At 42.7% G+C, this 57,671-nt stretch carries 56 protein-coding genes (2 of these 56 running past the window's edge); 37 read left to right on the top strand and 19 right to left on the bottom strand.

Annotated elements, in window-relative coordinates:
- The 7 genes from HZC01_05435 to HZC01_05405 form a co-directional block, all read right to left on the bottom strand.
- Nucleotides 1-283, bottom strand: partial view of a DegT/DnrJ/EryC1/StrS family aminotransferase gene (locus HZC01_05435; protein ID MBI5038115.1) — the start only. The gene continues 836 nt to the left of window position 1, outside the view; 283 of the gene's 1,119 nt are visible here — the first part of the coding sequence; its start codon is at nt 281-283; its stop codon lies off the left edge, out of view.
- A gap of 3 nt (nt 284-286) precedes the next feature.
- The gene (locus HZC01_05430; GenBank protein ID MBI5038114.1) at nt 287-1,249 is read right to left on the bottom strand and encodes a GDP-mannose 4,6-dehydratase; all 963 of its coding nucleotides are present in this window, start codon (nt 1,247-1,249) and stop codon (nt 287-289) included.
- Nucleotides 1,242-2,225: a Gfo/Idh/MocA family oxidoreductase gene (locus HZC01_05425; protein ID MBI5038113.1), complete on the bottom strand. Its 984-nt coding sequence runs from the start codon at nt 2,223-2,225 to the stop codon at nt 1,242-1,244. Before HZC01_05425 ends, HZC01_05430 begins: the two co-directional genes overlap by 8 nt.
- Nucleotides 2,222-3,322: a DegT/DnrJ/EryC1/StrS family aminotransferase gene (locus tag HZC01_05420; protein MBI5038112.1), complete on the bottom strand. Its 1,101-nt coding sequence runs from the start codon at nt 3,320-3,322 to the stop codon at nt 2,222-2,224. The genes HZC01_05425 and HZC01_05420 overlap by 4 nt, the downstream gene beginning before the upstream one ends.
- 8 nt (nt 3,323-3,330) lie before the next feature.
- A complete protein-coding gene (locus HZC01_05415; protein ID MBI5038111.1) occupies nt 3,331-3,906 on the bottom strand; it encodes an N-acetyltransferase in 576 nt (191 codons plus the stop codon).
- A gap of 136 nt (nt 3,907-4,042) precedes the next feature.
- Entirely contained in the window at nt 4,043-4,987 is a 945-nt protein-coding gene (locus HZC01_05410; protein MBI5038110.1) for a Gfo/Idh/MocA family oxidoreductase, read from the bottom strand.
- Entirely contained in the window at nt 4,984-5,271 is a 288-nt protein-coding gene (locus tag HZC01_05405) for a hypothetical protein (protein ID MBI5038109.1), read from the bottom strand. The genes HZC01_05410 and HZC01_05405 overlap by 4 nt, the downstream gene beginning before the upstream one ends.
- A 108-nt stretch (nt 5,272-5,379) precedes the next feature.
- Between HZC01_05405 and HZC01_05400 the strand changes: the two genes are divergently transcribed.
- The 10 genes from HZC01_05400 (at nt 5,380) to HZC01_05355 (ending at nt 14,865) form a co-directional block, all read left to right on the top strand.
- Complete coding sequence (locus HZC01_05400) at nt 5,380-7,050, top strand: glycosyltransferase family 39 protein (GenBank protein MBI5038108.1); 1,671 nt, start codon at nt 5,380-5,382, stop codon at nt 7,048-7,050.
- A gap of 38 nt (nt 7,051-7,088) precedes the next feature.
- On the top strand, nt 7,089-8,801 hold the full coding sequence (locus HZC01_05395) for a hypothetical protein (GenBank protein MBI5038107.1): 1,713 nt from the start codon (nt 7,089-7,091) through the stop codon (nt 8,799-8,801).
- A 4-nt stretch (nt 8,802-8,805) separates the two neighbouring features.
- Complete coding sequence (locus HZC01_05390) at nt 8,806-9,231, top strand: hypothetical protein (GenBank protein ID MBI5038106.1); 426 nt, start codon at nt 8,806-8,808, stop codon at nt 9,229-9,231.
- Nucleotides 9,206-10,453, top strand: coding sequence for an adenosylhomocysteinase (locus HZC01_05385; GenBank protein ID MBI5038105.1), 1,248 nt, complete (start codon nt 9,206-9,208; stop codon nt 10,451-10,453). Before HZC01_05390 ends, HZC01_05385 begins: the two co-directional genes overlap by 26 nt.
- A 121-nt stretch (nt 10,454-10,574) precedes the next feature.
- On the top strand, nt 10,575-10,994 hold the full coding sequence (locus HZC01_05380; GenBank protein ID MBI5038104.1) for an NUDIX hydrolase: 420 nt from the start codon (nt 10,575-10,577) through the stop codon (nt 10,992-10,994).
- A complete protein-coding gene (gene rfbB / locus HZC01_05375; GenBank protein ID MBI5038103.1) occupies nt 10,991-12,145 on the top strand; it encodes a dTDP-glucose 4,6-dehydratase in 1,155 nt (384 codons plus the stop codon). The genes HZC01_05380 and rfbB overlap by 4 nt, the downstream gene beginning before the upstream one ends.
- The gene (locus HZC01_05370; GenBank protein MBI5038102.1) at nt 12,132-12,740 is read left to right on the top strand and encodes an HD domain-containing protein; all 609 of its coding nucleotides are present in this window, start codon (nt 12,132-12,134) and stop codon (nt 12,738-12,740) included. Before rfbB ends, HZC01_05370 begins: the two co-directional genes overlap by 14 nt.
- A complete protein-coding gene (gene rfbD / locus HZC01_05365; protein MBI5038101.1) occupies nt 12,737-13,585 on the top strand; it encodes a dTDP-4-dehydrorhamnose reductase in 849 nt (282 codons plus the stop codon). The genes HZC01_05370 and rfbD overlap by 4 nt, the downstream gene beginning before the upstream one ends.
- Entirely contained in the window at nt 13,575-14,135 is a 561-nt protein-coding gene (gene rfbC, locus HZC01_05360; GenBank protein MBI5038100.1) for a dTDP-4-dehydrorhamnose 3,5-epimerase, read from the top strand. Before rfbD ends, rfbC begins: the two co-directional genes overlap by 11 nt.
- A 4-nt stretch (nt 14,136-14,139) precedes the next feature.
- Nucleotides 14,140-14,865 carry an NTP transferase domain-containing protein gene (locus HZC01_05355; GenBank protein ID MBI5038099.1) on the top strand — a complete coding sequence of 242 codons (726 nt, stop codon included), beginning with the start codon at nt 14,140-14,142 and terminating at the stop codon, nt 14,863-14,865.
- Between the two features lie 3 nt (nt 14,866-14,868).
- On the opposite strand, the gene HZC01_05350 is transcribed toward HZC01_05355, so the two are convergent.
- Nucleotides 14,869-16,119 (bottom strand): PEGA domain-containing protein, encoded by a 1,251-nt coding sequence (locus tag HZC01_05350; GenBank protein MBI5038098.1) that lies wholly within the window; start codon nt 16,117-16,119, stop codon nt 14,869-14,871.
- Between the two features lie 135 nt (nt 16,120-16,254).
- Here HZC01_05350 and murA point away from each other — a divergent pair, with 135 nt between their 5' ends.
- From murA to HZC01_05325, 5 genes are read left to right on the top strand one after another with little or no spacing between them, the layout of a single operon-like run.
- On the top strand, nt 16,255-17,511 hold the full coding sequence (gene murA / locus HZC01_05345; GenBank protein MBI5038097.1) for a UDP-N-acetylglucosamine 1-carboxyvinyltransferase: 1,257 nt from the start codon (nt 16,255-16,257) through the stop codon (nt 17,509-17,511).
- A gap of 10 nt (nt 17,512-17,521) precedes the next feature.
- Nucleotides 17,522-18,775, top strand: coding sequence for a S41 family peptidase (locus tag HZC01_05340; GenBank protein ID MBI5038096.1), 1,254 nt, complete (start codon nt 17,522-17,524; stop codon nt 18,773-18,775).
- 6 nt (nt 18,776-18,781) lie between these two features.
- Complete coding sequence (locus HZC01_05335) at nt 18,782-19,051, top strand: acylphosphatase (GenBank protein ID MBI5038095.1); 270 nt, start codon at nt 18,782-18,784, stop codon at nt 19,049-19,051.
- A gap of 24 nt (nt 19,052-19,075) precedes the next feature.
- On the top strand, nt 19,076-19,516 hold the full coding sequence (rplI, locus tag HZC01_05330) for a 50S ribosomal protein L9 (protein ID MBI5038094.1): 441 nt from the start codon (nt 19,076-19,078) through the stop codon (nt 19,514-19,516).
- A complete protein-coding gene (locus HZC01_05325; protein ID MBI5038093.1) occupies nt 19,513-21,144 on the top strand; it encodes a CTP synthase in 1,632 nt (543 codons plus the stop codon). Before rplI ends, HZC01_05325 begins: the two co-directional genes overlap by 4 nt.
- Before the next feature lie 55 nt (nt 21,145-21,199).
- On the opposite strand, the gene rpmA is transcribed toward HZC01_05325, so the two are convergent.
- From rpmA to HZC01_05270, 11 genes are all read right to left on the bottom strand, one after another.
- On the bottom strand, nt 21,200-21,478 hold the full coding sequence (gene rpmA / locus HZC01_05320) for a 50S ribosomal protein L27 (GenBank protein MBI5038092.1): 279 nt from the start codon (nt 21,476-21,478) through the stop codon (nt 21,200-21,202).
- Between the two features lie 96 nt (nt 21,479-21,574).
- Entirely contained in the window at nt 21,575-21,883 is a 309-nt protein-coding gene (locus HZC01_05315; protein MBI5038091.1) for a hypothetical protein, read from the bottom strand.
- Complete coding sequence (pilO, locus tag HZC01_05310) at nt 21,867-22,379, bottom strand: type 4a pilus biogenesis protein PilO (GenBank protein MBI5038090.1); 513 nt, start codon at nt 22,377-22,379, stop codon at nt 21,867-21,869. Before pilO ends, HZC01_05315 begins: the two co-directional genes overlap by 17 nt.
- The gene (locus HZC01_05305; GenBank protein ID MBI5038089.1) at nt 22,372-22,899 is read right to left on the bottom strand and encodes a PilN domain-containing protein; all 528 of its coding nucleotides are present in this window, start codon (nt 22,897-22,899) and stop codon (nt 22,372-22,374) included. Before HZC01_05305 ends, pilO begins: the two co-directional genes overlap by 8 nt.
- A gap of 32 nt (nt 22,900-22,931) precedes the next feature.
- Nucleotides 22,932-24,008, bottom strand: a complete 1,077-nt coding sequence (gene pilM, locus HZC01_05300) for a type IV pilus assembly protein PilM (GenBank protein ID MBI5038088.1) — start codon at nt 24,006-24,008, stop codon at nt 22,932-22,934.
- Nucleotides 24,009-24,010: 2 nt separating this feature from the next.
- Nucleotides 24,011-25,792: a hypothetical protein gene (locus HZC01_05295; protein MBI5038087.1), complete on the bottom strand. Its 1,782-nt coding sequence runs from the start codon at nt 25,790-25,792 to the stop codon at nt 24,011-24,013.
- Between the two features lie 2 nt (nt 25,793-25,794).
- Nucleotides 25,795-26,343, bottom strand: coding sequence for a hypothetical protein (locus HZC01_05290; GenBank protein ID MBI5038086.1), 549 nt, complete (start codon nt 26,341-26,343; stop codon nt 25,795-25,797).
- Nucleotides 26,344-26,346: 3 nt separating this feature from the next.
- Entirely contained in the window at nt 26,347-27,321 is a 975-nt protein-coding gene (locus HZC01_05285) for a hypothetical protein (GenBank protein MBI5038085.1), read from the bottom strand.
- Nucleotides 27,299-28,519, bottom strand: coding sequence for a type II secretion system F family protein (locus HZC01_05280; GenBank protein ID MBI5038084.1), 1,221 nt, complete (start codon nt 28,517-28,519; stop codon nt 27,299-27,301). The genes HZC01_05285 and HZC01_05280 overlap by 23 nt, the downstream gene beginning before the upstream one ends.
- An 8-nt stretch (nt 28,520-28,527) precedes the next feature.
- The gene (gene tadA / locus HZC01_05275; protein MBI5038083.1) at nt 28,528-30,255 is read right to left on the bottom strand and encodes a Flp pilus assembly complex ATPase component TadA; all 1,728 of its coding nucleotides are present in this window, start codon (nt 30,253-30,255) and stop codon (nt 28,528-28,530) included.
- Between the two features lie 75 nt (nt 30,256-30,330).
- On the bottom strand, nt 30,331-32,115 hold the full coding sequence (locus HZC01_05270) for a glycosyltransferase family 39 protein (protein ID MBI5038082.1): 1,785 nt from the start codon (nt 32,113-32,115) through the stop codon (nt 30,331-30,333).
- On the opposite strand from HZC01_05270, the gene HZC01_05265 reads away from it, so the two are divergent.
- The 22 genes from HZC01_05265 to mnmA form a co-directional block, all read left to right on the top strand.
- Nucleotides 32,110-32,496: a hypothetical protein gene (locus HZC01_05265; GenBank protein MBI5038081.1), complete on the top strand. Its 387-nt coding sequence runs from the start codon at nt 32,110-32,112 to the stop codon at nt 32,494-32,496. The two genes, HZC01_05270 and HZC01_05265, sit on opposite strands and share 6 nt — an antisense overlap.
- Nucleotides 32,497-32,504: 8 nt before the next feature.
- Nucleotides 32,505-33,554, top strand: coding sequence for a phospho-N-acetylmuramoyl-pentapeptide-transferase (mraY, locus tag HZC01_05260; protein ID MBI5038080.1), 1,050 nt, complete (start codon nt 32,505-32,507; stop codon nt 33,552-33,554).
- A gap of 59 nt (nt 33,555-33,613) precedes the next feature.
- Nucleotides 33,614-34,021 (top strand): NUDIX domain-containing protein, encoded by a 408-nt coding sequence (locus HZC01_05255; GenBank protein MBI5038079.1) that lies wholly within the window; start codon nt 33,614-33,616, stop codon nt 34,019-34,021.
- Between the two features lie 64 nt (nt 34,022-34,085).
- The gene (gene murD, locus HZC01_05250; GenBank protein ID MBI5038078.1) at nt 34,086-36,227 is read left to right on the top strand and encodes a UDP-N-acetylmuramoyl-L-alanine--D-glutamate ligase; all 2,142 of its coding nucleotides are present in this window, start codon (nt 34,086-34,088) and stop codon (nt 36,225-36,227) included.
- Nucleotides 36,228-36,230: 3 nt separating this feature from the next.
- Entirely contained in the window at nt 36,231-37,334 is a 1,104-nt protein-coding gene (gene ftsW, locus HZC01_05245; GenBank protein MBI5038077.1) for a putative lipid II flippase FtsW, read from the top strand.
- A complete protein-coding gene (locus HZC01_05240) occupies nt 37,331-38,386 on the top strand; it encodes a UDP-N-acetylglucosamine--N-acetylmuramyl-(pentapeptide) pyrophosphoryl-undecaprenol N-acetylglucosamine transferase (protein MBI5038076.1) in 1,056 nt (351 codons plus the stop codon). The genes ftsW and HZC01_05240 overlap by 4 nt, the downstream gene beginning before the upstream one ends.
- Before the next feature lie 2 nt (nt 38,387-38,388).
- A complete protein-coding gene (gene murC, locus HZC01_05235) occupies nt 38,389-39,777 on the top strand; it encodes a UDP-N-acetylmuramate--L-alanine ligase (protein MBI5038075.1) in 1,389 nt (462 codons plus the stop codon).
- Nucleotides 39,764-40,669 (top strand): UDP-N-acetylmuramate dehydrogenase, encoded by a 906-nt coding sequence (gene murB / locus HZC01_05230; GenBank protein MBI5038074.1) that lies wholly within the window; start codon nt 39,764-39,766, stop codon nt 40,667-40,669. The genes murC and murB overlap by 14 nt, the downstream gene beginning before the upstream one ends.
- A gap of 59 nt (nt 40,670-40,728) precedes the next feature.
- Nucleotides 40,729-43,479, top strand: a complete 2,751-nt coding sequence (secA, locus tag HZC01_05225; protein MBI5038073.1) for a preprotein translocase subunit SecA — start codon at nt 40,729-40,731, stop codon at nt 43,477-43,479.
- Complete coding sequence (locus tag HZC01_05220; GenBank protein ID MBI5038072.1) at nt 43,464-43,946, top strand: GNAT family N-acetyltransferase; 483 nt, start codon at nt 43,464-43,466, stop codon at nt 43,944-43,946. The genes secA and HZC01_05220 overlap by 16 nt, the downstream gene beginning before the upstream one ends.
- A 95-nt stretch (nt 43,947-44,041) precedes the next feature.
- Nucleotides 44,042-44,455, top strand: a complete 414-nt coding sequence (locus HZC01_05215) for a hypothetical protein (GenBank protein MBI5038071.1) — start codon at nt 44,042-44,044, stop codon at nt 44,453-44,455.
- A 38-nt stretch (nt 44,456-44,493) separates the two neighbouring features.
- Nucleotides 44,494-44,700 carry a hypothetical protein gene (locus HZC01_05210; GenBank protein MBI5038070.1) on the top strand — a complete coding sequence of 69 codons (207 nt, stop codon included), beginning with the start codon at nt 44,494-44,496 and terminating at the stop codon, nt 44,698-44,700.
- Between the two features lie 11 nt (nt 44,701-44,711).
- The gene (locus tag HZC01_05205; protein MBI5038069.1) at nt 44,712-46,421 is read left to right on the top strand and encodes a cation:proton antiporter; all 1,710 of its coding nucleotides are present in this window, start codon (nt 44,712-44,714) and stop codon (nt 46,419-46,421) included.
- A 161-nt stretch (nt 46,422-46,582) separates the two neighbouring features.
- Entirely contained in the window at nt 46,583-47,917 is a 1,335-nt protein-coding gene (locus HZC01_05200; GenBank protein ID MBI5038068.1) for a L,D-transpeptidase family protein, read from the top strand.
- Between the two features lie 134 nt (nt 47,918-48,051).
- On the top strand, nt 48,052-49,704 hold the full coding sequence (secD, locus tag HZC01_05195; GenBank protein MBI5038067.1) for a protein translocase subunit SecD: 1,653 nt from the start codon (nt 48,052-48,054) through the stop codon (nt 49,702-49,704).
- A gap of 13 nt (nt 49,705-49,717) precedes the next feature.
- Nucleotides 49,718-50,614, top strand: coding sequence for a protein translocase subunit SecF (gene secF / locus HZC01_05190; protein ID MBI5038066.1), 897 nt, complete (start codon nt 49,718-49,720; stop codon nt 50,612-50,614).
- Between the two features lie 155 nt (nt 50,615-50,769).
- Nucleotides 50,770-51,888, top strand: a complete 1,119-nt coding sequence (locus tag HZC01_05185) for a hypothetical protein (GenBank protein ID MBI5038065.1) — start codon at nt 50,770-50,772, stop codon at nt 51,886-51,888.
- 23 nt (nt 51,889-51,911) lie between these two features.
- Entirely contained in the window at nt 51,912-53,309 is a 1,398-nt protein-coding gene (locus HZC01_05180) for a hypothetical protein (GenBank protein ID MBI5038064.1), read from the top strand.
- A 3-nt stretch (nt 53,310-53,312) separates the two neighbouring features.
- Nucleotides 53,313-55,007 carry a type IV secretion system DNA-binding domain-containing protein gene (locus HZC01_05175; protein MBI5038063.1) on the top strand — a complete coding sequence of 565 codons (1,695 nt, stop codon included), beginning with the start codon at nt 53,313-53,315 and terminating at the stop codon, nt 55,005-55,007.
- Nucleotides 55,008-55,020: 13 nt separating this feature from the next.
- Nucleotides 55,021-55,521: a dual specificity protein phosphatase family protein gene (locus HZC01_05170; protein MBI5038062.1), complete on the top strand. Its 501-nt coding sequence runs from the start codon at nt 55,021-55,023 to the stop codon at nt 55,519-55,521.
- Between the two features lie 87 nt (nt 55,522-55,608).
- Entirely contained in the window at nt 55,609-56,841 is a 1,233-nt protein-coding gene (locus HZC01_05165) for an AAA family ATPase (GenBank protein MBI5038061.1), read from the top strand.
- A 42-nt stretch (nt 56,842-56,883) separates the two neighbouring features.
- Nucleotides 56,884-57,671, top strand: the 5' portion of a protein-coding gene (gene mnmA / locus HZC01_05160; GenBank protein ID MBI5038060.1) for a tRNA 2-thiouridine(34) synthase MnmA. The gene runs 286 nt beyond the window's last position; only the first 788 of its 1,074 coding nucleotides appear in the window; it begins with the start codon at nt 56,884-56,886; its stop codon lies off the right edge, out of view.

Raw genomic sequence — 57,671 nt, 5'->3', positions numbered from 1 at the left:
GTTTTGCCCCTAATTGAACCACAACGTTTGCTGTTGCGGGAAAGGTAAAATCAGCCACCAAGACCTCATCACCTGGGCCGATGCCAAGCGCCGCTAAGGAAAGATGTAGCGCGGTTGTAGCCGAGGTAGTGGCAAACGCGTAGCGTACACCAATCATGCGCGCAACTTTTTTTTCAAATAGTTTCACGTACGGACCCTGCGTTAGCATGCCGGACTTAAATATTTTTTCGTAATCTCGCGCTACGGCTTTCAGTGAAACTTCGGGGATAATGAGTTTAATCATACATTATACGCTATGCTTATACCATTCGATCGTTTTAGCAATTCCGGTGGTAAATGAAATCGACTGTTTAAAATGAAGAATTTTTTTTGCCATTGACACATTGGCGAGATGTCGGCGGACATCAGCAGTACGACTGGGTTTTTTAATAACTGGACCGTGGTAATTCATTAACTTTGAGATTGATGCAATAATTTTTTTGATTGATAATTCTTTACCACTTGCAATATTGAGAATAGTGCCACGGGTACGTGGATTTTTGTAGATTGCGATCGCCGCACGTGCCGTATCCGTCACATAAATAAAATCTCTAGTTTGCTTTCCGTCACCCTGGAGAATGGGTGGCTGACCTTTCATAATTCGTTTAATGGTAATGGGGATGACGCCGGCATACATTCCTTCATTTTGCCGCGGGCCATAATTATTAAAAGGGCGAATAATGGCAATATCAAGCTTAAAGAAATGGCGCCAAGCCATGACTTGGAGGTCAGCCGAGGCCTTGCCTGCGGCATAGGGTGTGTGGGGGACCAATGGATGCAGTTCTGACATTGATGAAGTCAGTGAGGAACCGTATGCTTCAGACGAAGAAAAGTGAATCAGTGTCTGGTATTGTTTATCGAGCAAAAGACGCAATAAGGTGGTTGAAAGTTTTACGTTTATCAGATATGCATCCTCGGGATCGGTGAAAGAATAGGGGAGAGCCTTGGTAGCGAGATTGTAAATGACATGAATCCGATGCTTGGCAACCAGCCGCTTCATAAATGAGTAATCTGAAGCGTCATGACGGTAAAAGATAAGCCGAGGAAAATTCTTTTGAGCATCCTTCAAATTAGCCAGCTTGCCAAGAAAAAGATTGTCTACGACGATGATGTTTCGTGGCTGCTCGGTTATTAACTGATCAATTAAGTGACTACCGATAAATCCAGCGCCACCGGTTATCAAAATATTTTTTCCTCGAAAGTTAAGCATATTTGATGGTATGTAATGCACGAAGAGCAATGCGGAGAGCTTCGAGCCCATCTTGTCCCGAGACTACGGGTCGTGTGTGGCGGGTTATATTTGCTAAAAATGATTGCAATTCTCTGCGCAATGGCTCATGGGATTGGATTGGTACATTGAGACGGTGTGATTTGCCGAACTGAATAACAAAATCTCCGTAATTATTAAACTGTTCTTTGTAACGTGATTTATAGAATCCTAATTCTTGGGTAATGTAGTTTAGATGAGCGTATCCCTTGGTGCCCGTAACATGCAATTCTCGGATGATCACCGGAGTGATCCAGTTTACTTGGATATATCCGGATTGGTTTCCATAACGAAGAAATATTTCCGCAAAGTCATCAATTTTCTTATTAATGGCTTTGCCCCCATTTACCGTGACATGGGTCGGCAGTTTATGAAGCAGGTGGCCAATGATGTCAATATCATGCACTGCTAGATCAATCAACACACCCGAATCTTTGATGCGCGGCGCGAATGGACCGACCCGCTTAGAAATTATGGAAATGATTGAGCCGAGCTTACCTTGGTTTATCAGCTCGTGCATTTTTTGTACACCAGGATTGAATCGTTCAATATGACCAACGGTAAACGTTACTTTCATTTTGGCAGCTAAAGCTATCATCCGTCTCGCATCAGAAACGGAAGCAGCAATTGGCTTTTCGACGAGAACATGCTTTCTGTCTTTAATGCAGTGCATTGCTATTGCAAAGTGATGTTTGGTGGGAACGGCAATGGAAATCGCGTCAATTTTTTCATTTTTCAGCATACGCCGAAAGTCAGTATAAAAAGCACAGCTATACTGTTTGGCTAATTCTGCTTTTGTTGGATCAATGTCGCAGATCGCCACCAGATTACATTCTTTCATTTCATAATAATTTCGTGCGTGGTGGCGACCCATGTTTCCCACGCCGATGACGGCGACCTTGAGTTTGCCTTTGCTCATACGTGTACTGCTTGGTTGATAGCGCGAGCTACCGTGATAATTTCAGATTTAGTTATTTCTGGGTACATCGGAAGCGATAATACTTCGCGGCTGGCTTTTTCCGAATGAGGAAAATCACCTTGGCGGTATCCAAGTTTTAATTTTTTGATGGCCGGCTGGAGATGCAGTGGGATGGGATAGTGAATAGCAGTGGGTATCCCTAATTTCTCCAATCGTTTACGAACCGCCGTCCGATTCGGGATGCGAATCGTGTACTGCTGAAAGACCGAAGTGAACCCTTTTGGTACATACGGGGTGATGACTGGTGATTTTAATAGGGTATTATATAAACGAGCAACCGCAGCTCTTTTTTTGTTCCAGCCATTTAAGTAGGGGAGTTTAGCATTCAGAATTGCCGCTTGAAGATTGTCTAATCGCGAAGAATCGCCGATAAATTCATGGTGGTAGCGGATGCGAGATCCGTGATTGAGCATCATCCGGACTCGATCAGCAACTTTTTTGTCGCGCGTTAAAAGCATCCCACCATCACCGTAGCATCCTAAATTTTTTGCTGGAAAGAAAGACAAACAACCCACTTCACCAAAGGTGCATACCGGCTGATTTGCTATCTTCGCGCCGATTGCCTGCGCGGCGTCTTCGATAACGGGTAGCTTATGTTTGTGGGCTATTTTCATAATCGCCTGCATCGCAGCTGGCTGGCCGTAAAGGTGAACTGGAATTATGGCCTTAGTGCGCTTAGTAATATGTTTTTCAATCTCTTTGGGGTCAATATTAAAGGTGGCAGGGTCAATATCGGCAAAAACTGGTCGAGCTCCCTCAAGCGCAATCATTTCCGCAGTAGCGATAAAGGTGAAGGGAGTGGTAATTACTTCATCGCCTCGTTTGATACCGAGAGCTCGGAGAGCAAATAAGAGTGCGTCAGTTCCAGAATTAAGTCCTACTGCATAAGGTACCTTGCAGAATTTAGCGATAGCGTGTTCTAGTTCATCAACATCTTTCCCTAGAATAAAATCAGTCGAATTGATGATTCGTTTAATTGCAGCATCAATCGGTTTTTTAATTGACGTATACTGGCGGTGAAGGTCGACGAGTTTCATAACATTTTTTATTGTTTAGTTACGTGGTCATCTTTTTTTAGGTAATTACTGCTACATCTTGCACAGATAGCTTTTTCATCCGCAAAAACAAGTTTACTACCGCACTCACATATCCAGCCATGAACGCGAGCAGGGTTGCCATAAGCAATAGCATAGTCAGGGATGTCTTTTGTGACTACTGAACCCGATCCAATAAAAGCAGATTTGCCAATGGTGTTGCCACACACAATGGTTGCATTCGCACCAATACTTGAGCCTTCTTTTAAAATCGTTTTTTTATAATTAGTTCGACCAAGCGGAAATTTTGCGCGCGGGGTTGGGTCATTCGTAAAAACCATTGAAGGCCCACAAAAGACATAGTCTTCAACAGTAACTCCGTCATATATTGAAACATTGTTCTGGATCTTCACGTGATTACCTACCACTGCTCCGCCGGCGACATTTACGTTCTGCCCCAGTGAACAGTGAGCCCCGATTATGGCGCCAGACATAATGTGGCAAAAATGCCAAATCTTAGTTTCGGTTCCGATTTTGGCACCTTCGTCGATATAGCTCGATTCGTGGGCAAAGTAGTCAGTGGGCATAGTTTTATCTGTAATTTTACGTATCAAAAATTACTTAACAAGTTGCCGAATGCTGCAATATTATAACAAATTTCTCCAATATTTCAAAATCTAAACTTTGAGCCGTTAGCGACGTAGCTGGGTAAGTTAGAAAATGCTATTTAGCGAAGTGGCTGGCAAGAGGGTGAATCAGCTCTGCAGAGGCTTTTGGAGTGGCATGGCGGATATCATGAGCCAACTGGATCGAATCGCGCGCATCAGCGGTTCCAAAACCGCCACCTTCTAAAATATCTTTGTAAACAAGCGTGTGAAGGTCAGTAAAGCCATCAGAAAATTCTATTTCATTACCATCCAGCGTCATGGAACGAAACGTCTTTTTGTCCCCGGCTTCTTTTGGCAAGTCTTCACTCTCAATTGAGAGATACCATTGGACATCTGCATTTTTAAGTTCGAGAAATCCACTAACCCTTTTTTCATCATTGACGTGAACATCATTCCGGATGGCGGGACCAAAGAGCCATAGGAGTAAGTCGAAAAAGTGTATGCCAATGTTTGTGGCTAGTCCGCCTGATTTTTCCAACGATCCTTTCCATGATGAAAGGTACCAGGAGCCGCGGGAGGTAATATAAGTCAAACTAACCTGGTGGCGCCGCTTTGTATCGTCGGCTAATTTTTTCTTTAGCTCGACAAGTTTTGGGTGTAACCGTAGTTGGAGAACCGTATATATTTTTTTCCCGTATTCTTTTTCAAGTTCCTGGAGGGCATCGATATTCCATGGATTGAGCACTAGGGGTTTTTCACAAATTGCATCAGCACCGATGCGAAGCGCAAATCGCATGTGAGCGTCGTGTAAATAGTTTGGCGTGCAAATACTGACATAGTGCACCTCTTTTTCCTTATTGTGACGGCGAAGTTTATCAACGTGGCGATCAAATCGCTCGAATTCAGTAAAAAAACGCGCTTCAGGAAAGTAACTATCGAGAATTCCAACCGAGTCGTGCGGGTCAAGAGCGGCTACGACAGTATTACCGGTTTCCTTAATTGCTTTGAGATGGCGCGGCGCAATATATCCAGCAACGCCGGTAATGGCAAAATTTTTCATACAGGATTACTTTTTGACTTAATAAAATAGTAAATAATGAGACTGATAAGACTTGTTACACTGATGACAATGCCAATGGTGAGCAGGCTGAATGGGGCGCCGAGCTGATTGGCGGCATAGGTGAGACCAGAGGTCGTAATAATTGATATGATGATACTTATAATGATCCGTTCAAATGACCATCGCCGCTGCTGAGGCCATAGCGCTAAACTAATGCAAAAACCAGGCAGTCCAAGGGCAACAGTGACACCGACCGCGATGCGCATATAATCCAGGAATTGCATAGCAAAATTATCCAAAAATCACTGAATTTGCTTAATATTGATTACTATCGTATCAGATAGCATTTACTTTGAAAAGGGCATATTTAATGGTATAGTGACCGATGTACTATGACTACATTTGCCAAAGCCCGCATTCCTTTTGCTTCGTTATCGATTGCTGTTTTATTGTTATTTTTTTTATGCATCTACGGCAGCTACTACCAGGGGGATAGCGTATTTACCTCTCCTGATGAAACAGCGAATTACTTTTTTGCGACAAAGGTGGCTGAGAGCGGTATGCCGCTTGCTCATGATTCGATTAATGTCGGTAGCCCGGGGATCGTCCATCCTCGCAGTATAAAAATAAATGCCGACGGAGATTTAGTGCCAAATAGTTTTATTGGATTGCCACTGTATTATGGAATGGCAGCGTCAGCACTTGGTAATTGGGCATTGCTTTGGTTGACCCCGATGGCTGCAATTATTGGTGCGTTGTCTTTTTACTTTATTTGTAAACGATTATTTGGCTTTGTAACTGCTATTACTTCACTGTTGCTTTTATTGATCCTTCCACCGTTTTGGCTCTACGCAAGTCGAGGGATGTTTCATAATGTTCTTTTTGTTTCTCTTTTGTTAATCTGTCTTTCTGCCTTGATGCGGGCATTTGATAAATCAGAACGTGGAAGAAACACTTTTTTCATTATCGCCGGACTTGCTTTGGGTATGGCATTTTCAGTACGCATTTCAGAGGTTATTTGGGTTCTGATACTTTTAGGATCGATAGCAATGGTGCATCGCCGTCAATTGACTATTTCTCGAATTGTATCATTTATCATTCCAGCCGTTTTGGTATTTACACCAGTTTTGTTTGTTAACAATGAATTGTACGGCTCAGCATTTACTTTTTCCTACTCCATGCCATCACTGAGTGATACTCTCGATACCGTTTCTCGTACGCAGGATCCCGGTGCGAGTTGGTTGCAATATTTCTTTCCTTTTGGCATTAATTTATCTCAATCCCTACAAATGGCCTACACGTATCTTATTGCGTATATGCCGTGGTACAGCCTTTTTGTCATAGCGGGTATGAGTTTAATATTTTTTAACTCGATTCGTAGCTGGGTTCGGCGTACGCTATATTCTCTTGAAACCATAAATACGGTTACGATCCCGGAGATAGTTTATACGTGTTTGTTCGTCATTATTTCTGTTTGGATGATATTGTATTATGGAGCTTTCACGTTTAAAGAATATATTGACCCAACCAAAGTATTGCTCGGGTCTTCATATCTCCGTTATTGGTTGCCAATTCTTATCATGGGTATTCCGATCGCTGTTCGCGGTATGCTATGGGTCGTTAGCTTATGGGCCACGCGATACCAGGCGGCGGTAACTATTTTTTTAGTTTTTGTGATTGTCGGATTGTCAGTAAGCTTAACGGTAGCCGATCCGCTTCAAGGACTTATGCAGTTACAACGGCATATAGAAACGTATGAGCAGGTACGTTCTGAAGTTTTGGCAAATACACCGTCTGAGGCCGTTATTATCGCCGGTGGGGCCGATCGGTTCTTTTTTCCTGATCGACGCGTGATTGCAACATTGCCCGCCTCAAGCTCAGTTGCGGCTGAAGCGCTTGCCCAGGTAGCCAGTCAAACCTCATTGTACGTGTACGAAAATAGCTTAAATGTAGACATGGTCAGAGTACGTGAACTATTATCTCGAAGTCATCTCACGACTGAACAACGCGCTATACTGCCCGATCAGATGAATCTGACACGGGTAGTGCCGATTGGAAATTGATGATACGATGATAAATTAGTATAGTACAAATAGTACCAATGCAAGAACCACAAAATAATTCATTGTTTTCAATAATTCGGATCACTAAATGGTTGATTCCCGTTGCTGTGTTGGCGTATCTTGGCATTGCAAATTTTACCCCCTCAGGCACTATGAGGTTTTCTCATACCGTTGATGACCCGTCTCCTTTTGTTTCAAGTTTTGCTTCAAAAGAGCCGGTAACAATGACGGGGACGTTTGGAGGCAGTGATGAATCGTTTCAAGCAATCACCGCCTCACCTTTGTATTTTAATGTGACAACGCCTCGATTGTTCAATTCGGTTAAGGTCGGCCTGCAATATCAAAATCCTGACGCACAAGAGGTTATTAAACTTGGGGTTTTTCAGCCGAATGGCGCTTATGCCTATACCGATTTAGCATATTATGAACCGCGTTTGGAATCCCTACCTCCGTACTGGATTCCGGTGCGAGAAGGGAACAATGTTCTTTGGTATCGCGATCGAGAATATCAATCTCAGTATGCATCTATTCTGAGAGATTTTGAGCTGCAAAAGCAGTCTATCGAAAAGTCATTTGGTCCCGTCGACGCTCTTGATGAATCTACGCGAGCCGAATATGATGCGCAAATTCAGCAGTTGACGAAGAATCGTGACGCACAGTTAACGCCGTTGGAGGAATCGGTGACCCCTAGATTTACTATTGATTCTTTTTTGCGTAATCTACCCGACTTGCAGACAATTATTAAGTATAATTTTGATTTGTCACTGTATCATGAATTACCTGGGTATGAGCCGAAACAGTCATATACGGTCATTAATACAGTACTACGCGGGCAGCATGATTTATATACGTATATTGGTCAGGGTGAGCCATTGTACTTCGAATTTGCGGTTCGGATTGCTTCCCGCTCAACCGATCCAAGCCCGATTACTTTGCAATTGTATTCCTCAGCTGAAACTTTTATTGATGAGGTTGAATTAGATACCAATATCGCCACGACTGAATCTAACGATGGTGGACAGCCGGAGTATCGTTTTCGAATTAGTCAGGATGATTTGCCCTTCGGGCTCTATCATGTGAAGTTTGATCCAGGGGAGAACGACGTCTTTATCAAGCAGATTTTGAGTAAACAACACCTTATCGTATTCCGTAATCATATATACTTAGCTGATAATCCTGTATATGCTTCCATTATTGGTACGCACCCCACACGTCCAAGTGGCGTTTATTTTAAATCAGAAAAGGTAGAGTTTATGACAGAGCATGAAGAAGGGCTTCAGACATTTACGCTCAATGGCGTGCCACAGCCGCTGGTCGATCTTAACACCCCGTACGTTATGAGTAGATTATCAGGTACACCATATGCCTATATTCCCAAAAATGATATGACCATTGACGGAAATGGATATTTTGCAGTAAGTCAGGATCAATTCTTTGATCCACAGTATTCTGGCGTGGTTGATTTGCCTGAGGTGGAAAATATTGATACGTACGATTATATTATCGCTCGATATGCGCAGGTAGAACGTCGCGGGAAATGGATGTACGCAACAGCTACGATTGAAATCCCTATGCTGTACACAAATGCAGAAACCAAAAAAACCGAATTTATTATTGTTATGCCTGGTTTGCCCGAGGCACGGAAAAAATTACTCGTGCACGGTCTCACCTTTGAATTTCATAAGGATCCATTAACACTTGATAATGTTATGCAAAAAATAAGAAATAATTTGGGCAGCTCATCTCAGTAACGATATGTTTATCCCAAATACAAAAGGGGAGCGGGTACTCCAGTGGGCGGTATTTATAGCCCGAGAAGTATTTAAGGTGATGCTAGTTACCTTTCTTATGTTGTATGTATTGGAAGATATACAGCCGGGATTTGTAGGAAATTTTTTGGAATTTAATTATTTCCTTTGGGGAACAATTGGGTGTGGATTTTTGGTTATAATTTTGCAAAATAATTACACATTTATTGCCCTGGATGAAGCTGCTGCAGCGCGAAAGAAGAGCGGCCATCTCTGGAATGGCGCCTGGGCATTGGCTGGTGCAGGATTGGTATATACGAGGATTCACGATCATGGTATAGTTGCAGTCATTATTTCTTTGGTTGCAGGCTTTATTATTTATCAATTAACGCTATATTTATATTCGTATGACGACACCGAGGAAGCAGCTTAAATTAGGAATTAATCGTATCACCTGGGCAGAACGAGACATGAATGTGCTTCGCACTATCCGTCAGGACTTCAGCAAGCGGAAACCCTTGCGCAATATTCGAATCGCCGCCTGTTTGCACGTCACGACAGAAACGGCAAATCTTATGATTACCCTGAAAGCCGGAGGTGCGCGCGTTGTCTTGGCGGCTTCAAATCCTTTATCAACCCAAGATGATGTAGTGGCAGCACTTCAGAAAGAATACGATATTCCGGTGTACGCACGTTATGGCGCATCACACGCAGAATATTTTCGACATATCAATCAAGCACTTGATTTTAAGCCACAGATCACCATGGATGATGGAGCTGATTTGGTGTCTGAGCTCCATAAAAAACGAAAAAATCAATTACCACAGATCTGGGCAGGTACTGAAGAGACAACCACCGGGGTTATTCGTCTGAAAAGTATGGCTGCGCATAAAGTTTTACGCTATCCGATTATTGCGGTTAACGACGCCAAAACAAAACACCTTTTCGACAATCGCTATGGCACTGGCCAGTCAACGATTGACGGGATAATCCGTGCCACCAATGTTCTCTTTGCCGGACGAACGGTCGTGATCGCTGGCTATGGTTGGTGTGGTCGGGGTGCGGCAATGCGCGCAAAAGGCATGGGCGCACATGTGATCGTGACTGAGATCGATCCAGTCAAAGGAATTGAGGCGGTGATGGATGGTTTTCAGGTAATGCCCATGAGTCGAGCCGCATCGCTTGGTGATATTTTTATCACGTTGACGGGCGATATTAATGTGATTCGACCAGAACATTTTCGTAAGATGAAAGACAATTCTATTGTATGTAATTCTGGACACTTCAATGTCGAAATTGATTTGCCTGGTTTGAAGAAGATAAGTAAAAAGCAAACTGAAGTGCGGCATCAGGTCATGGAGTATACCTTGCCCAATAAACGCCGCATTCATATTTTGGCCGATGGTCGTCTGATTAATTTGGCGGCTGGTGACGGCCACCCGGCATCGGTGATGGACATGAGTTTTGCCAATCAAGCATTGTCAGTGGAATATCTGGTTCGATTTTACAAAAATATTCCAGTCAGCGTGTACCCGGTTCCAAAACATTTGGATGAAAAAATTGCCGCTATGAAATTGAAGAGCATGGGCATTACTTTAGATCAATTGACTCCTGAGCAAAAGAAATATTTATCCAGTTGGGAACTTGGCACCTAAACGGTTAGGACATTGGCAGACCAAATCCTCGCGAGTTGTTTATCACAATCCGTGGATTTCGGTTAGGGAGGATCAGGTCGTGCGTCCGGATGGGAAATCGGGAATTTATGGGGTGGTCGATATGACCGGATCGAGCATTATCGTTGCCCTGAATAAGGCGGGAGAATTGTATCTTGTCAAGCAGTGGCGCTATCCGTTATCATCGTATACACTTGAATTGCCCTGGGGTGGCCGGAAGCCACGCGAAACCTACTTGCAGGCTGCCAAGCGTGAATTGCGCGAAGAAGCTGGTTTAGTGGCACAATCATGGAAATCATTAGGACGCGTGGCTGACTGTCCAGGGATCGTGAATGAACTTGTCAGTATTTTCTTAGCACGAGAATTAAAAAAGGTTGGCACAGTAACCATATCCGAGGAGAGTGATCAGTCAGTAGCAACCATTCCATTTTCAAAAGCATTCAGGTGGGTTCAAACAGGAAAAATTAATGATGCTGTAAGCATTGCTGCATTAACCCGCGCTAAAATTTTTCTCCATTTATGAAATTATTAGTAACCGGTGGCGCCGGATTCATTGGATCAAATTTTATTCGATATTGGTTAGCGAAATATCCTGGTGATTCGATCATTAACCTGGATAAATTGTCATACGCTGGCAACCCATACACTGATGAAAAGACTGGAATACAAAAGCCGGCAAATCTTGTAGATTTGGAGGGAGATTCTCGATTGGAATTTCATAAATTTGATATTACTTGTCCTATTCTTTATTCAAAAGCAAAGTTTGAGGATGAATACGGTCGATTTGATCGTGAAGCATTTCAAATGCTCAAGCAGTGGATTGCGTCAGCGGATATGGTTGTTCATTTTGCTGCCGAATCCCACGTCGACCGATCGGTTTTAAATGCCGGTCCAGAGCGACCTGATGCGTATGACTTCATTTTATCAAATACCTGGGGAACGCATATCATGTTAGAAGCCGCAGTTAAGGCTTGGCGAAAGCAGGACGGTAGTTACAACCAAGGGAAAAGGTTTCATTTGATTTCAACCGATGAAGTATTTGGGGCATTGACGCTTGATGACCCGAATAAGTTTAATGAACAGACACGCTATAATCCGCGAAGTCCCTATTCTGCGTCAAAAGCCGCGGCGGATCATCTGGCTAGCTCCTATGGCGTCAGTTTTGGCTTGCCGGTGACTATTTCCAATACTTCTAATAATTACGGACCGTATATGTTTCCTGAGAAATTGCTGCCGCTGGCAATAACAGAATTGCTTGAAGGAAAGAAGGTTCCTATCTACGGTGATGGTAAGTATGTGCGCGATTGGTTGTATGTCGATGACCATTGTCGGGCAATCGATATGATATTGCATAATGGCACGGTGGGTGAAACGTATTGTATTGGTGGCATGGAGGATGACGTTAATAATCTAGAACTTATTCGTCGCGTTTTGAAGATCATGAAGCTCGGGGAAGATCGGATTTATTATGTTAAGGATCGTCCGGGGCATGATCGTCGCTATGCCGTTGATTGGACAAAAGCAAAGCGAGAACTAGGATACCAGCCAGAGTATTCGCTCGATGTGTATTTAGAAAAAATGATTGAATGGTATCAGCAGCATGAAGCCTGGTGGCGTCCTATTAAATCAGGGGCATTTAAGGAATATTTTCGGCGCCAGTATGAAGAGCGCTAAAGTACCATCTCTTTCAGAGATTCGAAAATGGATGACACGATTGGCTCGCGAACACCATATTCCTCAACAAGCTCGCGATACCTGGAGCCATTCATTATTGAATTGGAAATTTGCTGATCGAATAGCGAAAATTTTGACGAAACGGGGCATCCCCGTTGACCGTCACTTTTTGAAAGTGGCGTGCATGGTGCACGACATCGGCCGTATGGTAACCGGAAGCAAAGCGTCTGTGGAATTGATGGACGCCACATATCATGCGTTTATCGGATACCGATTGGTGAAGCGTAAAGGGTATGGAGAAAAACTCGCACGAGTATGTATTGTGCACATGGGTGGAACCGGTCTTGATGCACGTGTGTGCAAGCAATACAAATTTATTGGTAGAGATTTTTTTCCGACGAGCATTGAGGAGAAAATTCTGGCCTATGCTGACGCGCGAAATACCTATTCTGCAAAACAAGGTAGGCACATTGGATCATTTCGTCGGGCTTATCATCGGTTTGCTCAGTATGGCAAAAGCGTTGAGCGGTTGGCGGCAATCCATGAAGAGTTGCAGCTTCTGACTAACCATTCGATTGAAAAATTGGTACCATGAAACGAACTATTTTGATTATTGGAGCACAAGGCATGCTCGGGCAAGAACTTGCTCAAGCTTTTAATAATGAGCAACCTCAGTGTTGGGATCGTGAACAGTTGGATATTACGGATCAAGCTATGGTTACTCAGAAGATCCGGGAATTAAGGCCAAACATTGTTTTGAATGCCGCTGCTTATAACGACGTTGATGGAGCTGAAAAAAGCGCCTCTATAGCTAATTTTGTTAATGGGGAGGCTCCAGGATACCTCGCCCAGGCAGTAGACGCTGTGGGGGGCATTCTGGTGCATTACAGCACGGAATACGTTTTTAGGGGCAATCAGGAAAAGGGCTATACCGAGGCTGATCAGCCCGACCCTCAGTCAGCATATGGACGATCAAAATACCGAGGGGAGCAGCGAGTACGAGAGCGGACACAACGCTATTACATTATTCGATTATCCCGATTGTTTGGTAAGCCGGGGATTGGGGAATCTGGCAAGAAGAGTTTTGTGCACAAAATACTTGAGCGAGCCCAAACGAACTCGGTCGTTCAAGCAATTGACGAAGAAGTATCTTGTCCGACGTATGCCCCAGACCTCGCCGTTCAGAGTAAGTATATTGTAGATTCTCAGTTGCCATTTGGCACCTACCATGTTACAAATATCGGGTCCTGTACCTGGTTTGGTTTTGCACAGGAAATATTTAAATTAGCTGGTGTTAGTGCTAAACTGGCAGCAGTGCCCGGGAGCGTATTTCCCCGTCCAGCGGTACGACCCGCCTATGGTATTTTAATCAACACCAAGTTACCGGCCATGAGATCGTGGCAAACAGCATTAGCAGAATTCATTTCACATGGAATTTAAACCTACAAAATTTAAAGACGCCTGGCTTATCATTCCAAAAGTATTTCAAGATGAACGCGGATTTTTTTTGGAGACTTTTTTTCAGAGTACGTTTGTCCGGCATGGAATCACCCGAGCGTTCGTTCAAGACAACCATTCATTTTCAAAATCCGCCGGGATACTCCGTGGTTTACATTTTCAGCTTCCACCGTTTACTCAAGCAAAGCTCGTCCGGGTAACAGCGGGAAAAGTTTTTGATGTTATTGTTGATCTTCGGAAAGATTCGGAAACCTTTTGCCAATGGGAATCATTTGAATTATCAGCCGAGAATTTTAACATGCTGTACATTCCACGCGGTTTTGCTCATGGTTTTCTGACGCTCGAGCCACATACTGAATTCCTCTACAAAGTGGACAATCCATATGCACCAGAATACGATAGTGGTATCATATGGAATGACCCTACGTTGCACATTGATTGGCCAATGTCTGATGCAATTTTGTCAGATAAAGATGCGGCACTAGAGCCGCTTTCCGGCCGTGAATTTCCTTTTACCATGAGTAATTCTTAGTTGTATGAAAGGCATTATCCTAGCTGGTGGCCGGGCGACTCGGCTTCGACCACTCACCAAAATAACTAGTAAACAGCTACTTCCGGTTTATAATAAACCGATGATTTACTATCCGCTCGAAACGTTACTACAGGCAGGCATTAAAGAAATATTGATTATTGTAGCGCCTGAGTATGCTGGTCATTTTTTGCATTTGCTCGGATCGGGCAAGGAATTTGGCGCGAAATTTACCTATGAGATACAAGAAACTCCACGAGGTCTTGCTGATGCATTTATCGTTGGCGAAGATTTTTTGAATAATGATTCAGTGGCAATGATATTGGGGGACAACATTTTTGAGGATAATTTTACCGAGGCACTACAGTCATTTAAGAAGGGTGGCCGTATTTTTGCAAAAAAAGTTCCAGATCCTGAGCGTTTAGGCGTTGTACAGTTTGATGAACATAAAAAAGTTATACAAATTGTAGAAAAGCCACAGCAGTGGATCAGCGACTATGCTATTCCTGGGCTCTACATTTTTGATAATCGTGTTTCACAATTTGCAAAGGAAGTCGTCCCCTCGGCTCGCGGAGAGATTGAAATAACGGAATTGCATAAACGGTATTTAGAGCTTGGCGAACTTGACGTGCGTGTTATTGAGGGAAAATGGTTTGACGCCGGTACTTTTGATTCACTGCTCGAGGCGGGGAATTATATCGCCGCGCGTGAACAGCAGAAAGCTGATTCCTAGATATCACTCAAAAACAAGTGGGAAAACTTCAGTCTCAGTACTGAGATATGCCGTCATTCGGTTTGGCAAGGTAACCAAACCGGTTGTTTTATCTGTTGGCAGAACATAGGTGTTACGAGGCAAATCGCTTATTTCAAAAAGAGTAAGATTTTGTCCGCCGGGCACATAGCCAATGTATTGATCATTGATCATAAGTTGAGCGTTCGTGATTTCCTGCGAGGTACGCAATATTAGTTCTTGGGTAACGGTTTGAGGGTCGTAGAGCCACAGTTCATTTGATGATGCATACAATAGTTGCTTTCGTTCTGCTCCCCACATTGTGGCAATAATGTTTTTCCCAAGTGGTTTTGATTGGCGTGTTTGCACATCAATCGTAAATAATGAGCGATTGGTTGCATCCTGAACAAACAAGAAATGACCCGATGCAACAATTTTTAAAGTATGCAAAATGGGAACTGGTAAGCTCGCTATGAGTTCTCCATCACTTGTTTCCCAGGTCGCTAATTCCAAATCTCTCATTATTCGAAGCGAAGTATCTCCATATTTTTGGATTGGTGGCTCAGGGAGTTGCTGTGTTATTTGTCTGGCTAAGTTTATTTCGTACACAGCCTGATTGGTTCGGCAGTAGAGGATAGTGCCGACATCCTGAGACCAGAAATATTCATATATGGTACCTGTGTCAGGTAATGCAAAATTGCTGCGGCTGCCATCGTATGAATTAATCACCAGGGGAGTGGAAGATGAAGCCGTGGTAACCAACAGCAGTGATTCGTCTGCCGACCATTGAATGTCTGCGACTTCAGCAGGTAATCTGTATTCCCACTGACGAATGCCTGTTTGCAAATAAGCTGTTAACTCCAGTTGATGAGCTATCATTATTCGTGAGCCCGAGGGAGATACATACATTGATTCAATGGGGGTGGTAAGAATGCTCGCTTCAAAATTTTGTTTTTTGACAAGGTACGCATTGGGCAAACGGGTAACGCGATCTGCGTATGTACGCACATTTTTTTCCCAAGCGTAATATCCGCTTTTCTCGAGTTTTACCTGGTAGTTACTGGCATACAGATGATTAATTGAAAATGGCGTTTGTTTTTGTTGAAGTTCATTATTAACATAGACCGACGCGCCGCGTGGAGTTGAAGTAATGCTTAACGCTGAAACTTTTTCTAAATGCCGAGATGTAGAATTATATCGCCAACCTATTCCATAACCTATTAAAATTGGCGCCGCTAAAAAAAAGGCAAGCGTCATAATGATAAAATATATTCTACGGTGGCGAAGTCGCATGCAGCTAGTATACCGGAATTTTCACTTTTTCGTCTATAGATTGATTAATTCCTCAGCCTTGGCTATACTTCTGATTGATTAATAGCTAAGATTATTTGCATGGCGCGATTATTGATTGAAGGAAGCACCTCATTAAACGGGACAATTTCAGTGTCCGGAGCGAAAAATGCTGCTCTGAAAATGATGGCCGCCGCTTTGTTGACCGATAAAACCGTTGTATTACGTAATGTGCCAGATATTTCAGATATTCATACCATGCAATCAATTCTTGAGTCGCTGGGCGCAACGATTGATTTTACTGATCATGTGATGACAATTTCTGCACGGGAGGTTCGCGGTGCCGAACCTGACATACAGCTCGTAAAGCACCTGCGTGGGTCGGTGGTGATTATTGGTCCGCTGTTGGCCCGCTTTAAGAATGTTCGAATTCCTCAGCCGGGCGGGTGTCTCATTGGTTCTCGGCCGATTGATACTCATATTCGTGGATTGGAGCAGTTGGGAGTTTCGGTGGAGCAAAAAGACGAGCTATACACTTTTTCAGTGAAACAATTACGTGGGACACGGGTCGTATTGCCCGAGATGAGCGTTACCGCAACTGAAAACGTTCTCATGGCGGCGGTCTGCGCCGAAGGGACTACTGAAATCCGATTGGCAGCGTCTGAGCCTGAAATTGAAGATCTAGCAGTTATGTTAAATGCGATGGGTGCACGGATCGAAGGTGCTGGCACCTCAGTTATTACGGTGCATGGCGTGAGTTCACTTCTGGGCGTCGATCATACCGTCTTGCCTGATCGCATTGAGGCAGGCACACTGGCGGTCGCGGCTGCAGTAAGCCGAGGTGATGTTACTATTACTCATTGCAATACCACTCATCTTGACCTTGTGTTGCAGAAGCTAGCCGCTGCAAATGTCTCATTTGAAATCAAGGGAACCGACACTCTTCATATTAAACCCACGACTATGTTTCGGGCAGTAAATATAGATACTCGTCCCTATCCCGGTTTTCCTACCGATTTACAAGCGCCTTTTTCAGTCTTGTTGACTCAGGCAACAGGCACGAGTACGATTTTCGAGACATTGTTTGAGGGGCGATTGGGCTATATTCGTGAACTGTGCAAAATGGGGGCCTCAATGACCATTCGCGATCCGCATACGGCAGTGATCCAGGGCCCGAGTCCGTTGTATGGCAAGGAAATCACCAGTCTTGATTTACGAGCAGGTGCGACGCTGGTCATTGCTGCTATTATTGCTCAAGGGAAAAGTGTTATTGAACGAGCTGAATTAATTGATCGAGGGTATGAACGATTAGCTGATCGTCTTTGTGCATTAGGAGCGCATATTAAGAAAATTGATTAATTACTATTCCATGTCAGATCAAACAAATAAAGGCAATCAGCCAAATTGGTTTCTGCGAGGGGTTATTTTTTTATTAGTTATTGGTGCCATGGCCGGTTGCGCTGTCGGCGGGTATGTGGTCGGGGTAGCACAGCAGGCACGCGATATTAATAGCGATGGGTCAATCACGCTTGATGAAGTATTATTGTCAGTTGATCGAAGCATTAATGGCGGATCCGTTAACCCTCAGCTATTTGAAGATGTTTGGAATACCATTACCACAAAATATGTTGGCACTCCGGTTGATGAAACAAAATTGTTTTATGGAGCGTTACACGGACTGGTGGCTGGACTCGACGATCCGTACTCACGTTTCTTAGATCCCGATGAGACCACTAAGTTTAATCAGGAATTGTCTGGAAGTTTTGAAGGTATCGGTACGGAAATTGGCATAAAAAATGACCAATTAACCATTATTGCACCGTTACCAGATTCACCTGCTGCTCATGCAGGCTTGAAGGCTCGTGATTTAATTTTAGCTATTGATGGTACTGACACGCTTAATATGAGTATTGATACAGCGGTTAATTTAATTCGTGGCCCTCAGGGCACCACCGTTGTTTTAACTATCGCTTCAGCGGACTCAGATGAACCCCGTGATGTTTCAATTACCCGCGATATAATTACCGTAAAAAGTATTGATTGGGAGATGCTCGATGACGGTAATGCGTATGTCGAGATAACCCATTTTGATACGGAAACGGATCAAGAATTTCGCCAAATCGCTCAGGAGATGCTGCTGAAGAATCCATCGGGTCTTATTATTGATGTTCGGAATAATCCAGGAGGGTATCTGGATACCGTGGTTGACTTAGCAGGACAATTTTTCGCGGGGCAGGAAATTATTGTGATCGAAAATTCTGGTTCGGAGCGAAAGGAGTATCATGCGGAAGGCCAGGGTTTACTCACGGACATTCCGATTGTGGTTTTGGTAAATGAAGGAAGCGCTTCTGCTTCAGAAATTTTAGCTGGCGCGCTGCAGGATAATGAACGGGCAACCATTATCGGAACACAAACGTTTGGCAAGGGTTCTGTGCAGGATTATGAGCAGTTTAGCGATGGCTCTTCACTAAAATTAACCGTGTCGAAATGGTTGACCCCGCTTGGATCATCAATTGATGAGGAGGGGATTACGCCTGATATTGTCGTTGAGCAGTCTGCTGAGGATTATAATAACGATCGGGATCCCCAGCTTGACCGAGCGCAGGAAGAGCTTAAAAAATAGCGTTGTATGCGTACTGTGCAGTTAACCCTTTCAGGTCTCGTTCAGGGGGTTACGATGCGGCTGACTGTCCAGATCTATGCCCGTCAGCATGGTATTGTTGGCTGGGTCAAGAATATGCGCAATGGTACGGTCGCTATCATGGCACAGGCATCAGCGGCAGAAATAACTCAATTTATTGAGTGGTTGAGATATGAAATTCCCGTTGGTCGGGATATCAGTGTTCAGGTCTCGGAGACGGTCGCTCCCCAGACGTTTGATGGTTTTAAAATTCTGTAGTACACTAGAAACAAAGAAAAGCTTATGGAAGTGCTATTTTTATCAGACGTACCCGGGAGTGGCCATCGGGGTGAAATTAAGGATGTAACCGAGGGTTATGCACGTAACTTTTTACTGCCAAGGCGGCTTGCCACCAGGGTCACGGACCAGTCCCGTCGACAGTATCAGCTTGATCTACAAAAACGCCAGCATCAGATAGAGCGGGCGGCAGAAGATGAACGTACCTTTGTTTCAAATATTTCTGGTTCTACTGTTCAAATCCGGGTAAAGGCGAATGATCAGGGAAGGCTTTTCCAAGGAATTGATCGCCACTCATTAGCCGAAGCTATTTATCAGCAGCTGAAATACAGACTGAAACCAGATCACATAGGGCTACAAAAACCGATTAAAGAGGTAGGTACCTATAGTATTCCTATTTTCATTGGCTCGCACCAGGCTAATCTTTCGGTAGTTATACAAACATGACGTCAACTAAAACCCGCTACATTTTCGTTACTGGAGGCGTTGTCTCAGGCTTAGGCAAGGGTATTGCCGCGGCATCTATTGGCGCTATCCTGAAGGCTTGTCACTATCGGGTCTTTAGCATTAAGTTCGACCCGTACCTAAATGTTGACCCAGGTACGATGAGTCCGTATCAACATGGTGAGGTCTTTGTGCTCGATGATGGTACGGAAACCGACCTTGACCTTGGGCACTATGAGCGTTTTTTTGACGAAAACTTAAGTCAGCTGAGCAATGTCACGACGGGTCAAATATATCAAGAATTATTAGCTGAGGAGCGCAAAGGGAAGTATCTGGGTAAGACGATTCAGATTGTGCCTCATATTACGAATAAGATAAAAGAACGCGCCTTTATTGCTGCTGAAAAGTCAAAAGCTGATTTTTTGATAATGGAAATTGGCGGAACCGTGGGTGACATTGAGGGGCAGCCCTATCTTGAAGCGGCTCGCCAAATGCGGCGAGAATTGGGCAGCGAACGGGTATTATTCGTTCACGTAGCATTAATGCCGTATCTCAAGACTTCGCATGAATTGAAAACAAAAACAATTCAAATGTCGGTAAGAGAACTGCGAAGTGCTGGCATCATGCCCGATATTATTTTGGCACGATCTGATTATCCGGTATCAAAAGAGCTGACTGACAAGATTGCTCAATTCTGCGATGTACCGCTTGAGGCTGTCATTCCAGCCCCGACGATTAAGTCCATTTACGAAGTACCAGTAAATCTTGAAAAATTTAACATTTCTGGAATTATTTTCAAAAATTTTAGCATGCGTCCGCGCCGACCCGATCTTCAGCCGTGGAAAACGTTGGTAAAAAAAATTAAGGATGGTAAGCATAAACTACAACTGACCATGGTGGGCAAGTATGTGGAGCACGGTGACGCTTATATTAGCATTATGGAGGCCCTGAAGGCCTCTGCCGCAGTCCAAAATGCTCGTTTGAAGGTTGACTGGGCCGATGCGGAAAAACTGGAACAACGCGATCGGAAAGAGTGGAGTAAGCTTAAAACGGCTGATGGTATTATTATTCCTGGTGGTTTTGGCAGTCGTGGATCAGAGGGGAAAATCGCTGCCGCTAAATATGCCCGTGAACAAAAGATTCCATACCTTGGCTTGTGTCTTGGCATGCAAATCGCAACTATAGAATTTGCTCGAAATGTCGTGAAATTGAAGGGCGCCAACAGCACTGAATTTGATGCGAAAACCCCGTTTCCAGTCATTCACATTATGCCGGAACAGGAAAAAAAGATGCTTAAATTTGAGTATGGTGCCAGCATGCGTCTCGGCAGCTGGGATTGCAAGCTGGTAAAAGGATCGCATAGCTATCACGCGTACGGAGAGGAGCGTATTGCTGAGCGCCATCGTCATCGCTACGAATTTAATAACGCATTCCGAGAGCAATTTGAGCAAGCCGGATTACGGATTGGAGGGACTAGTGTAGATGGCCTGTTAGTCGAAATAGTTGAGTTAACTGACCATCCTTGGTTTGTGGGTGTGCAATTCCACCCTGAATTTAAGTCGCGTCCGTTACGTCCGCACCCGCTTTTCCGAGATTTTGTCAGAGCCTGCGTAAAGCGCGAACGTACCTAAAAACCCTCGCTTATCGCTCGGGTTTTGCAGGTTAACTAAGGAGTTATTTTTGCCGCTAAGCAGTTTTCACACTCACAAATTGCGCTGATACTAACTTACCGTTGTATCGGCGAATTTTGCGTCGTGAAAATGCAATAACGCCTGTTTTTTCTGCATATAACGTGTCATCGAGACCGCGTCGTACGTTTGTGCCAGCTCGAAATTTCGTACCGCGTTGTCGGATAATAATATTACCGGCTTGTGCTTTTTGGCCAGCAAATAATTTGACCCCTAAGCGTTGACCGTGACTATCGCGACCAAGTGATGTAGTGCCTGCTCCTTTTACGTGTGCCATACCATTAATTTAGTTAGAAGATTTTGTTATTAGTTAAGGGTAGCTTAAAATTGTGATTTCAAATATATCGGGTATGTTCAAGCTTGTCAAGATGAGCTAGTCAAAAGGATTGGCAATTTCCTTAAAGACGCGTCCATCTGTCGGCGTCTGTTTTTGCTGTATTTGATTGAGAGCAGTTTCGAACTCCGTAGTGTTGACTTTTTTGCGGCGAGCAATTATTTCGGTTTGATCGATTGGCTCTGGATTAATAACGCTCAGATAAACGTTTGTATAAATAAATTGAGCCAAAATAATCAAAAGTATTAATACTACACTGTTTACTGCCAGGGCAATATGACGCTTCAGCCAAAAAACTATTGAAACAGAGTATTGCTGAAAAAGTTGTTTACTATTTGGTATATGCATACGCGTTAAAACTCATGGTCAAGCGACTATTAACCCTCGTTATGAGAGGATCGCTTAAGCTGACATACTGATCAAGTTGCTCGAGGATTGATAAATAATTCAAACACTCAGCCCACGTGCAGGAAATAGTTAATTTCATGCTAAATGTATTTTGTGTTGGTTCTCCGAGTAATGCCAATTCTTGTTCAACGCCATTATCTTCAGCGACTGTTTCCAATGCGGAAATAAGATTAAGCACTTCCTCCCCATCAATAAATATTTTTTCTAAGTCTTTAATATTTTCTTCAATACTCGAAAGTTCTCGCTGCGTTTGTTCGATATTGGATCGTTCTCGTTTCAAAATTTCGAGCTGAACGCGCTTGTCATGTATACTCGTTTTTGCTTCGGATATTTCGTGTAGCTGAGGAATAACAAATAATACTAAAGTCACTATCAACACAATTGATGCGCTGCCACCAAAAATCAATAGTTGTTTGTACTTCAAAAACTTATTCATACAATTCCTCAGGCGTTATTTGAGCGGTGATGGCAAAAGTTATATTTTCTCGTTGTACAAGATTTGATATAGGAGATTGGACATTTGAAAGCAGGGGGGTTGACTCCAATGCTTTTAACAAATTTTGGTACGACTCGCGAGTAGGGGCGCTTCCTGAAATGTTTATTTCCTGATTTTTCCCCACAATCGAAATAGAATTGATAGTAATATCCTTTGGAATAAGTGTTGAAAATGTAGTAAGAAAATCGGTCCAACTTATATAGTTTTTCTGAATTGAGCGAACACGTTCAATAGTGGTATTAAGCGTTGCAGTGGCATCGTTGATGGTTGACAGCTTTCCATCTTCTTTAATGATACGCTCATCTTCTATTTGGGCATCTAAATTATTTGCTTGATTATCTAATAAAGTAATCGAAAATATTATGACAATACTGGTGATCGCCAATACGCTAACCGTAATAAATAGTATGTTTTTTGATACAAAACCATACCATTCCAGCTGAATTTGCTTTTTCTGCATGCGAGATAATAGGTTCACCCCAGGGTATAGGCTCATAGTATTTTTTTCAAAGCCAGACCAATCGCTGTTGAATAAGAGGCCGTGTTAAGTTTAGCAATGTGTTCATCGTGTGACTTGAGTACGCGAATATTTGTGTAGCTGTCGCCAATCGATATCGGAATGTTTAATTGAGCAGCCAAATATTGCTGAATTCCTGATAATTTGCCTACATTGCCAGTAAGCAAAACCTGCGTTATCGATTTTTTCCCGAGCATGTACTCGCTGTAATATTGGACGTACTCCTTCAGTTTGTTGACTAATTGTGCCATGAGTGGTTCAAGTACAGATTTTATCTGTCCGCGACCTTTGTGGTAATCAAGGCCGTATAGTATTTTAATTTTTTCAGCATCTTCAAATGATAAAGATAATTTATGGGCAACCGCTCGAGTCATTTCATTTCCACTTACCTCAATCGATGATGAAAATTGAACTGCGTCATTGTGAAATATAATAATATTAGTTCGGCTTCTGCCAAGGTCAATAATCATAATCGACGCATCGGGATTTGTTTTGGTGTTAATAAGAGACCGTGAAATTGCAACAGATTCATTTTCTGCACAAATGGGCACCAAACCAGCTCGGGTAACAATATCTGCGTAGCCATCGATAATATTTTTTGGGCTGACTGCAACCATGCACTGCATTTTATCTTTGGCGAGGGACGGTGAGCTTTTGACGACGTGCCAATCGTATTGGACTTCGTTGATATTAACTGGAATGTTTTGTTCAATTCCCCAGCGAACAGTTCCCGCTAGTTCATCAGATGGTACTAACGGGACGGTAACAACCTTCACAAATGATCTTTTTTCAGGAACTGAGAAGTTTACAAATTTTGACTGCAGTTTTCCATAATCAGGCTCTTTTACCATTGAAACCAAAAGTTTTGTAACTGCATCGGGGTTACTGACCGTACCTGATCGAATTAAATCTTGAGGAATTGATTTTTCGCTGAAGCTTATAATTCGATATTTATTTTTCCCGCTTTGGCGAAATTGAATAAAGCGAATTTTAGAATCACTAATATCTAATCCGATTAGGTTATTGAAATGATTGTAGTTAAATATTGACATTGCTACAATTCGAGCCAATTAGTTTTACTGGTAGTCCATATGCCGCCGGGGCCGTTTGCGAAAGACGCATTGGCCAATCCAGATTCATATGACACGGTGGAGCCGTTGGATAAGTATAATTTATACGCAGTTGCTTCTTTTAAGGCGGCATTGTTGGACACATTTATCATACCATTACCGGCGTAAAAAATAACAGTTTCAGCGTTATTGCTTATTATAATATCATTGTCGAGCGTGCTACTGGTAGTCAAAAACATAATATAGCTGCCTGAAGTACCAGAACCATTAAAAACACAGTTGTTATTAACATTAATCTTACCATCAGCTACGACGATGCCGCTGGTTGCTCCATAGCCTGGGTCAAGCGAGATAACCGCCCCATTGCTTAACGTAATCGTACCTGACACCCAAATCGTCCCACGGATAGTTAATTGAGCCCCGTTATCGATTAACATATTTCCTGTAATCTTTGTTGGGCCAAGGGTAGCAGTCGCAAAATTAGTAAGAGTATAGTCGCCCGTAATAGTTCCTCCTGCTTCTGCAATCGATTTCCATTCAGTGATCTGACCATCAGATACGGGCATATTTTCAGGAGCAGGATCCGTGCTATTTGCATGCTTTGTTCTACCCACCGTGGTTCCGGTAATATCACCGGGGTCAGCAGTAAAAAAAGCGTCACATTCAACCCAGCTATTCAGGATGCGATGAGCGTAGGCATTGCCATGGTGTGTGGCATAGTGGCCGTTATCGCACGTGTGCCCTTTATCACCAATTTGTAATCCGTTGATAGAAGTGACTATGCCGCCGAGCCAAATTTTAAACGTAAAGTCGCCACTGGCACTCGTCCAACTGCTGAGGTTAGTACTCGATTTACCCGTACCATTTGTATATGCAGTATCTGTGGTTTTGCCAGAAATGTAATAGCGGTCATTCCGACTGCCACCGTCAACAATAACCCAGTAAGTTGTTCCGGCAGTAAGTTGTGGATTGGTGTTAAAGGTTACATCAACCCAACCGTAACTTGTGGTGACTAGGCTTGCACTAAGTGTGCCGCTGGTTAAAGAAGTGCCTGGGTTTCCGGAATTGTCGGAGTATATGTGAACAGTAGCATTTCCAGGAGACCCAACCTTTTTTAAATATAGACTTACTTTATTAACCACCTCTGAAATATTTGTTTTGAAACTCTGGGCGATGTCTGATGGATTGGGGCTCGCCTGCCCGAAGGGGAAATCAGATGTAGTTGTTGTTTGTTCTTGGTTTGTTGCAAGGGCAGTTCCGCCTGCTACATAGACATCGCCAGTGACGTATGCCCCATTACCCGCTGTAATTGAACCATTGGAATATACGTTACCATTGACATAACTATTGTTAGCCATGTCTAATCCACCGGCTCCGACTTGAACGCCATAAAAAAAGGATGCACCGGAAGAAACTGATTGCTGAGTAATTTCTTCAGTCACAACTTTTGTAACAGAAAGATAGGTACCAGTTGAGACGATACGATAACTTAATCCAACAGACGTTAATGTAGTGCTAAATTGGCCATTGTCAAAAGTTGTCGTTTCGCCGGTATAGGGACTACTGCATTCGGTGGGGTTATTTAAGCACCAGGTAGCTTTTGCAATGCCTGCTTCAGCGATGTTACGAGCTTTTTCTAGTACGGCTTGGCGCTGTACTATTTGACGGGTGTTATTTGATTGAGCAAACAACGTCGCTCCAATAGTTAAAAATACCGAGATAAATATAATGACTATAATAATTGTTTGTCCGCGTTGTGCCGGCATAGCTACGGTGAGTTTCTTAAAAAGATAGTCGATTGGCCAGTGTTTGTTATTGTCCGATTTGCGGCAAATTGGCTCAGGGAAAGAATTAATTCTACGCGGGAGATGTCCACCGTTGTTTCTGAATCGTAGTTAATTTGTAATGAACTGAGATGAGTCGTAAGGGTTGTCGTGGTTGAGCTTCGTGCACTGGCTGGGTCGGCCTCTGTGATCATCACTAAGGAATTAGGAGTACCAACTGGGCTAGTAAGAATAAAGTAGTCGTACGCGTTGTTGACTATCAAATCATTCGCATCGATAGCAGGTGATTTAACAATTACTGTATGAGAGCCGGTTGTATATGTATTCCCACCTATGGTGAGGCTCGCGACTACTTCGGTAGCGCCGCGAACTGATTTCGTACTGACTGCAAAGATGCGGCTGAGTTCGGTCGAAAGCGTATTTCGTACGAGTTGCACTTTGTACACATTGATGTACGTCAAATACGAAGCAAAAACAATGCTAAAGATTATAACAACGATAATGAGAGTGACGAGCAATTCCTGCAAATTCATGGCTTAAGGTGAGATTAAAGTAGATAGTTCAACACTTTTTGTAGCGCCACGTTCTGACCAGGTAACCTGCGCGGTTACAGCTTTTAAATCATCAAAAAGTGGATCCGGATGGCTAATCGTTAGCAAACCAGCTGCGCTGGGTAGCTGGGGTACGCCGTAGCGCTGCCATTGGTCAGGAAGGCTTCCTGATGTATCGCTGTCGAAATTATAACTGTGGGTATTGAGTCCAGTGATTGAGACTGAATCAAAATACATACGCGTTTGGGCATTCCCCCCAAAGCCAAGCTTGCCTTTGGTTAGTTCATTTTGGGCATCAGTACCCGTTACCAGGGGGGAGCCATCAAGCGTAATGGTAAAAGTGCCATCCGTAACGCTTGCGGCTAATGTGTACCAAGAATTTTTTGAAAAAACGTGACTCGTGGTTCCTAGTTGACTGGTTACACCAGCAACTTTTTTTTCCAAAACCGCTTGGGTACTCGTGATGTTTAGGGAGTAATAGTTTTGTGGGTCTTGGTAGCGATAGAAATAGTATACCGACCAGCCATTTCCTGAACTATTATTGACCATAAATGAGCTCGAAAAGTCAAAGTTTTTATAGCCAAATTCAGGAATAAATATTTGACTCGCCGGGGTGTAGGAAGCGTTGGGTACCACAGTAAGTACATGAGTTCCACTTGGCGGAGACGCTAGTGTTTCTACGGTCCAGGTACCCTGAGTGTACGCTACGCCGATGAAGGGAGCGTTTGTTCGTGTATCGAGAGTGTCAAAATCAGTATTGCGAATAATTTCAAGCTCCTCCGCTGCTGCGATATATGCGAGTGAGCGGTGATGGAGGTAGCGGTCAGTCGTAGTGGCGGTGTACGTTGCACCAAACAATATGATAAGAATGCTGGTTAATCCAATGGTAACAACAGATTCAATAATGCTAAAACCAGATGAGGTGTACGTCTGTGTATTAAATCGCCTCGACCAATCCATACATAGGTTGCAATACTGATAAGGCTAGAAAAGCAACAGCGCCTCCGATAAAAAGCATAAGAATAGGTTCAATTACACTGGAAAGCGTATTCAATGTTTGATCCACATCTTCTTCGTAAAAATCAGCAATTTCTTCAGTAATACTATCCAGAGTACCGCTTTCCTCACCGACACTAATCATTTGAGTGACAATTGGCGGAAAAAGTTTTGATTCATTTTCTAACGTTTTTACAATACTAACACCTTTTTTCACTTGTTCTGAGGCGATGAGTACTGCATTGCTGTAATGCACATTGCCCAATACTTTTGAAATAATCTGCATAGTTTGAACAATGGGAATATCAGTTTTGAGCAAAGAGCTGAGTGTTCGAGTAAAACGGGCTAAATTAACTTTTTTTACCACTGGAGAAATAAGCGGCAATTTCAAAATGGTAGCATGAATTAATTTTTTCCCTGACTTCGTTTTGCGAAAGCGAAGAAATGCTACTGCGAGAACAGCGACGAAGCCGACTACGTACAGTAAATAATTTTTCAGCAGGTCGCTAAAAGCAACCAATATCTTTGTAGTCACCGGCAATTCAGTGGTGGACTCGTCAAATACTGAAAGTAGCTGGGGGACGACGGTAACCATCATGACTACGCCGATCACAATCATGGCAAAAATGACTATAGAGGGATACGTCAGTGCTGCGCGAACTTTGCTGACAATCTGATGATCTTTTTTCATTTGATTCGTCAGCGTAATTAATATTTCATCGAGCTTACCGCTGGCTTCACCAGCCGATATCATGTTTACAAAAATTTCGGGAAATACTTTAGGAAAACGCTGAAGTGAGTTTGACAAAGCTGCGCCGCTCTCCACGTCGCTTCGAATATCATCAATGATGCCCTTAAATTTCTTATTTGATGTTTGTGCCGAAAGCGTCTTTAGCGCTTGAGATAATGAAAAGCCAGTTTTCACCATAATCGACAAGTTTTGCGTAAAAAATATTTTGTCGACTATTGGCACACCGCTCATTGAATTCATCATTGACTGAAAAAAATTAGTGCCTCCACCTGGCCTCATTTCCTTGGCTTGAGTAAGAATAAGACCCTTATTTTTCAAATCGTCTGCAAGCGCATCTGTACTTTTTGCTCGCATTCGGTCTTTTACTAGTTTTCCTTCAGGTGTTCTGGCGGTATATTGGTATTCTGCCATAGTATTTTTTATTCTTGGGTGGCTCTTAATATTTCTTCAATCGAGGTAACTCCATTTTTTGCTTTTATAAATCCATCTTGCATCATAGTTAACATGCCATCATCAATCGACGCTTTTAAAATAACCGGAACCGGTTCATGATCAACGATCATTTTAGCAATTTTTTTGGTAATTTCTAAAACCTCAAAAATTCCAACGCGTCCTTTATATCCGCTATTACCACACTGTTTGCAACCCTTGCCTTTATAAAAAAGGAGGGATTCTATTGGAACTTCAGCAGACTGAATAATTCCCTGAGTTTCCAAAACTTTCAAAATAGCCTTTAAATCGAACTTTTTTTCTAAATCCAAGATAGCCTTTTTTGAAAGTGTGTAACTTTGGATGCACCCTGAGCAAATTTTTCTCACAAGTCGCTGTGCAATAACAACGTTGGTTGTAGAAGCAATTAAAAACCGTGGAACGTCCATTTCTTCGAGACGGGGGAGTGTCGTAACAGCATCGTTCGTGTGCAAAGTAGAAAGTACTAAGTGTCCGGTTAGCGCCGCATGAGTTGCAATTTGCGCAGTTTCGTTGTCGCGAATTTCTCCGACCATAATAATATTCGGATCTTGTCGTAAGAGTGAACGCAATCCAGCAGCAAAGGTAAATCCAATTTTTGGGTTAACTTGACTTTGATTTATCCGAGGCATCCGGTATTCGACGGGATCTTCAATTGTCGAAATGTTTACTTCTGGTCGATTGAGCAGTGACATTAATGTGTACAGCGTTGTCGTTTTACCGCTTCCGGTTGGCCCGGTGACGAGGAGCATTCCTTGCGGTTTTAGCACATTGGCCTGAACAATTTCCAGCGCCTTAAGCTGAAAGCCGATCTGCTCAAGTGAAAGTGATTTTGACGATTCATTGAGTAAACGCATGACGATTTTTTCGCCATCAAAGACAGGTATAATAGAAACGCGAAATGATATTTTATATTCGGACGTGGCGATCTTAAATCGACCGTCTTGAGGAAGGCGGTGTTCATCAATTTTGAGGTTTGATAATATTTTTATACGAGCGGTAACACCGGGTTGTAAATTTTTTGGTAATCGCATCGCTTCACGAAGCACACCATCAACTCTATATCGAACCATGATGTCCTTATCGGTTGGTTCGATATGAATATCTGACGCGCCTTCAAATATTGCATACTCAAGCAGCGTATCAACAATTCGGACAATAGGAAGGTCTTGTGCAAGTTGTTGTAAATTTTCTTCACCTTCTTTTAGGGCGACGTCCCCTTTGGTAATGTTTTTGAACTCTGATGAAAGGCCTTTGTGGAATTGAGTGGCCACTTCTTTGATGCTTGAGGGGGTGGTGACGTGTACCTTGATGCGAAGACCTGTCTTTTTTTTGAGAAATTCAATTATTTGTAAATTTTTTGGGTCGGTAGTACCAACTTTGAGTTCTGTTTCAGATTGATCAAAAGCGACTATTTGGTACGTTTGAACAATTGTCTCCGGAATCAATGTCAAGATATCCTTCCGGATGGATAACCGCCGCAGGTCAATAAAAGGGATTTTATAATAATTTCCAATCGCTTCGTATAAAACGTTTTCCGAAACGATGTTTTTACTAATCAGATACTCGATGATCCCGCCGCCCTCTGTAGCATTTTTTTGCAAAGCCTGTTTTAACTGATCCTCGGGGATCACGTTCGACGTTGCGAGTATCTTTTTAATTTCTTCGTTTGATATCATTTTGAGCGAATTTTACCTCCGTTCGCTCGTATAATATAGCAGAAAAACTCACTTTCGTCAAAGTACCCCATTTATCTAGGGTTTTCGAAAGTCATACAAATGAATTGAGTATCCAATCGTCGTATTTGGTGAATATTTTTGCAACCAAGCGTATTCGCCTTCCTTTGAGTACAGTGCGGTGATGCTAATTGCGACGACGCAGTTAAGGTTGTCTGTTGAAGTAAAATGTTGATTATCCGGCAAATACCGATAATCAATGCCGTAATAATTTAACTCTGTTTGCCCGAAGTATGCCATGCAAACATATGGTATATTATGTTTCCGTAAATATGTTTTTAGTTTTTTAACATCCTGACCCCAATCGTTGTTTGAATCGACAAGATATCGATATCCATTTTTTGACCCGCCAATAAATTCGTTAAAATATGATAAGTAGTTGGGGAAAATTGTTATTGAAGAAAGTATGTACAAACTCATGCCAATAATAATTAATAATCGCGGAAACCAGCCAGTGTTTGTCCAAAATCGGTAAATAGCCCACCCTAAAATACTAAAAATAAATGGATAAATGACAAGTACGTGCCGTATTCCGAGATTTAAACTACCATTCATACTAATCAGAAAAAATATCGACGGTGGTAGAATTAAAAAATAGAAATGAATAGGAACGCGTGCAAACATTTTTTTTATAGAACGTGTTGTTTTGAGCGTTTGGACAGCTCGATACACTCCGAATAAAATGACCGCAGCTAGTCCCACCAAGGTAATAGCTGGTGTTTTGATTGCGACTGCAACTGGAAAGTAATACCACCAGCCAAATTCAGCATGGTTTCCCATTAGGTAGGAAGTGTGGCCAAAGTAATCATGGAAGTACACCTGGATCAATCCGTCAAAATACGGGAGAAATGGAATGGGTACTGATTGCATCAATGAAGAAACTATTTTCCCGCTTTTAGAAGCAGGATCAGCTAGAGAAATAATTTTTTGGATTAAAACGTCCTGGTTTTTTACTTGATCAGTAACAATCAAAACTTCGCGCTTATTAAGAAGTTTTTGAACAGAAATGTCATCAATCAATTTTGGTGCCTGAAAACCGTATACTACCGAGAGTATCATTATGGTCACGGCCGCCATGCCGCCGAATAGCAGAAAAAAGTTCTTCACTGTTTGCTGTACCCTTAGTTCATGCGATCGCCATAAACTCAAAAAATACATGATTAGGATAATTGGAATAAGAAAAATTGCAGAATACTTGCTCGCTTGGGCAATGCCAAAAACCACCCAAAAACCAATTAACCAGCGCACTTGGCCAAACTTGAGGTATTTATAGAAATAATATATGGTGATATAGAAGCAGAGCGTCAAGGCCAGATCGGTCGTAACATACCGACTATGCGCAATAATAGTAGGGTCAAGTACGTAAAATATAAGCGCAATAAAAGCGCTTGGCGTGCCGAACATTTCTTTGGTCCAACGGAATATCCACCAGCCAAGCAGTAGACTCAGGCACATGATCGGTAGGCGCCCGAGGAAAAATAGCGTATCAGCAGAAATTCGATTATAATATAAAAAGTTTTTCGCAAATAGCCATTGATCTGACGCTCTCCAAGCTTGTGAATTAAATGGCTGATTTAGAGAATGATGTATCAGATACAGCGGTAGCGCTGCTAACTCCTTGATCAACGGCGGGTGCTCTCGATTGAGACGGAAATCGCCCGTTGCTAAGTAACTGTAGCCTGCTGCTAAATGCGCCCCTTCATCTGTTGTCTGTGTTTCTAAACGAATAGATGATATCTCTAGTGCGAGCATTCCGCCTAGCAATAGTATAACTGCAAGTATTTGAATTTTACGATAATGCATATTGTTTCACTACTCAAGCGATTAGTTTCACGGCGCGACCCATTTCTTTCTCGCGATCGGGTTTCGGTTCTGCTTATTGCAGCCGGATTGGCATTTAATGTTGGTCAGTGGATATACCTGGCATTGGTCGTCAGCCCGTATGAAGAGGTTATGTACTTACATTATAACATTTACTTTGGGGTAGACCTTGTTGGCCAATGGTACAGAATTTTTTTGATGCCGGCAATAGGTACTGGCATCATGATACTTAATATAATTTTTGCCCGGCAGCTTCATAAAAAGTCTTTTATTTTGTCTCGATTACAACTTAGTTTTTCTCTTGCCTGTCAGGTTCTGTTAGTTGTTGCCAGTTACTTGATTATGCGTCAGAACACGTTATAGTAATAACTATGGAATTGCCCGAAAATATTGATATTATTAAAGTTTTTTTGCTTACCACGATCGCTTTTGTGGTGACGCTTGCGTGGACCCCGCTTTTAACCCATTACTTGTATAAGTTTAAAATGGGGAAAACGATCCGTGAAACAGGCGAAACTCCAATTTATAGTAAATTACATCAGGGAAAAGCTGGCACTCCCACCATGGGGGGGTTGCTGATCTGGGTAACCACGGCGGTGCTGGCAATTTTTTTCTTTGTCCTGGCAAACATGGTTGATAATCCATTTATTGATAAGCTCAATTTTCTTAATCGATCGCAAACTTGGCTACCGCTTGCCGCCCTCGTTGCTTCTGCCATCATTGGATTTATTGATGACATATTTAATATTAAAGGAGTTGGCGCCCATAGTGGAGGGCTTCGCGTCAGGCATAAATTACTACTTTACACCCTTATTGCTGTGGTTGGTGCCTGGTGGTTTTATTATCGGCTCGACTGGACGACCATCCACGTTCCATTTGTGGGGAATTATGATATCGGTATATGGTATGTCCCCATTTTTTTATTTATTATCGTAGCAACCGCTTTTTCCGTGAATGAAATTGATGGTCTGGATGGTTTGGCGGGCGGGACGCTCTTAGCTGCGTTCGGTGCTTTTGGCGCAATTGCGTTTGCTCAAGGCAGGATGGATTTAGCCGCTTTCTGTGGAGTGATTATTGGTTCACTGCTTGCTTTTTTATGGTTTAACATCAATCCGGCACGTTTCTTTATGGGTGACACGGGTGCGATGTCCCTTGGGGTTACGCTTGGCATCGTTGCCATGTTGACAAATGCCGCTTTGTTACTTCCCATTATTGGGTTTATGTTTGTTTTGGTTTCTGGCTCCGTTATTATTCAAATTATCGCGCGTAAGACAATTCATAAAAAAGTTTTTATTTCGTCGCCATTACACCATCATCTTGAAGCTCGGGGTTGGCCAGAACCAAAAATTGTTATGCGATTTTGGATAATCGCGGCAGTGACTGCTGTATTGGGCGTAATAATATTTTTAGTTGATCGATAATGCGAAGACGCGGAGTATTTATTGCAGTATGTAATCTGATAAGCCGTGGCGGTAAGTTTTTGCTCGTTCAGGAATCAAAATACTTTGTTCGTGGTCAATATAACTTTCCAGCTGGTAATATGGAACTAGGAGAAACGATCGTAGAATGTGCCACCCGGGAGGCGTTTGAAGAAACTGGTTTTCGAGTTAAACCAACCAAGTTAATTGGCATCTATCAGGTGCGGCTTACTCAGCGGGGCAATACTCTGATAGCTCCTGTGGTAGTTTCTAAAATTATTGGCGGGAGGTTGCGAATTACATCTGAACATCCAGCAATACAATGGTTTTCATACGATGAAATTAAAGCATTGGCGAAGCAAGGTAAAATCCGCAGTAACAATGTTTTGGCGGCTATTGAACGATACCGCCGAAAACAAGTAATACCGCTATCTGTTTTTATTGAGCTACCATCAAAATTAAGGAAATAGTCAGGTAGCATTCGCACATCTCACTTCAAAAAAGTGAGCTTTTGTGGTATAGTAGTGCCTACGTATGGTAAAGAAAATTATTCGTAATCGGCATGGTTTGCGCCTAGTTACGCTCATCCAGATCAACCCTCGAGCCCGTGGGTTGGTTTTTGTTATGCACGGATTGGGTGGTTTTAAAGAGCAAAAGCATATTGAGCTGGTAGCGAAAACATTTTATGAACGAAATTTTACGGTCGTTCGTTTTGATACAACAAATAGTGTGGGTGAAAGCGGAGGGGCGTATGAAAATGCGACGGTCACTAATTATTACCAAGATTTAGAAGATGTTATTAAGTGGGCACGGACGCAGCCTTGGTTTCAGCAGCCATTCTGGCTGACCGGGCACTCGCTTGGCGGTATCTGTTCAATTTTATATGCTCAACGATATCCTGAGCAGGTAGCATCACTGATACCCATATCTCCTGTAGTATCAGGCAAGCTGAGTATCTCACGCGTTGAAAAGAAGAGGGAATATGTTCAATGGGAAAGAACAGGCTGGCTTATCAAATACAGCAAAAGCAAACCTGGGTTAATCAAACGATTAAAATGGTCTCATATGGAAGATCGTTTACGATATGATGTGTTGCCTCAGGCAAAGCGTTTAATTATGCCGACTTTATTGATTGTCGGAGAAAAAGATGACAGTACTCCTGCAGAACATGTTTTTAAACTCTATCAACGCCTTACCTGCCAAAAAAAGTTTGTCCTCATACCAGATGCACCGCACACATTTCGTGAGAAAAAACAATTAACTTTAATAAAAGACATTATTTATAAATGGATCGGCCCTGATCTAAGGCTGAAAGGAAAGCGGGTAACAGTGATGGGATTAGGATTGCACGGCGGTGGAATAGCAGCGGCGCGTTGGGCGCATAAGCGTGGTGCACACGTTATCGTAACTGACTTACGATCGCGCAAAATTCTAGCCGCATCAATCAAACGGTTACCAAAGAAAAATATTACGTACGTGCTTGGCAAGCATCAAATGAGGGATTTTACTCATACTGACTTAGTAATCCAAAATCCTGGCGTGCCAAATTATTCACCTTACATTAAAGCGGCTCATCAAGCACAAGTGCCCGTCGAAAATGAATTAAGTATTTTCTATCGTTTGAGTAAGTCGCCAATCATTGGGGTGACTGGGACGAAGGGCAAGTCCACAGTGACGCAATTGATTTATGAAATACTTAAGCACGCGAAGAAACGACCGTTGCTTGGGGGTAATATTCGTATTTCACCGTTTGATTTGCTTTCAAAAACAATTAGTAGTCGTACCGCGGTACTGGAGCTGTCTTCTTTTCAGCTCGAGGATAGCGCGCAGGCACGGCACAGCCCACCGATTGCCGTAGTAACTAATATTCTGCATGATCATCTGAATCGTCATAAAACGGTCATCGGCTACCATAATGCGAAAAAGAATATTTTTAGATTTCAAAGCCAGGACGATTGGACGATCTTGAACTATGATGATCCCACGACTCGGATGTGGGGAAGAGAAGTGCCTGGCAAGCGCATGTGGTTTTCTCGTAAATCAATTAACGAGCAGCACGCCGTATTTGTTCATAAAAGAGCCATATTTGTGCGCATTAATGGTGTTTTGTCTGAAGTTATGCGGTTATCTGATTGTGGACTTCGTGGTGCTCATAATGTATCAAATATTCTGGCGGCCATAGCGGCTGCGCGAATTTCTGGTGTGTCACATACCATTATTCGAAAAGCGGTTATTGCGTTTCACGGTTTGTCAGGCCGGATGGAGGTCATTCGCGAAATACAGGGTGTAGCGTATATCAATGATACGACCGCGACTATTCCAGACGCTGCTATAGCCACACTGAAATCAATCAACTCGAAAGTTGTACTGATCGCCGGTGGCGCTGATAAGCGATTGGATTTTAATGAGTTTGTGAAAACAATACGCCAGCACGCAGTTTGGTGCATATTGTTGTCTGGTTCCGCTTCAGACAAAATTAACCAGTTACTACGAAAGAAAAAATATTATCAATGTACGACCGTTCATTCGATGCAAGCAGCTATTCAAGTTGCACAGGAAAAATCCGTGGGTCGATACCCAGTTGTACTATCACCAGGCGCGGCAAGTTTCGGTATGTTTCAAAATGAATTTGATCGCGGCGATCAATTTAGCAAATTTGTTTTATCAATTCGTTAACGTATGTCCGTATCCACACATAAACCAGATTATCGAATTATTGCCATAGTAGGAGTGATTGTCCTGTATGGGCTGGTTATGCTTGCTTCAGCGAGCTCAGTGCTGTCATTCGAAAAGTTTGGCGATAGTAATTATTTACTCAAGCATCAGTTACTGTACGGTGTGCTGATCGGCACGGTTGGTTTGATTGTTATGGCAAAAATTGATTATCACGTGTGGCGGAAGTTCGCTTTTCCACTCATGGCGGTAACGGTAATTTTATTGCTAGGCGTGCTTATTCCCGGTATTGGTTTTGAGTATGGCGGAGCCAGACGGTGGATCCAGCTTGGGCCCATTATATTTCAGCCGAGCGAAATGCTGAAATTAGCTTTTATCTTGTATTTGGCAACTCTCTTTGAGAAAAATAAAGAGGGGATTAAAGAGGCTGGTTATGGTTTGATTCCCTTTATTATTATTGCGGGCAGCGTCGTATTTCTGATCATGCTGCAGCCAGACATGGGAACAATGGTTACCATTGCATTGATTGGATTTTTAATATTTTATGTAGCCGGAGCTCCGCTCAAGCATTTGGCAATTCTTGTTGCCAGCGCAGTTTCGTTGTTTTTTGTATTGATTAAGCTTGCGCCATATCGGGCTGCTCGATTTACAGTTTTTTTAAATCCAGCACTTGATCCGCAGGGGATAGGCTATCATATCAATCAGGCGTTGCTGGCGATCGGAAGTGGCGGCTTGTTCGGCCTTGGGCTCGGTCATTCCCGCCAGAAATATCTGTATTTACCTGAGGTAACCGGGGATTCAATTTTTGCGATTGTTGCTGAAGAAATGGGGCTTTTTATGTCCGTTGCACTCATTTTGCTATTTATTTGGTTTATGAAGCGCGGCCTACTTATTGCGAAAAAAGCGCCCGACACATTTGGCAAATTAGTAGCCACGGGAATTGTTATTTGGATCGTCATGCAAGCTTTTATCAATATTGCAGCAATGGTTACGCTGGTGCCGCTGACCGGTATTCCATTACCTTTTATCAGTTATGGGAGTTCAGCATTGGTTACCTCTTTAGTTGCCATAGGTATTTTGATTAACATTTCTAAACAGACAAAAGCATGAAGATCGTTTTTACTGGCGGTGGCACGGGTGGGTCGATTATGCCATTGTTGTCAGTTGCAAAAAAGGTGAAAGCCATCAGGCCTGATGTGGAGCTTTATTTTATTGGACCTCGCGACGGAACTATTGAATTTGAGCTATTTGAGGGAGAGGCCATATCCTCGCGTCGAGTTTTTTGTGGAAAATTTAGACGTTACTTTTCATTGAAAAATGTAGTTGATATATTTTTAATTGTGCTGGGGTTTTTCCAGTCAATCGGAATTTTTTTACGCATGCGTCCGGATGTTATTATTGGTTCGGGCGGATACGTCCAAGTGCCGGTCATGTGGGCGGGCTGGGTGTGTGGGGCACGTATTTATATTCATCAGCAAGATGTGCGCCCATCGTTGTCAAATATTTTGATGCTTAATGTAGCCAAGCGAATTACCGTTTCATTTGAAAAATCATTAGCGCGTTTCCCCGCACATAAAACAGAATGGACGGGAAACCCTGTTCGTCACATATTTACCCAGCCGAACCCACAACGTGCATTCACTGGATTGAACTTTGATCAAAACATTCCAATTATTTTAATCCTAGGTGGTGGGACGGGCTCAACTGGACTTAATTCAATTGTCCAACAATCACTGCCTAAATTAATCGAACAGTATCAAATAATTCATTGTACTGGTGTCGGAAAGCGTGTGGCTGGCATCGATCACGCGCACTATCGGCAGTTTGAATTTATTTCAGATGGTATTGCTGACTATATGGCGGCGGCACAGGTAGTGGTGTCTCGAGCCGGCCTTTCTACTTTGAGCGAACTTTCGACTGTATCCGCAGTAACATTGCTCGTACCGCTTCCTGATTCACATCAGGAAGAAAATGCTTTATATTTTGCTGAAAAGAACGCCGCTGAGGTTATTTTACAAAAGGATTTGTCACCAGGAAGATTTATGAATACACTGAACGTATTGGCAACTGATGTAGTCCGTCGCGAGCAATTAAGCTCATCCATGGGGAAGATGATGAAACCCGACGCTGATAGTACCATTGCCTCACTGCTTATTAATTGATTATGCAAAACTATTCATTACAACGTGTTCACTGTGTCGGTATAGGAGGTATTGGCGTATCGGCCGTCGCTCGCATATTGCATCAACTTGGTTCAGCGGTGTTCGGTACCGATGTTTTTGATTCATTATTAGTAAAACAACTAAAAAAAGAGGGGATTACTATTGTAATTGGCGTACATCGGGCAGAAAGTTTGAAGGCAGGCACCACGCTGGTGGTTTACTCAAATGCGGTTCAAGAAAAAAATCCTGAACTGGTACGAGCGAAAAAATTAAAAATACCGTGTCTGAGTTATCCTGAGTTTTTGGGTTGGTTTATGAATAAACATATTCCCATCGTGGTGAGCGGTACGCATGGAAAGAGCACCACCACGGCGATGCTGGCGACGATCTTTCTTGAAGCTGGTCTCGATCCAATGGTTGTCGTCGGTACTCAGGTTCCGGCTTTTGGTAATTCCCATGTTGGCTTAGGAAAACACTTCATCGTCGAAGGTGATGAATATCGAGCTGCTTTTCATCACTATACTCCGGACGGACTTATCATAAATAATATTGAGTCGGATCACCTTGATTTCTACAGGACAGAAAAAAATGTAGTCACTGCGTTTGACAAGCTAGCACGGAGCGTTCCAAAAGGCGGGACGGTGGTAGCAAATGCAGAGGATTCTAATGTTCAGAAAGTACTAAAACGACTGCGTGCTAATGTGACAACATTTGGACTGGCATATGGTGATTATTATGTTGGTCAGATTGAACGGCACGGAGAGATAACTCGCTTCAGTGTTCGTGGTATTGAGCGATTTGATTTGGCGATCCGCGTCCCCGGTGATCATAATATTCGTAATGCGCTTGGCGCGGCGCTGATGGCTCGCTCTTTTGGTATTTCTATAGATCAAATACAGCGGGGCTTATTGGTCTATCGAGGATGCTGGCGTCGATTTGAAATAACAGGTGAACCAGGCGGTGTTGTAGTGGTTGATGACTATGCGCATCATCCAACCGAAATTCGAGCTACACTACAAACAGCTAAACAATATTTTCCCAAACGGCGGATATGGTGCATTTTCCAGCCGCATAGCACCCATCGCACTAAATCTTTATTTAAAGACTTTGTAACAGCTTTTGGTGATGCAGACACTCTTGTTTTGTCCGACATTTATTTAGTGAGTGGGCGAGAAACCGCGGAGCGTCTGGCCACACCTTCATTGGTTAAAGAAATTTCGAAGATTCACCCTGATGTGCAGTATTATAAGTCATTTTCGGCAATTGTTAGTGCGGTTACGCGACAGATACGAACTGGAGATATTATCATAACCATGGGCGCCGGTACGATTACTGAGATTAACGAGCGCTTAATTTCAGCTATTAATAGAAAAATGCGTGGAAAAAAATAACCCACAATTACTGACTATTCTCCCCGGAGTTAAGGAGCGCGAAATTTTGGCGCCCTATACGAGCTTTAAAATTGGTGGGCCGGCACGGTATTTTTACTCGGCTACGAACAACTCCGACTTTGTACACGCGATACGTACTGCTCGTGAATTACGGATACCCTATTTTATTTTGGGAAATGGGAGCAACATTCTAGTTGCGGACAAGGGTTTTTCAGGTTTAGTCATAAAGCAGGATAATCATCAAATCATTTATCAGGGTACGACGGTAATTGCTGAGTCTGGCGTTAAATTGCAAAAATTAATTCGTGATACAATCAGCCATGGCTTAACTGGCTTGGAATATTTGATGGGCATCCCTGGCACAATCGGTGGAGGTGTCGCTGGAAACGTTGGAACCCCTCGCGCTGGAGAATGGATTGATGAGCACTTGGTATCAGTGGAAATTTTGGATGCAGAAAGTCACCAGCAAACAATCCCAAAATCACAATGCGATTTTTCATATCGATTTAGCAGATTTAAGTACACTGAAACTGAAATAATACTGTCAGCGACTTTTTCGCTGTCCCAAGCGCCGGCCGCAGAGATACAACAAAACGTAAAGATGTTTCTAGACAAGCGTTCGCACCAACCAATTCATTTACCGTGCGCTGGTTCCATTTTCAAAAATCCGCCTGGCCATAAGTCATGGCAATTGGTCGATGCAATTGGTTTTCGTGGAAAGCAAATTGGAGGGGCGCGGGTTGCGGATGAGCACTCTAATTTTATTGTTAATACTGGCAAGGCTACTGCGGAGGATGTGGCAATCCTTATTAGCTACATCAAGCAGCAAGTCCGGGATCGATTTGGCATACAATTGCAGGAGGAAATTAAATATGTTGGATTTGAACAATAAACTTGTGTGTTAAGTCGTAATTGACTATACTACAACACTACCCATCACCTTATTTGCGTATGTCTATTTTGAGCAAAATATTTGGCGATCCGAATACAAAAGTGGTCAAGTCCTACGACCCAATTGTTCGAGCAGTTAATGAGTATGAGGCCAGCATCCAGAAATTAAGTGATGCTGAACTTGCCACACGTTCGCAGGAATTTCGAAATCAAGTACGTGATAAGGAGATGGCTGATGCCATTTTTGCCGAAGCGGCATCGATAATCCGTGAATCAATTAAACGAACGGTGAATCAACGGGCGTATGATGTTCAGATAATGGCCGCCTTTGCGCTTCACCAGGGACACATTGCTGAGCAAAAAACAGGTGAAGGAAAAACGCTGTCTGCCGTGATTGCTGCATATGTAAATGCTTTGTCGGGCAGCGGCGTGCATGTTGTTACCGTTAATGATTATTTGGCCCGTCGCGACGCAGGCTGGTATGGACCAGCCCTGAGTGCTTTAGGCATCACGGTTGGGTGCATTACACATGAACAGGCATACGTTTTTGATCCGAGCTTTACGGCAGCAGAGGTTACCGACCCACGGTTGATACACCTGCGCACGGTAACTCGGTCTGAGGCATATCGAGCAGATATTACTTATGGCACTAATAATGAATATGGATTCGATTATTTACGGGATAACATGGTGGCGCGTGTGGAGGATATGGTGCAGCGTGGTTTGCATTATGCAATTGTAGACGAGGTTGATAGTATCTTGATTGATGAAGCACGGACGCCTCTGATAATTTCCGCTCCAGCAGAAGAATCAACCGATCAATATGCTCGGTTTGCACAATTGATTAATAAACTTTCTGAAGGTGAAGACTATAATATTGATGAGAAGATGCGCGCAGCTACATTGACTGAAACAGGCATCAGCAAAATGGAAAAGGCGCTTGGGATTCAAAATATATATGAAGCAGAGGGCATCGAAACAGTGCATCACCTCGAGCAGTCGCTCAGAGCGCATGCTCTTTTTAAACGTGACCGTGATTACGTCGTCAAAGACGGCGAAATAATAATCGTAGACGAATTTACTGGCCGGTTAATGTTTGGTCGTCGATTTTCTGAAGGTTTGCATCAGGCAATTGAAGCGAAAGAGGGTGTCGAGGTGAAGCGCGAGAGTCGAACGTTGGCTACCATCACATTTCAGAATTATTTCAGAATGTATCATAAACTATCCGGCATGACTGGTACGGCTGCCACCGAAGCAGAGGAATTTCACAAAATATATGAGTTAGAAGTCGTGAGTATCCCCACTAATAAGCCAACCGCACGGGATGACCGACCGGATAGCATTTATAAAAATTTGAGCGGTAAATATCAAGCTATTGTACGGGAAGTTAAAATCAGGCATGACCTCGGTCAGCCAATTCTCATCGGCACGATATCAGTGGAAAAAAATGAGGCAATTAGTAAACTACTTGAGCGGGAAGGCGTGCCGCATAATGTTCTTAATGCAAAAAATCATGAACGTGAAGCTATGATTATTGCTGATGCGGGTAAAATTGGCGCCGTAACCGTCGCAACAAATATGGCTGGTCGCGGTGTAGATATCGTTTTAGGTGGTGAGGGTGCCGCTGATGCAGATAGCGCCCGAGTGAAACAATTAGGCGGCTTACATGTTATTGGCACCGAGCGCCATGAGTCACGACGCATCGATAATCAATTGCGAGGCCGCTCCGGACGTCAAGGCGATCCCGGCTCATCTCAATTTTTTGTTTCGATGGATGATGATTTGATGCGCATATTTGGATCAGATCGGGTAAAGAGTTTGATGGATCGCATGGGTATTCCCGATGATATGCCAATTGAAAATCGGATGATTTCTCGCTCAATCGAAGCAGCTCAGAAAAAGGTAGAAGGTCATAATTTCGATATTCGTAAGCATTTAGTTGAATATGACGATGTGATTAATAAGCATCGTGAGGTTATATATAAGAAAAGATTAGAAATCTTGGAGTTATCCGAAAAAACAGTCGAGGGGATCGAAGGTGTGCCAGCTTTGAAACAGTCCGTACTGTCTTTAATTGAAAATGAATTAGAACAGGTTGTTTCCTTTCATACATCTGCCGAGGATGAATTTAGTTGGAATTTAGATGAAATATATGAGGTGGTTGATACCATCTTTCCAGTTCAACTTGCGCAACGTGTACGGCTAGAGGATATTCGAGAAAAAGCCGGTGATCGGCAGCAGGACGCTCAGGCGCGAACGCGACTGATTCAATACTTGGTTACGCTCGCTCAGAGTGCGTATGTAGATTTGGAGCAGCGGATTGGTGATAGTGAGCGAATGCGCATTATAGAAAAAGCGGTTTACTTGAGAGCCATCGATACGCTGTGGGTAGAGCATTTGGATATAATGGCAAGTTTGCGCCAGGGGATTGGTTTACGTGGGTATGGCCAGCAAGACCCGCTCATTGAGTATAAAAAAGAAGCTTACAACCTGTTTAATGAGCTGATGAACAACATTCAGAAGAATATTGCATATACTATATATAAAGTCGGCACTCCTTCGGCCGTTGGTTCAAACCCAATGCTATCAGCTCGGCAGCAATTATCCGCCCCTGCCAAAACGAGTGATGACATGTCTGCGCCTTCATATCAAAATACGTCATTACCACCTTCGAGCCGGTCTGATGCTCCGACGAATACCCAAACGACCGCAGGGGGAAATTTAAAAACGGTTGAGGGAAAGAAAGTAGGCAGAAATGATCCCTGCCCGTGTGGTAGTGGAAAAAAGTTTAAGCAATGCCACGGAAAATAAATAAGACCAGGCCACCAATCAAGCCATTTGTTTACTCATTGGCTCAACAGTCTCATGTTGCAGCTTTGGTTAAGCTTGGAAAGAAGTTGTGGCCTCATGCTGCAGTTAGTGAATTGCGGAAGGAATTTGATGAATATGTACATTCAAAAAATGATTGTTTATTTATTGCACAATTGGCACGTGATCGGTTAGTCGGTTTTATTCATGGTTCACTTCGATTTGAATATGTGGAGGGAAGTCAGAGTAGCCCAGTCGGCTACCTTGAGGGTTTGTATGTGGATCCGAAGTACCGTCGTCGTGGCGTGGCACGTGATTTAAATCGTATGTTCGAGTGCTGGGCAAAAGATAAAAACTGCGATACGTTTGCTTCTGATACTGAAGCAACTAATGCGCTCAGTCAGCGCGTCCACCAATCACTCGGGTATCGCATCGCTCAAACCGTCGTACACTTTATTAAGGACGCATAGTGCAATGCTGGTAATGTCTTGATTCCAGGGTTCAAATTAAGCAGTTTTCGGCACGACCAATCAATGCTATACTAAGTCTATTCAACCAAATGACTATGAAGTCAACGTCGGCCACACCTATTTCGAAGCCAGTAAACGAACCTGAAATTCAGAATAACTTTTTAACTGTTCGGGAAGTTTTGCAGCACCTTTTTATCATGATAATTTTATGGTCACTCCTGTATTTTGAGATCCAATTTATCTTAGAAATTCTCGACCGATGGGCTGACCCGTTTTACTCATCAAATTTGTTCACCACTGGTGGGCGCCTTTCTGAAATGATTGCATTTGCCCTTCTTTCCGTCATGTCGCTCTATACCGTTGGGGTGACACTTTTATTTTTTTCAGATTTAATGATCAAGCGATACCGCAATGTCAATTATCACCGCTATATTAGAATGAATACGGTTGTGATAACCTCCTTTGTGGTTTATTGGGCTCTCTTTGTCAGCTTCTTTATTCGCTTATAACTCTTGACATGGCAGAGAGCAGAAATCTAAAGAAAGAAATACGAGAAAAGACAGCTGGCTACATTGTGGCCGCGCTTGGTCTCGTAGCGGGACTGGCCTGGAACGACGCTGTCCGGGCCCTTATTGATGCACTATTTCCACTGAGTACGAATGCACTTTGGATGAAATTTGTATATGCCATTGTTGTCACACTATTGGTCGTTGCGGTCAGTGTTCAGCTGCTCACCTTAACCAAAAAAGAATAACAAAAACAGGCATGTCCCATGCTTTCCTTGATTTAACCCTGATCATCGTTGTCGCCGCACTTTTTGGTTTAGTTGCACGCGCTTTCCGACAACCCACGATGGTGGCGTATTTATTAACTGGAGTGGTACTCGCCGCTTCGGGTGTTTTTAGTACTCGAAGTAGTGAATTATTTGAAGTCATGGCAACGCTGGGGGTTACCTTGTTACTATTTTTGGTTGGCTTACAAATGCGCCTCGATAATTTTGGCGCGATTGGTAAGGCGTCGTTATTAGGTGGTGCAGCACAAATTATTATAACTGGGGGCGTTGGGTTTTTTATCGTCAGATTACTTGGTTTCGAAATATTGCCGTCACTCTATATAGCGTTTGCGCTTACATTTTCTAGTACCATCGTTGTTATACGATTACTGAATCAGCTTCGTGACACTCAAAGTTTATACGGCAGGATTGTTGTGGGATTTTTGATCGTACAGGATATTGTCGCGATTATTTTACTTATTTTTCTGGCTGGGTTTAATGCTGAAACCAGCTCGCCTCAATTTTCCAGCGTAGCTCTGACACTCGGCAAAAGTATAGCGTTATTTGCAGTTATCTATGGACTTTCAAATCATTTTTTTCCGTGGCTATTTTCGAAGCTGGCGAGAACCCAAGAGTTAATATTTGTTATGAGTATCGCCTGGGCGCTTGGGTTGAGCGCCTTTGTCGCCAGCGAATTTATTGGCCTTTCGGTAGAGATTGGCGGTTTTCTGGCTGGCCTTGCCCTGGCAAAGTCATTACAACAGTTTCAGATTGAATCTCAATTGAGACCGCTACGTGATTTTTTCATACTGATATTTTTTATAATTTTAGGTTCATCTTTGGTTATAAAGGATATTCAGTCAACGCTTGCACCAGCGGTTGTACTTTCAATATTTGTGATAGTCGGTAATCCATTGATCATGCTGGCCATTATGGGTATGCTTGGTTACCGCAAGAAGACAAGTTTTTTTATTAGCGTAACGACCGCCCAAGTTTCAGAATTTAGCCTAATACTAATGGCGATGGGTTTGGCGATTGGGCATGTCACTAATCGTGAGGTTTCACTGGTTACTATGGTGGCTGTTTTTACAATGATGCTTTCAACCTATTTAATACTGCACGGTCATACTGTATACAAACGCATTCAGAACTACTTGAATATATTTGAAAAAAAGAATGCACATGAGAAAGTGGTGATACAGCAAAATTTACGTGGCCCAATAATACTTGTCGGTGCTCATCGTCTAGGTGGACATTTGCTCCATGCCATTGATAAGCAAAAATTAGTCGTTGTTGAATTTGATCCTATTGTTGTCAAGCAATTGCAACAGCAAAAGTATAAAGTGGTTTATGGTGATATCACTGATACCGAAACACTTGAGCTTGTGCATGTGGAGGACGCGTACATACTTATTTCAACTATTCCTAGTTTGGAGGACAACATCGTTATTGTCGAAAAAATTAACGCATTAAGGAAAATGGCAAAACGATTACCGACAGTTATTGTAACCGCGTATAATGCGTGGGAGGCTCGACATCTTTACGAAGCAGGCGCTGATTATGTGGTGCTGCCTCATTTTTTGGGAGGGAAGCACTTAGCCTCATTGGTGCATGATGGAAGGATAGATAACAAGATGTTGTCTGAGTGGCGTCGACATGATCAGCGGGTACTGACTGAATTATCAAAAACAGAAGTAAATTAAGTTTTAAAAAGTAGCGACATGTCTTTACAAAGGCATTTTTTTGTGATATAATAATTACATAAAAATAAAAAATACCAATAAAAATGATAAAAAATAATGTCCAATGGCTGTCAATTCGTGCGGGGGCTTTTATTTTTTTGGCACTCGTTTTTTGGCTTGGAATGCCACGAGCTACTTACGCTGGATATGCCCATACACCTGACGTGTCTCTTTTTAAAGGAAACGACTGGCAAACTACTTTTTCTGCATATGACCTTAGATTTTCAGGTGGTGTACAAGTAGCGGTAGGTGATTTTGATGAGGATGGTATCAGTGAAATCGTTACGGCACCAGGAGCTGGTGGCGCACCTCATATAAGAATAATGCGACAAGATGGAAGCTCGATTGAGGATTTTTTTGCGTATGATGTAAACATGCGCGCTGGCGTAAACGTGGCAGTGGGGGATTTAAATGGTGATGGGTCATTGGAAATCGTTACTGCGCCGCAATCTGGTGGCGCACCACAAGTTCGAATTTTTTCCAAAAGTGGCACTCCAATTTTTACTCCAGGTTTTTTTGCGTATGATACGCAGTTCCGCGGTGGAGTAAACTTAGCAGTGGGAGATCTCGATGGTGATGGCAAAGATGAAATAATCACTGGTGCTGGAGCCGGGGGCGCGGCTCATGTTCGGGTCTTTGACCAATACGGAATTCCTGAAGATAATTTATTTCCTTTTCATCCTGATTATCGAGGTGGGATCGTAGTTGGGGCTGCAAATGTTGATGGTGGTCCTGAAGATGAATTGCTGGTAGGGGTTCAAGGAGGCGACAGCGCCTGGGTGAAAGTATTGAAACGAAATGGTATCAATACTCAGCTCTCGACCTATAAAACGTTTCCCGATAATTTTCATGGTGGCATTCGAATGGCTGGCGCCGACATGAACGGTGACGGGTTTGACGAAGTTATCGTAGCTGCTGGTAAAGGCGGTGGGCCACAAGTACTCGGCTACTCTGGACATGGAACTTTAACTGGACTAAATTTCTTTTCCTACGGGAAAGATTTTAGAGGCGGTGTAAATATTGCGACAGGAGATTTGGATGGAGATGGTAAAGATGAAGTGGTAACTGGCCCCTCGACGTGGCGGGCTGAAAGCGCTTTAAGCCACGCTCGTTATGTTCAGGTAGATTTATCCGATCAACGGCTGGAAGCCTTTGAGAACGGGCGTATGGTAAAGAGCTTCCTTGTTTCCACAGGTTTACCAAAAACTCCAACACGGCCAGGAACATTCCAAATATCTGAAAAAATTTATTCACATTTGTATTCTGGACCTGATTATTATTTGCCCAACACCTTGTACAATCTAAGATTTGATGGACCGCGGTTGCTGCATGGTGCCTACTGGCACAATAATTTTGGCAAACCAATGAGTCACGGCTGCGTTAATATTGCTTATAAGGATGCCGTGTGGCTCTATGACTGGATGCAGATAGGGGACACCGTTATAATTAAGCAATAATCTACTTGACCATTTGTTTCGGTCCGTATGTTCATCAGGGCATGCGGATTTGTTGCACCGAAATTAGTATTCTGCTAAAATCTGTTAGTCTACTCATGAGACGAGTAGCTGATTAGTGAGATACACAGATTTCTATGCGTAAACGAATTTGGCTAAGTTTTATCAGTATTATTGCGATTTCTATATTGGCTGGCTTGGCGAGCTATCCGAATGGACCTGATATTTCTATCGGCAACTATTTTCGAGAGGTAAAAGTTCATCTGGGCCTTGATCTCCAGGGTGGAACGCAATTGGTTTATAATGCAGATACCTCAGCAATTGCTACGACCGAGCAGGTGTCAGCACTTGATGGTGTTCGTGATGTCGTTGAACGCCGGGTAAACGCGCTCGGTGTTTCTGAGCCAGTGGTACAGACTAATCAATCCGGCGATCAGTGGCGAGTGATTGTTGAGTTAGCCGGTATACACGATGTTCAGCAAGCGATTGACACTATTGGTGAAACGCCATTACTCGAGTTTCGTGAACAAAAGACAAAAGAATTAACATCTGAAGAGAAGGCGCAAGCCGAAGCGTCCAATGCCGCCGCTTTTGAACAGGCGAAATCCGTGCTTGCTGATGCGCTTAAGCCCGATGCTGATTTTGCTGCATTAGCAAACCAATATTCTCAGGATCCGGGAAACACGGACCAGGAAACGGGCGAAAAACGTGGCGGCGACCTAGATTTTTTTACACGAGAGGTTATGGTCGCTGAATTTGCTGACGTTGTTTTCGATAAACTAGAGGTCGGTCAAGTATACCCGGACATTGTAGAATCTGAATTCGGTTATCATATTATTAAGAAAACTGATGCGCGCAATGATGAGGCTCGTGCTAGCCACATTTTATTCGCTAAACAATCTGTTGAGGGGAGCGTTGAGTGGGCAAATACAGAGTTATCAGGAAAGAACTTAGATCGTGCGATCGTTACTTTTGATCAAACCACTAATCAACCCCAAGTGAGCTTAGAGTTTGATAGCGAGGGTGCTAAACTTTTTGAGGACATTACAGCGCGAAATGTTAACCAAATTGTTGGAATTTTTCTTGATGGATCGCCGATTTCATTACCCCGAGTCAATCAGGCGATATCAGGTGGTAGCGCCGTAATAACGGGCGACTTTACCCTTGAAGATTCGCGTTTACTTGCTCAGCGGCTTAATGCTGGCGCGTTGCCGGTTCCCATTGCACTTGTTTCTCAGTCACAAGTTGGAGCTACGCTTGGTACTCAGTCCGTAGAAAAAAGTTTCTTTGCCGGAATCGCAGGTATTTTATTAGTTGTGGTTTTCATGATTGCTTACTATAGATTACCTGGCCTAATCGCCTCTATTGCCTTAGTAATTTATGCCCTCATAACCTTAGCGTTATTTAAATTAATACCCATTACATTAACTTTAGCGGGTGTGGCTGGTTTTATTTTGTCGGTAGGTATGGCCGTAGACGCAAATGTGCTTATTTTTGAACGGAGTCGTGAGGAGCTTCGTAATAGCCGCGGATTGTTTGGAGCTCTTGAGGCAGGTTTCGCACGTGCTTGGCCATCAATTCGAGATTCGAATATATCAACATTGATCACTTGTGCGATATTGGGTTGGTTTGGGACTAGCGTGGTGCAGGGTTTTGCTATTACATTAGGCTTGGGAGTTCTGATTAGTATGTTTTCGGCTATTACTGTAAGCCATACTTTTTTGCGTGTTATCAGTGGGCCGTGGTTTGAGCGTCATCCAAAGTTATTTATTAATATCAAACATAATTAGCCCCAATTAATGTATGTATAACATAATTGGTAAAAGAATTTGGTGGTACGGTGTCTCCGCTGTTCTTATTGTTTCAAGCATCGTTATGATTGCGATTGGAGGGCTTAAGCTGGGTATTGATTTTACCGGTGGAAGCCTTATTCGGGTGAGCTTTTCTGACGTGCGTCCACAGCCCCAAGAAATTTTAGACCAATTGGCACCGCTCGGACTAGGTGGTATCCAAGTTCAACCGCTGGCTACTCATGATGCAAGTATACGCATGAAAGAATTAAGTCAGGAGGAATATCAGCGGGTACTCGATTCTTTGAGTGAAAAATTTTCCGGTACAACTGCTCAATCTTTTGAATCGATTGGACCGACGATTGGCAAGGAGCTTCGTGATAAAGCAGGAATGGCTATAATTCTTGTACTTTCCTTTATACTTTTGTACATTACTTTTGCTTTTCGAAAGTCAGGAAATAAAATGGTAAGTTCATGGATGTACGGATTTGGAGTTTTAATTGCACTTTTTCATGACGTAATTATTGTGCTGGGGTTATTTGCATTTCTGGGGAAATTTTTCAATGTTGAAATTGATATTTTGTTTATCACAGCCGTACTAACCGTATTGGGCTTTTCGGTTCACGATTCAATAGTCGTGTATGATAGGACGAGAGAAAACTTAAAAACCCATGGTCATAGACCATTTGCTGAAATTGTAAATTTAAGTGTTAATCAAACACTCGTCCGTTCACTGAATACGTCATTAACCACATTATTGGTACTTGTTGCCTTATATTTTTTTGGTGGAGATTCAATTCGTTTCTTTATACTAGCTTTAATTCTCGGTATCATTGTTGGTACTTATTCGTCAATATTTATTGGCAGTCCATTTCTCGTAGATTGGTACAAATTCCGTCGCCGATCATAAACTATACCTTACCTAGCGTCTTTGATTGAGACTCTCTTTTTGTATTGACATTGAAATTGATATTCTGGTGAAATAGCAGGAAAATCTTGACACATCTTTAAAAGTATGCTATATTATAGGTGTATTAGTATTTTGGTCATTAACTTTCCGCTATTATGGACGATCAACACTCTATCCTTGATCGGGTCATTTCCAGTAAACAATCAACCGACATCGAACAATTTAACCCCACCGATGTCGTATCACAGTTATTTAAGTCGCTTACTCCTCGAGAAGACGACGTTCTTAGACGTCGATATGGTTTAAGTGGTAAACCCCATGAAACACTAGAGGAGATTGGCGCTACATACAAAGTAACTCGCGAACGTGTGCGGCAAATTGAAAACACCGCCATTACTAAAATTAGAAAGTCGAAAGAGTTTGCTGGAATTATAACTCACATACGCAGCGCCGTAAGTTCAGTGCTTGACCAACATGGCGGAATAATGCCAGAAAATTTATTGCTGCAGCAATTACTTCAAGTGGTTGGGGAGACCGATGTTCATCGTAATAATTTACTCTTTATTATATCTGAATTGCTTGACGAAACTTTTAAACTGATCAAAGAATCGGCAGAATTTCGTCAATCATGGCGAACAGTGCATGCACCGATGCATTTATTGCGAGACATAATTAATGAATCGCTTTCAATTATTACACGCATTGGTAAACCACTTTCAGCTACTGAGCTTTTAGCAGAAATAAAAAAGTCGACTGTGTATAATCAAAATCAGGGACAACTAACTGATGAGGCAATTATCGCATATGTTCAAGTTGGTCAAAGAATTTCGAAAAATCCTTTTGATGAATACGGCATAAGCGACTGGGGCAGCATTGTTCCAAAACGCATGAACGACAAAATATATCTCGTACTAAAAAAAGCCGGTAAGCCGATGCATTTTACGGAAATTACTAAAGTAATTAATGATACGAAATTTGACAATCGTCGTGCTTACCCACCAACAGTACATAATGAGCTTATTCTCAATGATCACTATGTGCTGGTTGGGCGGGGTATCTACGCGTTAAAGGAATGGGGGTATAAGCCTGGTGTGGTTGCAGCGGTTTTGCAAGAAATTCTTCGTGATGCCGGTCGGCCTTTGAGTCGAGATGAGCTAGTTCAGCTTGTTTTAAAACAGCGTATGGTAAAAAAGAACACCATACACCTAGCGCTGACCGATAAGTCAAAATTTACTAAACTACCCGATGGAACCTATTCACCCGTTGCTGCATAGGCCATCATCCATTCCAACCTCGTATGTTTCAGTTCCTTGTATTTGATCCAACTGCAATCGTCAATGGTTTACCGAGCGCTGATAACCCTTTCAGCGCAATGTTTTTAATATTTGCGAACGGTGGCTGGATTGTATTTATTTGTTTACTGCTTTGGGGGCTCTGGGTATGGCGACTTGAGCATGTCCGTATTAAATTTGAGGAAGAGCTTGATTATTCTCTTTTGGCAATAGATATTCCACAAATGAATGAGTTAAGCCCTAAAGCCGTTGAACAAATATTTGCCCATTTATATGCCATAAAAAAGCGGGGCAACATGGTTGAGCGATATATTGAAGGATACCAGCAGTACTCACTTAGTTTAGAAATAGTTAGTATTGAAGGATACATTCAGTTTCTCATCTACACCCCTAGTAAATTCCGCGATTTGATAGAAGCAGCGATGTATGCTCAGTACCCTGACGCAGAAATAACTGAAGTAGAAGACTATGTAGACATGCTGCCTAAACCTATGGAATTAGAAAATTCAGAGTGGGATATTTGGGGGACTGAGTACAAAATGACAAATAAGGACTGCTATCCGATCCGTACCTACCCCATGTTTGAGCATTCACTATCTCAGCGTTTACTTGATCCACTAGCTTCACTGATGGAAATATTAAGTCGGATGGGTCCAGGTGAACACATGTGGCTACAGTTATTGATTGAGCCAGAGGGGAATCACTGGCGAGAAAAAGGTTTGCATGAAATAAATAAATTGATTGGCCGCAAATCCGAAAAGCATGGTGTGGATTTAATGTATTTTCCTCGTGAGGTAGGTAAAGGACTTACCGAGTCGTTTACAGCTTCTTTTTTGCCTACCACAGAAATGGGCGAGGCGGGTAAAAAGGATTCTCATGATCCTCCATCTTTGATGCAGCACTTATCACCTGAAGAGCAGGAGATCGTGTCAGCGATTGGATTTAAAATTTCAAAGCTTGGATTTCGCAGTAAACTGCGCATGATTTATGGAGCGCCGAAGGGTAAGCTGAATAAGGATAAAGGAGTAAATGCGATTCATGGCGCAATCTTTCAATTTAATACTCAAAATTTGAACGGATTTGACGTTCAAAAAAAGACTAAAACAAGCGTTGATTACTTTAAGTGGCGTGAGATCGGCCGTAAGCGGCGTGTATTAAGGGCGTATCGAAAGCGTAGCATTGAACGTGGATACCATGGATATATGTTAAACACAGAGGAGTTGGCAAGTCTTTGGCACTTCCCGGTTAAGGATGTGAAAGTATCCGCCGTGCAGCATGTTGACGCTAAGAAAGGACAGCCGCCTATTTCTCTCCCTGTTGAATCACTTGTATCTACGCAGTCTGCTCGACCTAGTATGGCAGTCGAAGAAAAGGCCCCACCACCCTCTAACTTACCTGCATAATGTATGCCTGCTGACCAAAACGAAATAACATTTTTTGCCAAAACAAACTTTCGTAACCTCAATCGAACGTTTGGCATCAAGACTGACGATCGGCGTCGTCATATGTATTTGATTGGGAAAACTGGCATGGGCAAGACCACCGTGATTGAAAACATGGTCATATCGGATATTCGGTCGGGGAAGGGCTTAGCACTCGTTGATCCTCACGGTGACTTGATAGAAAAAGTGCTTGATTTTATTCCTTCGTATCGGATTAATGATGTAGTGTATTTTGATCCGGCCGACCTGGAGTTTCCGATAGGCTTTAATGTGCTCGAAAGTGTCAATCCAGATCAGCGTCATTTGGTAGCCTCTGGTTTGATGGGTGTATTTACGAAAATATGGGAGGGGGTCTGGAGCGCTCGAATGGAATACATATTAAATAATTGTATTCTTGCGCTTCTAGAGTATCCTGGATCAACTATGCTTGGTATAGCGCGCATTTTGGTTGATAAAAACTATAGAAAGAAAGTAGTTGACCGCATCACCGATCCGATTGTCAAAAGTTTTTGGATCGATGAGTACGCCTCATATAATGATCGTTTTCGAAATGAAGCTATTGCCCCTATTCAAAATAAAGTTGGACAGTTTCTGTCTAGCTCAGTTATTCGAAATATCGTTGGTCAATCAAAAAGTACAATTAATTTGCGTGAGCTGATGGACCAAAATAAAATTCTGCTTCTTAACCTTTCTAAAGGTAGAATCGGTGAAGATAATTCGGCTTTGCTCGGGGCAATGATGATTACACGTTTGCAGTTGGCAGCTATGAGCCGAGTAGATATCCCCGAAAAAGAGCGTAATGACTTTTATTTGTATGTTGATGAGTTTCAGAACTTTGCTACAGAAAGTTTTGCCAGTATTTTGTCCGAAGCTCGTAAATATCGTCTTAACTTAATTATTGCTCATCAGTACATTGAACAACTTGACGAAGAGGTGAGAGCAGCAGTATTTGGCAACGTGGGAACCATCATGTGCTTTCGCGTAGGAGCAGCCGATTCCGAATTTCTTGCAAAGGAGTTTTTCCCAACCTTTATTGAAGAGGATTTGGTAAATCTGACAAAATATGATGTGTACTTAAAACTAATGATTGATGGTGTCGCTTCAGCTCCTTTTTCTGCTACGACCCTACCTCCAGTGGAAGGGCAAACGAATAATAGGGATAAAGTTATTAGAGTATCTCGGGAGCGGTATAGCCAGGCACGAGCGGATGTGGAGGATCGAATATTGCGCTGGAGTGGGGTTCAGGATATGTATCGTGCATCGGCTGACGCTGATAATCGCGCAATTGCAGGTGATGAAGGTTCTTATAAGCGCAAACATCAGATTGTGCCTTCAGAACAACGCATGACCCCGAGAGTGAATAAACCATTTGTTCCGAAGCCTGCTGTCCAGGCAAAACCAGCTGTTGACTTTAAATCTTTGACTGACGTAGAGATCGAGCCAGCCACTACAACCATTTCATTAAGCCAGGCATTAGCACGTAAACCAGCGCCATTTTCAGGTAAACCGCGGCTCACGGTTGAGCCCAAGATTGTCCGCCCTTCTCCATCGCGGCCAGTAATCAAACCTATTCAGAGCTCTGCGAGTATGCCCACACAAACAAAAAGTCACAATCCTCACAAATTGCAACCCGGTAAATCAGTCCACATAGCTAAATAATAACCACACGTTCTTGTCTAAACGTTTTGAAATCCCGGCGCTGTCGTACCCAAATGTACGTATAGAACCATTCAATTTTTCAAAAATTGATCCGTATGTATACATTGGTACTACTATTGCCACACGTGCTCATTTTGAAAAATTGCTTGCTTTAGGTATGAAGGCTGACATTGATCTGCAGGAGGAAAAAATAGATAAGCCTTCTGGGGTCGCTTCATTTTTATGGCTACCCACAGCAGATTTTACCCCACCCTCTCAGGTTCAGTTAATTATTGGTTCGCATTTTATCGAAGATATGGTTCGACACCATATGCACTGCTATATTCACTGTAATGCAGGTAATGGTCGAGCACCAACATTAGCAGCCGCATACTACATTTTGGCTCGACGTATGACACCTCAACAAGCAGTTCGACATATCCAGGCTCACCGTCCAAGTGCATGCCCGAATCGTTCACAGATGCGCGCGCTTGATACATTTTATAAATCAATTCACCATAACCAGGCTTCATAAAAATTTACGGCGATGAGGATAATTGACATTGGTATAGAAAAGTATAAGAGTATTTTAGTTCCGTTTGCACTGCCAAATCCCGGTTCAATGCATATTTTTATTGGCCCTAATAATTCAGGTAAAACTAATATTCTTGATGCAATTAGTCAGTTATATCAAGCTAATCCAGGTCGACTTAATTACATTCAAACTCAATTACGCATTGTTTTTTCCGTTTTTGGGTCAACACGACGAACTTTGGAGATTGTTCAGCGAGGACAGAATGTTATTGCGAATTTAAATGGTAAGCGATTCCCAATTAATCGTGTTCGTTCACTAATGCAAAAGCACATTAAGCGTATTTCAGCTGTATATCCCGTGTCAGCATCTGAATTGCAAAATGTTTATAAAAAGTTTCAACATGATTACCCCCATCGTTATCGAGAATTCAAAAAATCAATAGAAAAGCATTTCCCAAAGATTAAACTGTCGGATGATTTTTTTCGTCGTACGGTAGTTCACGAAGGGGGAGTCGATAGGACGTTTGAACGGCTTGGTGACGGGTTTCAGCAAATTTTTACAATTTTACTGTATTTTTTTCATCCTCAATACACAATATTATTACTTGAAGAGCCGGAAATTCATCTGCATCCAGCTTTAGTCAAACGGCTTTATTCAATCCTCGAAAAGGAAAACGATGGAGATCAAATATTTATTACGACTCATTCACCATTATTTATTACGGCAACTAATTTACACCGCGTTTTTCGAGTAACCCGTGATGGTATTTCTACGCGCGTGCATTCTCCTCGGATTAGTGGCCATCGAATTAATTACAGCCGTCTCAGACAAGAGCTTAATGCGGACAATTTGGAAATGTTTTTCTCGGACAGCGTCCTTTTGGTAGAGGGACCCTCTGATCATATTTTGATGCGCGGCTTAATTGATCGTTTTTATCATGGCGATAAAGATATTAAAGTTATTCAAACGTACGGTAAAAGCAACATGGATTTGTACGTCGAGTTATTAAGAGTTTTTGACGTTCCGTATGCTGTTTTACTTGACCACGATGGCTTATACGATACCGGAATTGCTTTAGTGCAAAAAAATCTTCAGGGGTCTGCCATGGAATCTGAAGACGCCTTAATCGATCAGCTTAAAAAAGATCGAATTTTTATACTTCCATTTGGTAGCATTGAACGTCATTATCCTCGGAAGTACCAGCGGTTACGCAAACACAAGCCCCAGAACGCGCTGTTTGCCTCGCAACATATAACTGAGTCTGAGTTTTATTCTCCTCGACTGAAACACTTGCGAGAAGTTATTGAAGCGCTATACTAAGCTTTACCACGATGACAATTCGTGTTTGTATACTTTTTTGATATGACTGGTATTGTAAATAATAAACATAAACGCGTTTTCGTAGCAATGTCCGGCGGAGTTGATTCTTCAGTTGCGGCTTTATTACTGCAGCAGCAAGGATATGACGTTACCGGCGTTTATATGAAAAATTGGTCCGATCCACTAGCTGATGAGTGCCCGTGGGAACAAGATGCTGCAGATTTTTTACGTGTTTGCAAAACAATTGGCATTCCGCATCAGATAGCAACATTTGAAGATGCGTACCGTGCTAAGGTAGTCGAATATTTGATCAAGGGCTACCGAGCTGGATTAACGCCAAATCCTGACATGTTGTGTAACCGTGAAATTAAGTTCAAAGTTTTTTTAAAATATGCGCTTGCTCACGGCGCAAATTATATTGCAACAGGCCATTATGTGAGACGGTCGACCCGTCAAAATATAGTTTCGCTTCACGCAGCTCGTGATCATACGAAAGATCAGTCGTATTTTTTAGCCCTTCTTACGCAAGCACAGGCGCAGCGTTCCTTGTTTCCTCTGGGAACATTATTGAAGTCAGAAGTTCGACGCATTGCAAAAAAGAATCATTTACACGTCCATGATAAAAAAGATAGTCAAGGAATATGCTTTATTGGAAAAGTAAAGTTTAAGGACTTTATTCGACAATTTATTCCTGCTAAGCCGGGAAATATTGTTATGACGAATGGAACAGTTATTGGTAAACACGAAGGCCTGAGTATCTATACTATTGGTCAGCGTCATGGTATTGGTATTGGCGGTGGCATCCCATATTATGTAGTAGAAAAAAATAT

Source organism: Candidatus Kerfeldbacteria bacterium (assembly GCA_016214565.1).
In the GTDB taxonomy this organism is placed as follows: Bacteria; Patescibacteriota; Patescibacteriia; order UBA10025; family JAHIVO01; genus JAXDBW01.
Note: the sequence above shows the minus strand (reverse complement) of the source record. Positions and strands in the feature narration are given on the sequence as shown.

Bases quoted from the DNA above. Each gene is read 5' to 3' on its own strand.
- HZC01_05430 (MBI5038114.1), bottom strand. From the start codon at position 1,249: ATGCTTAACTTTCGAGGAAAAAATATTTTGATAACCGGTGGCGCTGGA.
- HZC01_05425 (MBI5038113.1), bottom strand. From the start codon at position 2,225: ATGAGCAAAGGCAAACTCAAGGTCGCCGTCATCGGCGTGGGAAACATG.
- HZC01_05420 (MBI5038112.1), bottom strand. From the start codon at position 3,322: ATGAAACTCGTCGACCTTCACCGCCAGTATACGTCAATTAAAAAACCG.
- HZC01_05415 (MBI5038111.1), bottom strand. From the start codon at position 3,906: ATGCCCACTGACTACTTTGCCCACGAATCGAGCTATATCGACGAAGGT.
- HZC01_05410 (MBI5038110.1), bottom strand. From the start codon at position 4,987: ATGAAAAATTTTGCCATTACCGGCGTTGCTGGATATATTGCGCCGCGC.
- HZC01_05405 (MBI5038109.1), bottom strand. From the start codon at position 5,271: ATGCAATTCCTGGATTATATGCGCATCGCGGTCGGTGTCACTGTTGCC.
- HZC01_05400 (MBI5038108.1), top strand. From the start codon at position 5,380: ATGACTACATTTGCCAAAGCCCGCATTCCTTTTGCTTCGTTATCGATT.
- HZC01_05395 (MBI5038107.1), top strand. From the start codon at position 7,089: ATGCAAGAACCACAAAATAATTCATTGTTTTCAATAATTCGGATCACT.
- HZC01_05390 (MBI5038106.1), top strand. From the start codon at position 8,806: ATGTTTATCCCAAATACAAAAGGGGAGCGGGTACTCCAGTGGGCGGTA.
- HZC01_05385 (MBI5038105.1), top strand. From the start codon at position 9,206: ATGACGACACCGAGGAAGCAGCTTAAATTAGGAATTAATCGTATCACC.
- HZC01_05380 (MBI5038104.1), top strand. From the start codon at position 10,575: ATGACCGGATCGAGCATTATCGTTGCCCTGAATAAGGCGGGAGAATTG.
- rfbB (MBI5038103.1), top strand. From the start codon at position 10,991: ATGAAATTATTAGTAACCGGTGGCGCCGGATTCATTGGATCAAATTTT.
- HZC01_05370 (MBI5038102.1), top strand. From the start codon at position 12,132: ATGAAGAGCGCTAAAGTACCATCTCTTTCAGAGATTCGAAAATGGATG.
- rfbD (MBI5038101.1), top strand. From the start codon at position 12,737: ATGAAACGAACTATTTTGATTATTGGAGCACAAGGCATGCTCGGGCAA.
- rfbC (MBI5038100.1), top strand. From the start codon at position 13,575: ATGGAATTTAAACCTACAAAATTTAAAGACGCCTGGCTTATCATTCCA.
- HZC01_05355 (MBI5038099.1), top strand. From the start codon at position 14,140: ATGAAAGGCATTATCCTAGCTGGTGGCCGGGCGACTCGGCTTCGACCA.
- HZC01_05350 (MBI5038098.1), bottom strand. From the start codon at position 16,119: ATGACGCTTGCCTTTTTTTTAGCGGCGCCAATTTTAATAGGTTATGGA.
- murA (MBI5038097.1), top strand. From the start codon at position 16,255: ATGGCGCGATTATTGATTGAAGGAAGCACCTCATTAAACGGGACAATT.
- HZC01_05340 (MBI5038096.1), top strand. From the start codon at position 17,522: ATGTCAGATCAAACAAATAAAGGCAATCAGCCAAATTGGTTTCTGCGA.
- HZC01_05335 (MBI5038095.1), top strand. From the start codon at position 18,782: ATGCGTACTGTGCAGTTAACCCTTTCAGGTCTCGTTCAGGGGGTTACG.
- rplI (MBI5038094.1), top strand. From the start codon at position 19,076: ATGGAAGTGCTATTTTTATCAGACGTACCCGGGAGTGGCCATCGGGGT.
- HZC01_05325 (MBI5038093.1), top strand. From the start codon at position 19,513: ATGACGTCAACTAAAACCCGCTACATTTTCGTTACTGGAGGCGTTGTC.
- rpmA (MBI5038092.1), bottom strand. From the start codon at position 21,478: ATGGCACACGTAAAAGGAGCAGGCACTACATCACTTGGTCGCGATAGT.
- HZC01_05315 (MBI5038091.1), bottom strand. From the start codon at position 21,883: ATGCATATACCAAATAGTAAACAACTTTTTCAGCAATACTCTGTTTCA.
- pilO (MBI5038090.1), bottom strand. From the start codon at position 22,379: ATGAATAAGTTTTTGAAGTACAAACAACTATTGATTTTTGGTGGCAGC.
- HZC01_05305 (MBI5038089.1), bottom strand. From the start codon at position 22,899: ATGCAGAAAAAGCAAATTCAGCTGGAATGGTATGGTTTTGTATCAAAA.
- pilM (MBI5038088.1), bottom strand. From the start codon at position 24,008: ATGTCAATATTTAACTACAATCATTTCAATAACCTAATCGGATTAGAT.
- HZC01_05295 (MBI5038087.1), bottom strand. From the start codon at position 25,792: ATGCCGGCACAACGCGGACAAACAATTATTATAGTCATTATATTTATC.
- HZC01_05290 (MBI5038086.1), bottom strand. From the start codon at position 26,343: ATGAATTTGCAGGAATTGCTCGTCACTCTCATTATCGTTGTTATAATC.
- HZC01_05285 (MBI5038085.1), bottom strand. From the start codon at position 27,321: ATGGATTGGTCGAGGCGATTTAATACACAGACGTACACCTCATCTGGT.
- HZC01_05280 (MBI5038084.1), bottom strand. From the start codon at position 28,519: ATGGCAGAATACCAATATACCGCCAGAACACCTGAAGGAAAACTAGTA.
- tadA (MBI5038083.1), bottom strand. From the start codon at position 30,255: ATGATATCAAACGAAGAAATTAAAAAGATACTCGCAACGTCGAACGTG.
- HZC01_05265 (MBI5038081.1), top strand. From the start codon at position 32,110: ATGCATATTGTTTCACTACTCAAGCGATTAGTTTCACGGCGCGACCCA.
- HZC01_05270 (MBI5038082.1), bottom strand. From the start codon at position 32,115: ATGCATTATCGTAAAATTCAAATACTTGCAGTTATACTATTGCTAGGC.
- mraY (MBI5038080.1), top strand. From the start codon at position 32,505: ATGGAATTGCCCGAAAATATTGATATTATTAAAGTTTTTTTGCTTACC.
- murD (MBI5038078.1), top strand. From the start codon at position 34,086: ATGGTAAAGAAAATTATTCGTAATCGGCATGGTTTGCGCCTAGTTACG.
- ftsW (MBI5038077.1), top strand. From the start codon at position 36,231: ATGTCCGTATCCACACATAAACCAGATTATCGAATTATTGCCATAGTA.
- HZC01_05240 (MBI5038076.1), top strand. From the start codon at position 37,331: ATGAAGATCGTTTTTACTGGCGGTGGCACGGGTGGGTCGATTATGCCA.
- murC (MBI5038075.1), top strand. From the start codon at position 38,389: ATGCAAAACTATTCATTACAACGTGTTCACTGTGTCGGTATAGGAGGT.
- secA (MBI5038073.1), top strand. From the start codon at position 40,729: ATGTCTATTTTGAGCAAAATATTTGGCGATCCGAATACAAAAGTGGTC.
- HZC01_05220 (MBI5038072.1), top strand. From the start codon at position 43,464: ATGCCACGGAAAATAAATAAGACCAGGCCACCAATCAAGCCATTTGTT.
- HZC01_05215 (MBI5038071.1), top strand. From the start codon at position 44,042: ATGAAGTCAACGTCGGCCACACCTATTTCGAAGCCAGTAAACGAACCT.
- HZC01_05205 (MBI5038069.1), top strand. From the start codon at position 44,712: ATGTCCCATGCTTTCCTTGATTTAACCCTGATCATCGTTGTCGCCGCA.
- HZC01_05200 (MBI5038068.1), top strand. From the start codon at position 46,583: ATGCCACGAGCTACTTACGCTGGATATGCCCATACACCTGACGTGTCT.
- secD (MBI5038067.1), top strand. From the start codon at position 48,052: ATGCGTAAACGAATTTGGCTAAGTTTTATCAGTATTATTGCGATTTCT.
- secF (MBI5038066.1), top strand. From the start codon at position 49,718: ATGTATAACATAATTGGTAAAAGAATTTGGTGGTACGGTGTCTCCGCT.
- HZC01_05185 (MBI5038065.1), top strand. From the start codon at position 50,770: ATGGACGATCAACACTCTATCCTTGATCGGGTCATTTCCAGTAAACAA.
- HZC01_05180 (MBI5038064.1), top strand. From the start codon at position 51,912: ATGTTTCAGTTCCTTGTATTTGATCCAACTGCAATCGTCAATGGTTTA.
- HZC01_05175 (MBI5038063.1), top strand. From the start codon at position 53,313: ATGCCTGCTGACCAAAACGAAATAACATTTTTTGCCAAAACAAACTTT.
- HZC01_05165 (MBI5038061.1), top strand. From the start codon at position 55,609: ATGCATATTTTTATTGGCCCTAATAATTCAGGTAAAACTAATATTCTT.